This window comes from Pseudomonas sp. GM25 (assembly GCF_000282255.1).
GTDB classification, from domain to species: domain Bacteria; phylum Pseudomonadota; class Gammaproteobacteria; order Pseudomonadales; family Pseudomonadaceae; genus Aquipseudomonas; species Aquipseudomonas aphyarum.
Genome location: NZ_AKJQ01000037.1, coordinates 113,697 through 170,194 on the forward strand (window position 1 = coordinate 113,697; position 56,498 = coordinate 170,194).

Here is a 56,498-nt window from a genome sequence, read left to right on the forward strand (position 1 = left end):
TCTCACCGTATTGATGATCGCCGAAGTTCACGCCGAGTCCTTCACTATCTCTGATATTCGCGTCAATGGCCTCCAGCGGGTCTCCGCGGGTAGCGTCTTTGGTGCCTTGCCGTTGAACGTCGGCGAGCAGGCGGATGATCGTCGCCTGGTGGAATCCACTCGTGCGTTGTTCAAAACCGGTTTCTTTCAAGATATCCAGCTGGGCCGCGAAGGCAACGTTCTGGTGATCACTGTCGTCGAACGTCCCTCGGTCGCGAGCATCGAGATCGAAGGCAACAAGGCGATCTCCACCGAAGACCTGATGAAAGGCCTCAAGCAATCCGGTCTGGCCGAAGGCGAGATCTTCCAGCGCGCGACCCTCGAAGGCGTGCGTAACGAGCTGCAACGTCAGTACGTTGCACAAGGTCGTTACTCGGCTACCGTCGATACCGAAGTGGTCTCGCAGCCGCGCAACCGTGTCGGCCTGAAAGTGAAGATCAACGAAGGCACCGTCGCTGCCATTCAGCACATCAACGTGGTGGGCAATACGGTTTTTCCCGAGGAAGACCTGACCGACCTGTTCGAACTGAAAACCACCAACTGGCTGTCGTTCTTCAAGAACGACGACAAGTACGCCCGTGAAAAACTGTCCGGTGACCTGGAGCGTCTGCGTTCCTACTACCTGGACCGCGGCTATATCAACATGGATATCGCTTCGACCCAGGTGTCCATCACCCCGGACAAGAAGCACGTCTACATCACCGTCAACGTCAACGAAGGCGAGAAGTACACCGTTCGTGACGTCAAGCTCAGCGGTGACCTGAAGGTTCCTGAAGATCAGGTCAAGTCCCTGTTGCTGGTGCAGAAAGGCCAGGTGTTCTCGCGCAAGCTGATGACCACCACCTCCGAGCTGATCACCCGTCGTCTGGGTAACGAGGGTTATACCTTCGCCAACGTCAACGGCGTGCCACAACCGCACGACGAAGATCACACCGTCGATATCCTGTTCGCTGTCGATCCGGGCAAGCGTGCCTACGTCAACCGCATCAACTTCCGTGGCAACACCAAGTCCGAGGACGAAGTGCTGCGTCGTGAAATGCGTCAGATGGAAGGTGGCTGGGCTTCGACCTACCTGATCGACCAGTCCAAGACCCGTCTGGAGCGTCTGGGCTTCTTCAAGGAAGTCAACGTCGAGACTCCGGCTGTGCCAGGCGTCGACGACCAGGTTGACGTGAACTACAGCGTTGAAGAGCAGGCTTCCGGTTCGATCACCGCCAGCGTCGGTTTCGCCCAGAGCGCCGGTCTGATCCTCGGTGGTTCGATCACCCAGAACAACTTCCTCGGTACCGGTAACCGCGTCAGCGTCGGCCTGACCCGCAGCGAATACCAGAGCCGCTACAACTTCGGCTACGTTGACCCCTACTGGACCGCCGATGGCGTGAGCCTGGGTTACAACGCGTTCTACCGCACCACCGACTACAAAGACCTCGACGTCGACGTAGCGAGCTATGCGGTAGACAGCCTGGGCGCCGGCGTGAACGTGGGCTACCCGATCAGCGAGACTTCGCGTCTGACCTTCGGCCTGTCCGTTCAACAGGACGAGATCAAGACCGGTACCTACACCGTTGACGAGATTTTCGACTTCGTTAACAAAGAAGGCGACAAGTACCTGAACTTCAAGGCCTCCGCCGGCTGGTCCGAGTCCACCTTGAACAAGGGTGTATTGCCGACCCGTGGTCGCTCCCAGAGCCTGACGCTGGAAACCACCGTTCCAGGCAGCGATCTGTCGTTCTACAAACTTGATTACCGTGGTCAGCTGTTCCAGCCGATCAGCGAAAACTACACCCTGCGCCTGCACACCGAACTGGGTTATGGCGACGGTTACGGTTCGACCGACGGCTTGCCGTTCTATGAAAACTACTATGCTGGTGGTTTCAACTCGGTTCGTGGCTTCAAGGACAGCACCCTGGGCCCGCGCAGTACGCCGAGCCGAGGCACCAACCCGGGCACATTGGCTGACCCGGACCAGGATCCGCTGCCGTTCGGTGGTAACGTCCTGATCCAGGGCGGTGTCGAGGTTCTGTTCCCGCTGCCGTTCGTCAAGGATCAGCGTTCCCTGCGTACTTCGGTATTCTGGGATGTCGGTAACGTATTCGACTCCAAGTGTTCCGATACTACGAACGCCAACGGTACTAAATCGAACACTCAGTGCAACGACATCAGCCTCAGCAACATGGCCAGCTCCGTCGGTGTCGGCGTGACCTGGGTTACCGCACTGGGCCCGCTGAGTTTTGCACTGGCGATGCCGATCAAGAAACCGGATGACGCTGAAACTCAAGTGTTCCAATTCTCCCTCGGCCAGACGTTCTAAGCGTCTGACCCAAGATAACGACAATGGATTTTGTAGGAGTGCATCGTGCGTAAGTTGACTCAATTGGTTCTCCTGGCCTCCGTACTGGTGGCAGGCCCGGCATTTGCCGACATGAAAATCGCTGTTCTGAACTATCAGATGGCTCTGCTGGAATCCGACGCGGCCAAGAAGTACGCCGTGGATGCCGAGAAGAAATTCGGCCCGCAACTGACCAAACTCAAGACTCTGGAAAGCAGCGCCAAGGGCATTCAGGATCGTCTGATGGCCGGTGGTGACAAGATGCAGCAAGGCGAGCGCGAGCGTCTGGAGCTTGAGTTCAAGCAAAAGGCTCGTGACTTCCAGTTCCAGTCCAAGGAACTGAACGAAGCCAAGGCCGTTGCCGACCGCGAAATGCTCAAGCAACTGAAGCCGAAACTGGATAGCGCAGTGGAAGAAGTCATCAAGAAAGGTGGTTTTGACCTGGTGTTCGAGCGTGGCGCAGTGATCGATGTCAAACCTCAGTACGACATCACGCGCCAGGTTATCGAGCGCATGAATCAGCTGAAGTAACCCATGACCGTGACCATCAAGCTCGGCCAGTTGGCCGAGTTCCTCGGCGCCACCCTGAGTGGCGACCCCGAGAAGCAAATTACTGGGCTAGCCACCTTGCAGGAGGCTGGCCCAGCTCAGTTGAGCTTTCTGGCAAACCCCCAATACCGTAAATACCTGGCTGGCTCGCAAGCCGCAGCCCTGTTGCTCAAGGCTGCCGACGCCGAGGGTTATGCCGGTGATGCGCTGGTGGTGCCGGATCCTTACCTGGCTTACGCACGCATTTCCCATCTGTTCGATCCGAAGCCCAAGGCAACTGCCGGCGTTCATCCGACGGCGGTGATCGCCGAGGATGCCGTGGTCGATCCGAGCGCCAGTGTCGGTCCCTTCGTGGTGATCGAAGCCGGTGCCCGAATCGGCGCGGACGTAACGCTCGGTGCACATTGCGTTGTCGGTGCCCGCAGCGAAATCGGCGAGGGCGGCTGGCTGGCCCCGCGGGTCACGCTGTATCACGATGTGCGGATCGGCAAGCGTGTGGTGATCCAGTCCGGTGCCGTTCTCGGCGGTGAAGGCTTCGGCTTTGCCAATGAGAAGGGCATCTGGCAGAAAATCGCCCAGATCGGTGGCGTGACCATCGGCGACGATGTGGAGATCGGCGTGAATACCGCCATCGACCGCGGTGCGTTGGCCGATACCGTGATCGGCAATGGCGTGAAGCTCGACAACCAGATTCAGATCGCCCACAACGTGCAGGTCGGTGACCATACCGCCATGGCAGCGTGCGTGGGGATTTCCGGCAGCACCAAGATCGGCAAGCACTGCATGCTCGCCGGGGGTGTTGGCCTGGTCGGGCACATCGATATTTGCGACAACGTATTCCTGACCGGGATGACCATGGTGACCCACTCGATTACCGAGCCGGGTGCCTATTCTTCCGGCACAGCCATGCAACCTGCGGCCGAATGGCGCAAAAGCGCGGCCCGTATTCGTCAGCTCGATGACATCGCGCGACGTTTGAAACAGCTGGAAAAGCGGTCCGGGGAAGTGACCCCCGACGGTAATGCTTCATCTGAAGGCTGATACCATTTCCATATCAAGTGTGCACAGCCTCTGGACTGCCTCCTTGATTTGCTAGAGGAGTGCGCGTCAGTCGCGCTCCCAATCTTTACATAGGCTTCCCCCCGAAATGATGGACATCAACGAGATTCGCGAATACCTGCCTCACCGTTACCCGTTCCTGCTGGTGGACCGGGTAGTGGAGCTGGATACTGAAGGCAAGCGCATTCGCGCCTACAAGAATGTCAGCATCAACGAACCGTTCTTCAATGGTCACTTCCCTGCGCATCCGATCATGCCGGGCGTGCTGATCATCGAAGCCATGGCTCAGGCTGCCGGGATCCTCGGTTTCAAGATGCTTGACGTGAAACCGGCCGACGGCACGCTTTACTACTTCGTCGGTTCCGACAAGCTGCGCTTCCGCCAGCCGGTGCTGCCGGGTGATCAGTTGATCCTCGAAGCCAAGTTCATCAGCTGCAAGCGTCAGATCTGGAAGTTCGAATGCCAGGCTTCGGTCGATGGCAAACCGGTCTGCTCGGCTGAAATCATCTGTGCGGAACGCAAGCTATGAGTTTGATTGACCCTCGCGCAATCATCGATCCGTCGGCCGTCCTGGCTGATGGCGTCGAGGTCGGCCCGTGGTCGATCATCGGTGCAGGTGTGGAAATCGGCGAGGGAACGGTCATCGGGCCACACGTGATCCTCAAAGGTCCGACCCGCATCGGCAAGCACAACCGCATCTACCAGTTTTCCTCGGTAGGCGAAGATACGCCGGACCTGAAATACAAGGGCGAAGAAACCCGCCTGGTGATCGGTGACCACAACGTCATCCGCGAAGGCGTGACGATTCACCGTGGCACCGTTCAGGATCGTTCCGAAACGACCCTGGGTGATCACAACCTGATCATGGCCTATGCCCACATCGGACATGACAGCGTCATCGGCAACCACTGCATCCTGGTCAACAACACTGCGTTGGCCGGCCATGTGCACGTTGATGACTGGGCGATCCTGTCCGGTTTCACCCTGGTGCATCAGTATTGCCACATTGGCGCCCACAGCTTTTCCGGCATGGGCACAGCGATCGGCAAGGACGTTCCGGCGTTCGTTACCGTATTCGGCAACCCGGCCGAAGCGCGCAGCATGAACTTCGAGGGCATGCGCCGTCGCGGTTTCAGCGAAGACGCCATTCACGCCCTGCGCCGTGCCTACAAAACGGTGTATCGCCAGGGCCTGACCGTCGAACAGGCGCTGGCCGAACTGGCCGAGCCGTCTGCACAGTTCCCGGAAGTCGCGATGTTCCGTGACTCCATCCAGTCGTCGACCCGCGGCATCACCCGCTGACCATGGCCAATCTGCGTATTGCGCTGGTGGCGGGGGAGGCTTCCGGTGACATTCTGGGCGCCGGTCTGATGCGTGCCCTCAAGGCACAGCATCCTGCGGTGGAGTTCATTGGTGTCGGCGGTCCGCTGATGCAGGCCGAAGGCCTGACCTCCTATTTTCCGATGGAGCGTCTGTCGGTGATGGGGCTGGTGGAAGTCCTGGGACGCTTGCGTGAATTGCTCAAGCGCCGCAAGGACCTGATCGCCACGCTTATCGCTGAAAAGCCGGATGTCTTCATCGGCATCGATGCGCCGGATTTCAACCTCAATATCGAACTCAAGCTGCGTCAGGCCGGGATCAAGACCGTGCACTACGTCAGCCCTTCGGTGTGGGCATGGCGGCAGAAGCGGGTGCTGAAGATCCGCGAAGGCTGCGACCTGATGCTCACGCTGTTGCCGTTCGAAGCCAGATTCTACGAAGAGAAGGGCGTACCGGTGCGGTTCGTCGGCCACACGCTGGCCGACACCATTCCACTGGAGGCCGATCGCTCCGCTGCGCGGGCCGAACTCGGTCTGCCGGACGGCCCGCTGGTGGCTTTGATGCCCGGCAGCCGGGGCGGCGAAGTCAGTCGTCTGGGTGCGCTGTTCCTCGATACCGCCCAACGCCTGCGGGCCATGCGCCCGGGCGTGCGTTTCGTCATACCGTGCGCCAACCCCGAGCGCCGTGCCCAGCTCGAAGAGCTGCTGGCCGGCCGCGACCTGCCGGTGACCCTGCTCGATGGCAAATCCCATCTGGCCCTGGCGGCGTGCAACGCGGTTCTGATCGCGTCGGGGACGGCGACCCTGGAAGCGCTGCTTTACAAGCGCCCGATGGTCGTGGCTTATCGTCTTGCGCCGCTGACATTCTGGATTCTCAAGCGCATGGTCAAGAGCCCGTACGTGTCCCTGCCAAACCTGCTGGCCCAGCGACTGCTGGTGCCGGAACTGTTGCAGGATGATGCGACGGTCGAGGCACTGGCCCAAACCCTGTCGCCGTTGATCGACGGTGGCGAAGAGCAGACCCGCGGTTTCGACGAGATCCACCGCACTCTGCGCCTGGACGCTTCCAATCAGGCGGCCGACGCCGTTCTGACCCTGATCGGGCAAACACGATGAGCAAGACAAGCATGCAGATGGGCCTGGATTTCACCCTGGTCGCCGAAGTCGAAGAACTGGTGGCCGGTGTCGATGAAGTCGGGCGCGGCCCGTTGTGCGGCGCGGTCGTCACCGCAGCGGTGATCCTCGATCCGAACCGGCCGATTCTCGGTCTCAACGACTCGAAGAAACTCACCGAAGCCAAGCGCGAAAAGCTCTACGACGAAATCTGCGAGAAGGCGCTCAGCTGGTGCATCGCCCGCGCCGAGGTCGAAGAAATCGACGAATTGAACATCCTTCACGCCACCATGCTGGCGATGCAGCGCGCCGTCGCTGGCCTGCACATCCAGCCGAAACTGGCGATGATCGACGGCAACCGCTGCCCGAAACTGCCGATGCGTTCCGAAGCGGTGGTCAAGGGCGACAGCAAGGTCCCGGCCATTGCAGCGGCCTCGATTCTGGCCAAGGTCAGCCGCGACCGCGAGATGGCGGCGTTCGAATTGATCTACCCGGGTTACGGCATCGGCGGCCACAAAGGCTACCCGACGCCCGTTCATCTGGAAGCGCTGGTGCGTCTCGGGCCGACACCGATTCACCGGCGTTCCTTTGCCCCGGTGCGGCAGGCTTATGAAGCGCTGGAAGGTCTCGCGCAGGTTTAGCGGCGAGGCTGATGTTTTGTTCGGGGCCCGGTACAATCCGGGCCTTGTTGTCTCTATGTAACTGGACAGGATCACTATGCCGGCTTCATTCGTTCATCTACGCCTGCACACTGAATACTCCCTGGTCGACGGGCTGGTGCGGATCAAGCCGCTGGTCAAGGCCCTGACCGGCATGGGCATGCCGGCCGTTGCGGTGACCGACCAGAACAACATGTGTTCGCTGGTCAAATTCTATAAAAACACCATGGGCGCCGGGATCAAGCCGATCTGCGGCGCCGACCTGTGGCTGTCGAACAAGGACCCGGATGGTCCACTGAGCCGCCTCAGCCTGCTGGTCATGAATGCCCAGGGCTATCGCAACCTGACCGAGCTGATTTCCCGTGGCTTCATCGAAGGTCAGCGCAACGGCATGATCATCATCGAGCGTGAATGGGTCGCCGAGGCCAACGAAGGCCTGATCATGTTGTCCGCCGCCAAAGAAGGCGAGATCGGCATGGCCATGATCGGCGGCAACCCAGCCGAGGCCGAAACCCTGGCGCGCGAATGGATGGCGGTGTTCCCGGATCGTTTCTATCTGGAAGTCCAGCGCACCAACCGTCCGAATGACGAAGAACAGTTGCACGGCGCCGTGGCCCTGGCCGACAAGCTCGGTGCGCCGCTGGTCGCGACCAACGATGTGCGCTTCATCAAGCAGGAAGACTTCGCCGCTCACGAAACCCGCGTCTGCATCGGTGAGGGCCGGGCCCTCGACGATCCGCGGCGTTCGAAGAACTACAGCGATCAGCAGTACCTGAAAAGCGCCGAGGAAATGGCCGAGCTGTTCAGCGATCTGCCGGATGCGGTGGAAAACACCGTCGAGATCGCCAAGCGCTGCAACATCGACGTGAAGCTGGGCAAGCACTTCCTGCCTGACTACCCGATTCCCGATGGCATGACCATCGACGAGTATTTCCGCAAGGTGTCGTTCGACGGTCTGGACGATCGTCTCAGCGTGCTGCTGCCCAAGGACACCACCGAAGACTACGAGGCCAAGCGTCAGGTCTACGTCGACCGGCTGAATTTCGAGCTGGATATCATCATCCAGATGGGGTTCCCCGGTTACTTCCTGATCGTGATGGACTTTATCCAGTGGGCCAAGAACAACGGTGTGCCGGTGGGCCCTGGCCGGGGGTCGGGTGCCGGATCGCTGGTGGCCTATGTGCAGAAGATCACCGACCTCGATCCGCTGGAATATGACCTGCTGTTCGAACGTTTCCTCAACCCGGAACGGGTATCGATGCCCGACTTCGACGTCGACTTCTGCATGGACGGTCGCGACCGGGTGATCGATTACGTGGCCGAAAAATACGGCCGTAACGCCGTAAGCCAGATCATCACCTTCGGTTCCATGGCGGCGAAGGCTGTGGTGCGCGACGTGGCGCGGGCCCAGGGCAAGTCGTTCGGCCTGGCAGATCGCCTGTCGAAGATGATTCCGTTCGAAGTCGGCATGACCCTGGAAAAAGCCTACGAGCAGGAAGAAATCCTGCGCGACTTCATCAAGGTCGATGAAGAGGCGGCGGAAATCTGGGAGATGGCGCGCAAGCTCGAAGGTGTGGTGCGTAACGTCGGTAAACACGCCGGTGGTGTGGTGATCGCGCCGACCAAGCTGACCGACTTCTCGCCGATCTATTGCGACGAGGCCGGCGACGGCCTGGTGACCCAGTTCGACAAGGATGACGTTGAGGCGGCCGGTCTGGTGAAGTTCGACTTCCTCGGCCTGCGGACCCTGACGATCATCGACTGGGCGCTGAAAACCATCAACCGCGACCGCGCGAAGGTCAACGAGCCGCCGCTGGACATCGCGTTCATCCCGCTGGATGACAAACCGACTTATCAGTTGCTGCAAAAGGCTGAAACCACCGCGGTATTCCAGCTCGAATCCCGCGGCATGAAAGAGCTGATCAAAAAGCTCAAGCCCGACTGCCTCGAAGACTTGATCGCACTGGTGGCCCTGTTCCGTCCGGGCCCGTTGCAGTCCGGCATGGTGGATGACTTCATCAACCGTAAGCACGGTCGCGCGGAGCTTGCTTATCCGCACCCGGATTACCAGTACGAAGGTTTGCAGCCGGTACTGGCGCCGACGTACGGCATCATCCTGTATCAGGAACAGGTGATGCAGATCGCCCAGGTCATGGCCGGTTACACCCTCGGTGGTGCGGACATGCTGCGTCGGGCGATGGGTAAGAAGAAACCCGAGGAAATGGCCAAGCAGCGCGGCGGTTTCATTGAGGGTTGTGCGTCGAACAATATCGACGCGGACCTGGCCGGTAACATTTTCGACCTGGTAGAGAAATTCGCCGGTTACGGCTTCAACAAATCCCACTCCGCCGCCTACGGCCTGGTCTCGTATCAGACCGCCTGGCTGAAGGCTCACTACCCGGCGCCGTTCATGGCCGCGGTACTGTCGGCGGATATGCACAACACCGACAAGGTCGTGACCTTGATCGAGGAAGTGCGCACGATGAAGCTGCGCCTCGACGCGCCGGACGTGAACACTTCGGAGTTCAAGTTCACGGTGAACGACGAAGGCCGCATCGTGTATGGCCTGGGCGCGATCAAAGGCGTCGGCGAAGGCCCGGTGGAAGCGATCACCGAGGCCCGTCAGGCCGGTCCGTTCAAGGACCTGTTCGACTTCTGCGCCCGGGTCGACCTCAAGCGCATCAACAAGCGCACGCTGGACGGTCTGATCCGCAGCGGCGCGCTGGATCGCCTCGGCCCGTACTTCCACGACGAGCAGAAGGCATATCAGGCCAACATCGACCGCAACCGCGCCGTGCTGCTGGCGGCGATGGAAGAGGCGATCAAGTCGGCCGAGCAGACCGCGCGCACCCGTGACAGCGGCCACGCCGACCTGTTTGGCGGGCTGTTCGTCGAGGACGACGCGGACGTTTACGCGATCCACCGCAAGGCGAAAGAACTGACCCTCAAGGAACGCCTCAAGGGTGAAAAAGACACCTTGGGCCTGTACCTGACCGGTCACCCGATTGACGAGTACGAAGGTGAGATCCGCCGTTTCGCCCGCCAGCGCATCATCGACCTGAAACCGGCCCGGGATACCCAGACCGTGGCGGGGATGATCATTGCCCTGCGCGTGATGAAGAACAAAAAGGGCGACAAGATGGGCTTCATCACCCTCGACGACCGCTCCGGGCGGATCGAGGCGTCGCTGTTCGCCGATGCGTTCCACTCCGCGCAATCGCTGCTGCAGACCGATGCGATGGTGGTGGTCGAAGGCGAGGTCAGCAACGATGACTTCTCCGGCGGCCTGCGCCTGCGGGTCAAGCGGGTGATGAGCATGGAAGATGCGCGCACCAACCTGGCCGAGAGCCTGCGCCTTAAGTTGCAGACCCAGGACCTGAAAGGCGATCAGCTACGCTGGTTGGGTGATTTGCTCAAGCGTCATCGCGGGGCGTGCCCGATCACCATGGAATACACCAGTCCCGATGCGAAGACCTTGCTGCAGTTTGGCGAGACCTGGCGGATCGACCCGGCGGATGCCTTGATTCAAGCCCTGCGTGACCAGTTCGGGCGAGACAACGTCTTCCTCCAATACCGTTGACCGGCAGGTGCAATCAAAGCGCCTGCCCACAACCTGAATTTTTAATCTCGACCTCAGCGCGCCTCTCCCTTAAGGTAGGGCGCGAATAGACAACCGGCCGGCCCAAGCTCATTTGGGACACGACCCAAGACGGACGCCTATGAACCCGAATTTTCTAGATTTCGAACAGCCGATCGCCGACCTGCAAGCCAAGATCGAAGAGTTGCGCTTGGTCGGTAATGACAATTCGCTGAATATCGGCGATGAGATCTCCCGCCTGCAGGACAAGAGCAAGACGCTGACCGAAGACATCTTCGGCAAGCTGACCAGCTGGCAGATCGCACGTCTGGCGCGTCACCCGAAACGTCCTTACACCCTGGACTACATCGACCACATCTTCACCGAGTTCGACGAACTGCACGGTGACCGTCACTTCTCCGATGACGCGGCCATTGTGGGCGGCGTGGCACGTCTGGAAGACCAGCCGGTGATGGTGATCGGTCACCAGAAGGGCCGTGAAGTGCGTGAAAAGGTACGCCGCAACTTCGGCATGCCGCGTCCGGAAGGCTACCGCAAGGCTTGCCGCCTGATGGAAATGGCCGAGCGTTTCAAGATGCCGATCCTGACCTTCATCGACACCCCGGGTGCCTACCCTGGCATCGACGCCGAAGAGCGCAACCAGAGCGAAGCGATTGCCTGGAACCTGCGCGTCATGGCTCGCCTGAAAACCCCGATCATCGCCACCGTGATTGGTGAAGGTGGTTCCGGCGGTGCACTGGCGATCGGCGTGTGCGACCAGCTGAACATGCTGCAGTACTCCACCTACGCGGTGATTTCGCCGGAAGGTTGCGCTTCGATTCTGTGGAAAACCGCAGAGAAGGCGCCGGATGCTGCTGAAGCGATGGGCATCACCGCCGAGCGTCTGAAAGGCCTGGGTATCGTCGACAAGGTGATCGGCGAGCCTCTGGGCGGCGCTCATCGCGATCCGGCCGCTGCCGCTGCATCGATCCGCGCCGAGCTGAGCTCGCAACTGGCGATGTTGAAGAAGTTCGACAACGAAGCGCTGCTCAAGCGTCGTTACGATCGTCTGATGAGCTACGGTCTCTAAGTCGAGCCGTTTCGGCCAACGATGCAAAACACTGTGGGAGCGGGCTTGCCCGCGAATGCGATGTAACATTCAACGACTGTGTTGGCTGTTTCACCGCTTTCGCGAGCAAGCCCGCTCCCACATTTGGTTTGTGAAAAGGTAGAAAAATGGGTCAGCCCTCGATTGATTTGCCTTCCAGGCTTCTGCGCAATCTCAAGCCCTGGCTCGGTGCTTCCCATTGGCGCATCGCCTTCTCCGGTGGGCTCGATTCCACTGTTCTGCTGCACATTCTGGCCAATCTCGCCAAAACCCGATCCATTCCGGCGCTAAGTGCCATCCATGTTCATCACGGCCTTCAAGCTGCGGCCGATGCGTGGCCGGCGCATTGCCAAGCAGTCTGCGATGAACTGGCGGTGCCGTTGCAAGTGGTGCGTGTGCAGGTGCAGCCGGGCGCCAGTCTGGAGCGGGCTGCGCGGGATGCGCGCTATGCAGCGTTCAGTGCGGCGACTCAGGCCAATGATGTGCTGCTGACCGGTCAGCATCGCGACGATCAGGCTGAAACGCTGTTGTTCCGTCTGTTGCGTGGCGCTGGTGTGCGTGGGTTGTCAGGAATGCCGGCCACGCGAGCGCTGGGGCAGGGCAGTCTGATTCGGCCGTTGCTCGACGTCACGCGTGCCGAGCTCGAGGCCTATGCGCAGAGCCATGGCCTGCGTTGGGTCGAGGACCCGTCGAATCAGGATCGGCAGTTCTCGCGCAACTATCTGCGCCATCAGGTCATGCCGCTGCTGACCGGTCGCTGGCCGCAGGCGCACGCCAGCATGTCCCGCAGTGCGGCGCATTTGCGTGAGGCGCAAGGCTTGCTCGATGAGCTGGCGCAAATCGATCTGGCTCAAGCGAGCTTGCCCATTGAGTTCGAGTGGTCTGGATTGCCGTCACTGGAGTTTGCAGTCATCGAGAGCTTGTCCGAGGCCCGTCAGCGAAACGCGCTCAGTCACTGGCTTGAACCTTTGACCCGACTGCCGGATACCGACCATTGGTCGGGTTGGGCGGACCTGCGTGATGCCGGCAACGATGCCTCGCCGATCTGGCGTCTGGCGGATGGCGAGTTGCATCGAGGCGCCGGTCGCTTGTGGTGGCTCAGCGGGCAATGGCTACGCGCACCGGTGGTCAGCGGCGACTGGCATGACCTGTCGTCAGCGCTACGCTTGCCCGATAACGGACGTGTCATGTTCAGCGGTCAGACTCCCGCCGGGCCGCTGCAAATCCGCTATCGGCAGGGCGGCGAGGTGATGGAGCTGGCGGGACGCGGCCATCGCGACCTCAAGCGCCTGCTCAATGAACGCGCGGTGCCAAGCTTCGTGCGTGGCAGATTGCCGCTGCTGTTTCGCGGTGAAGAATTGCTCGCCGTGGCGAACCTGACGGGGCTCGACGGCAATGCGCTGGAAGGCTGGCGATTGCATTGGCAGCCTTCTGACGAAGATCAAGGTTTGAGATGAAGGGGGCATTCCGGTAGACTACGCTCCCTTCTTGATACAACTTCTGTGGATTCGCCTGAATTGCAGGAGTTGCCGATTACCAAGCAGTCTTTGCTGGGCGATTCCAAAAAATGTGTAGCGAGCAACGTACCGGTGTTTTCACTTCCGGTCTGTCCCAACGCGGCGGTTTTTTTGAAAGGTGCACTGTGATTAATGCAGGTGATCGGGGGCTTCGGCCTTCCTTCGCTTTCCCCGGCGGCTCGGACCGCTTTAACGCAGACTTCTAGGGTTTTTCATGACGCGCTACATATTCGTCACGGGCGGTGTTGTTTCTTCTTTGGGGAAAGGCATTGCATCGGCTTCATTGGCGGCCATCCTGGAGGCGCGGGGGCTTAAGGTCACCATGCTGAAGCTGGATCCGTACATCAACGTCGACCCGGGCACCATGAGCCCGTTCCAGCACGGTGAAGTGTTCGTCACCCACGACGGCGCCGAGACCGACCTGGACCTGGGCCACTACGAGCGGTTCATCCGCACGACCATGACCCAGAACAACAACTTCACCACCGGCCGTGTCTACGAACACGTGCTGCGCAAAGAGCGCCGTGGTGACTACCTGGGTGCAACCATCCAGGTGATTCCGCACATCACCGACGAAATCAAGCGTCGCATCATCAAGGGCGCCGGCGATGCCGACGTGGCCCTGGTGGAAATCGGCGGTACCGTTGGCGACATCGAATCGCAACCGTTCCTCGAAGCCATCCGCCAGCTGCGTGTGGAAGTCGGTTCCAAGCGCGCGATGCTGATGCACCTGACCCTGGTTCCGTACATCGCTACCGCGGGCGAGACCAAGACCAAGCCGACCCAGCACTCCGTGAAGGAACTGCGTTCGATCGGCCTGCAGCCAGACGTGCTGATCTGCCGCTCCGACCATCCGGTGGATGTGTCGTCGCGTCGCAAGATCGCGCTGTTCACCAACGTTGAAGAGCGTGCGGTGATCTCCCTGGAAGACGTCGACACCATCTACAAGATCCCGGCCGTGCTGCACGCCCAGGGTCTGGACGATTTCGTCGTCGAGCGTTTCGGCCTGCAATGCAATGGCGCCGACCTGTCCGAGTGGGAAAAGGTCGTTGATGCCAAGCTGAATCCAGAGCACGAAGTCACCATCGCGATGGTCGGCAAGTACATGGAGCTGCTGGACGCCTACAAATCGCTGATCGAAGCGATGAGTCACGCCGGCATCACCAACCGTACCAAGGTCAACCTGCGCTACATCGATTCCGAAGACATCGAGAACCAGGGCACCGCGCTGCTGGAAGGCGTCGACGCGATTCTCGTACCGGGCGGCTTCGGTCTGCGCGGCGTGGAAGGCAAGATCACCGCCGTTCAATACGCTCGCGAAAACAAGGTTCCATACCTGGGTATCTGCCTGGGCATGCAAGTGGCGGTCATCGAGTTCGCCCGTAACGTGCTGGGCTGGAAAGACGCCAACTCCACCGAGTTCGATCGTGCCAGCGGCCATCCGGTTGTCGGCCTGATCACCGAGTGGGAAGACGCTACCGGTGCAGTCGAAACCCGCACCGAAGCATCCGATCTGGGTGGCACCATGCGCCTCGGCGCTCAGGAATGCCTGCTCGAAGCCGGCTCCAAGGTGCACGACTGCTACGGCAAGGATGTGATTGTCGAGCGTCACCGTCACCGTTACGAAGTGAACAACAACCTGCTGCCGCAAATCATCGAAGCCGGCCTGAAGATTTCCGGTCGTTCTTCCGATGCAGCGCTGGTTGAAGTGGTCGAAGCCCCGGATCATCCTTGGTTCGTCGCTTGCCAGTTCCACCCAGAGTTCACCTCGACGCCACGCGATGGCCATCCGCTGTTCAGCGGCTTCGTCAAAGCGGCATTGGCTCAACACCAGAAGAAGGCGTAACCCCGATGGCACAGAAGATCATCCGCGTCGGCGACATCGAGATTGCCAACGACAAACCCATGGTGCTGTTCGGCGGCATGAACGTGCTGGAAAGCCGTGACATGGCCATGCAGGTTTGCGAAGAGTACGTGAAGGTCACCGAAAAACTCGGTATCCCTTACGTTTTCAAGGCCAGTTTCGACAAGGCCAACCGTTCTTCTGTGACCTCCTATCGCGGTCCTGGCCTGGAAGAAGGCATGCGCATCTTCCAGGACATCAAACAAGCCTTCGGCGTGCCGATCATCACCGACGTCCACGAGCCTGACCAGGCCGCGGTCGTCGCTGAGGTCTGCGACATCATCCAGCTGCCGGCCTTCCTGTCGCGCCAGACCGATCTGGTCGTCGCGATGGCCAAGACCAACGCTGTGATCAACATCAAGAAAGCCCAGTTCCTCGCGCCTCAGGAAATGAAACACATCCTGAACAAGTGCGTGGAAGCGGGTAACGATCAGTTGATCCTCTGCGAGCGCGGTTCGAGCTTCGGCTACAACAACCTCGTGGTCGACATGCTCGGCTTCGGCATCATGAAGCAGTTCGAGTACCCGGTATTCTTCGACGTGACCCATTCGCTGCAAATGCCTGGCGGTCGTTCCGACTCCGCCGGCGGTCGCCGCGCCCAGGTCACCGACCTGGCCAAGGCTGGCATGAGCCAGTCGCTGGCGGGCCTGTTCCTCGAAGCGCACCCGGATCCGGACAACGCCAAATGCGACGGCCCTTGCGCCTTGCGTCTGGACAAACTGGAGCCATTCCTGGCCCAGCTCAAAGCCCTGGACGAACTGGTGAAGAGTTTTCCGACGGTAGAAACCGCGTAAACCTCAATTCTCCGGTAAAGTACCGCACGATTTGTCGCTCATGCCCTCGGGTATGAGCGTTGTCGTCTGCAAGCTGCCCGCTGCACACCACTTGCCGACGGTAAAAAGATTTCCTCTAGCTGCGTCGTTTTCGTCAACTTTGGAGTGTTTACAACAATGGCAAAAATCGTCGACATCAAAGGTCGTGAAGTTCTCGACTCCCGTGGCAATCCCACCGTGGAAGCGGACGTGCTTCTCGACAACGGCATCATCGGCAGCGCTTGCGCGCCGTCCGGTGCATCCACTGGCTCGCGTGAAGCGCTCGAGCTGCGTGATGGCGACAAGAGCCGTTACCTGGGCAAGGGCGTGCTCAAGGCGGTAGCCAACATCAACGGTCCGATCCGCGATCTGCTGCTGGGCACCGACCCAAGCGACCAGAAAGCGCTGGATCACGCGATGATCAAGCTGGACGGTACCGAAAACAAAGCGACCCTGGGCGCCAACGCCATCCTCGCCGTGTCCCTGGCTGCGGCCAAGGCGGCTGCACAGGATCAGGACCTGCCGCTGTACGCTCACATCGCCAACCTGAACGGTACTCCGGGTGTTTACTCGATGCCGGTTCCGATGATGAACATCATCAACGGTGGCGAACACGCCGACAACAACGTCGACATCCAGGAATTCATGGTTCAGCCGGTTGGCGCCAAGTCTTTCTCGGAAGGTCTGCGCATGGGCACCGAGATTTTCCATCACCTGAAAGCTGTTCTGAAGGCCCGTGGCCTGAGCACTGCCGTTGGTGACGAAGGCGGTTTCGCGCCGAACCTGGCTTCCAACGAAGACGCACTGAAAGTGATCTCCGAAGCCGTCGCGAACGCCGGTTACAAGCTGGGCACCGACGTGACCCTGGCTCTGGACTGCGCGGCCAGCGAATTCTTCGAAGACGGCAAGTACAACCTGTCCGGCGAAGGCCAGGTGTTCACCGCTGAAGGTTTCGCCGACTACCTCAAAGGTCTGACCGAGCGTTACCCGATCATCTCGATCGAAGACGGTCTGGACGAGTCCGACTGGGCTGGCTGGAAGATCCTCACCGACAAGATCGGCGAGAAGACCCAGCTGGTAGGCGACGACCTGTTCGTGACCAACACCAAGATCCTGAAAGAAGGCATCGATAAAAAGATCGCCAACTCGATCCTGATCAAGTTCAACCAGATTGGCACCCTGACCGAAACCCTGGAAGCCATCCAGATGGCCAAGGCTGCCGGTTACACCGCCGTGATCTCGCACCGTTCGGGCGAAACCGAAGATTCGACCATCGCCGACCTGGCTGTGGGTACTTCGGCTGGCCAGATCAAGACCGGTTCGCTGTGCCGTTCCGACCGCGTTTCCAAGTACAACCAACTGCTGCGTATCGAAGAGCAGTTGAATGGCAAGGCCAAGTACAACGGTCGCAGCGAGTTTCGCGGCTGAGCAGTAAATGATAGAAAGACACCGGATTGTGTCGGAAAAGTCGTGACAGCGATGGATTTGCCACTAATCTGATGCCTTATATGCACAAGCCTGGATATTCCAGGCTTCGTGCTATCAGATGCTTCAAAGTTTTGGCGTGGCTGTCTTTTTTCACTGGATACCTGATATTCGATGCGCAGTCCTTACTGGTTGTTTCTCGTTTTGCTCTTGCTGCTGGCCGGTCTGCAGTACCGCCTGTGGGTGGGCAATGGCAGTCTGGCGCAAGTCGCCGAACTGAATCAGCAGATTGCTGATCAACACGCCGAGAACGAAGCCCTGCTGGAGCGCAACCGGGTGATGGACGCTGAGGTCAGCGAGTTGAAGAAAGGCATGGAGACCGTTGAAGAGCGGGCTCGTCACGAACTGGGCATGGTCAAGGACGGCGAAACCCTTTACCAGTTGGCCCAATGATCGATTCCCTGCCGGCCTTCTGGGCCGTGATTCCTGCCGCGGGCGTCGGTGCCCGTATGGCCGCGGACCGTCCCAAGCAATACCTGCAACTGGGCGGGCGCACAATTCTCGAACACAGCCTCGGCTGTTTCCTCGATCACCCGAGCCTGAAGGGCCTGGTGGTCGGTCTTGCCGTCGATGATCCTTATTGGCCGAACCTGGCCAGCGCCAGCGATCCGCGAATTCAGCGTGTCGACGGTGGTGCCGAACGTTCCGGCTCGGTGCTCAACGCCTTGCTTCATCTGCATGCCCAAGGTGCCGACGACGAGGACTGGGTGCTGGTGCACGATGCGGCGCGGCCCAATCTGAGCCGTGACGATCTCGACAAATTGCTCGCTGAGCTGGCGAACGATCCGGTCGGCGGCCTGTTGGCCGTGCCAGCGAAGGACACCTTGAAACGGGTCGACAAGCACGGTCGGGTGGTGGAAACCGTCGATCGCAGTGTGATCTGGCAAGCCTATACGCCGCAGATGTTCCGCCTCGGTGCGCTGCATCGGGCTTTGGCCGACAGTCTGGTGGCGGATGCAGTAATCACCGATGAAGCCTCGGCGATGGAGTGGGCCGGCATGGCGCCGCGCCTGATCGAAGGCCGTGCGGATAACCTGAAAGTGACCCGCCCCGAAGACCTCGAATGGTTGCGTCAGCGCTGGACCAATCGTCGTTAAATCCGGTACTCCGGCCGCTCGGCCAAACCTTCCTTGAGAAAATCCACCAGTTTGCGCACCTTCGGCGACAAGTGCCGTTGCTGCGGATATAGCGCCCACACCGCCGTATTCGGCGGTTGATGCGCCTCCAGCAAAGAAATCAACGCACCGCTGTGCAGATGCTCCAGCACGTAATAGTCCGGCAACTGACACAGTCCGACGCCTTGTAGCGCCGCATCCAGCACCGCTTGCCCACTGTTGCAGCGCCAGTTTCCCTGCACCCGCTGGGAAAATTCCCGCCCGTTTTGTTCAAGCTGCCAGATGTCCGAGCTGCCGATCAGGCAATTGTGCCGTCCCAGTTCCGACAAACTGTGTGGGCGTCCGTACCGTTCAAGGTAGGAAGGCGACGCACACAGATACATGCGCCGCGGTGCAAGGCGAGTCGCCACCAGCCGGGAGTCCTGAAGACGACCGAGGCGGATCGCCAGGTCCAGGCCTTCATGCACAAGATCGAGTTGCCGGTTAGTCAGTTCAATATCGATGCGCAGTTGCGGGTAATGCCCCATGAACCGGGTCACCAGCGGCACGATGAAGCGTTCGCCATACGCCACGGCGCAGGTCATGCGCAGCATGCCTTTGGGTTCGCTGGTCAGGTCGCCGACTGCGCGCAACGCTTCTTCGCGACCGTCCTGGAGGCGCTGGCAATGTTGCAGGAAGGTCTGGCCGGCTTCGGTAAGCGTGACGCGCCGGGTGCTGCGATACAGCAGTCGCGTTTGCAAACGCTCTTCCAGACGTACGATTTGTCGACTGATGTGCGAGGAAGAAACGCCGAGACGTTCGGCAGCGGCAGTGAACTGGCTGCATTCGGCAACGGCGACGAACTCGTCGATACCTTCCCAGCGGTTTTCAGACATCGGGATTATCCCTGTATGGCAATAATGTTTTGCTTTTGTCCGGATTATTCATCAGGCAGCGCTGGACTACACTCCCTGTCTGGTTTTTATTCAATGGATTCACTGGAGAGTCAGCATGATCAAGTCGCGCGCCGCCGTTGCCTTCGAGGCCAAGAAGCCGCTGGAAATCGTAGAAGTCGATGTCGCCATGCCCAAGGCTGGTGAGGTGTTGCTGCGCGTCGTGGCTTCCGGGGTTTGCCACACTGACGCCTACACCCTGTCCGGCGCTGACCCGGAAGGTATCTTCCCGTCGATCCTCGGCCATGAAGGCGGCGCCATCGTCGAAGCGATCGGCGAAGGCGTGACCTCGGTGGCCGTCGGCGACCACGTGATTCCGCTGTACACCCCGGAATGTGGTCAGTGCAAATTCTGTAAGTCGGGCAAGACCAACCTGTGTCAGGCCATTCGCGCCACCCAGGGCAAGGGCCTGATGCCGGACGGCACTTCGCGCTTTTCCTACAAGGGACAAACGATTTTCCACTACATGGGTACTTCGACGTTCTCCGAGTACACCGTGCTGCCGGAAATCTCCGTGGCCAAGATCTCCAAGGATGCGCCGCTGGAAAAGGTCTGCCTGCTCGGTTGCGGCGTGACTACCGGTATCGGCGCAGTGATCAACACCGCCAAGGTCAAACCGGGTGACACCGTGGCCATTTTCGGTCTCGGCGGCATCGGTCTGTCGGCCGTGATTGGCGCGGTGAAAGCCAAGGCCTCGCGCATCATCGCCATCGACATCAACCCGGCCAAGTTCGAAATCGCCAAGCAACTGGGCGCTACCGACTGCGTGAACCCGAAAGACTTCGATCGTCCGATCCAGGAAGTGATCGTCGACATGACCGATGGCGGCGTCGACTTCTCCTTCGAATGCATCGGCAACGTGCAACTGATGCGCGCAGCCCTCGAGTGCTGCCATAAAGGCTGGGGCGAGTCGGTGATCATCGGCGTGGCTGGCGCCGGTCAGGAAATCGCCACCCGTCCGTTCCAGTTGGTCACCGGTCGCGTCTGGCGCGGTTCGGCGTTCGGTGGCGTGCGTGGCCGTACCGAATTGCCAAGCTACGTCGACATGGCGCAAAGCGGCGAAATCCCGCTGGATACTTTCATCACTCACACCATGGGCCTGGAAGACATCAACAAAGCCTTCGACCTGATGCACGAAGGCAAGAGCATTCGCACCGTCATTCATTTCTGATCAATCGCGATGCCACGGCTGCCGATGTGCACCCGTGGCTGCGTAGGAGTCCTACATGAGTCTGGAAAACATCTCCTGTCAGAAAAGTTTCGGCGGTTGGCACAAGCGCTATCGCCATCGTTCCGAAGTGCTGGGCTGCGACATGGTGTTTGCCGTGTATCTGCCGCCGCAGGCAGAGCAGGGCGGCAAGTTGCCGGTGCTGTACTGGCTGTCGGGCCTGACCTGCACGGACGAGAACTTCATGCAGAAGGCCGGCGCGATGCGCATGGCGGCCGAACTCGGCCTGATCATCGTGGCGCCGGACACCAGTCCGCGCGGCCCGGATGTGCCGGGTGATCCCGACGGGGCCTGGGATTTCGGCCTTGGTGCCGGGTTTTATCTGAATGCCACGCAGGAGCCCTGGTCGCGGCACTATCGGATGCATGACTATGTCGTGCAGGAATTGCCTTCACTGGTTGAGGCGCATTTCCCGGCGTCGGACAAGCGCAGCATCAGCGGCCATTCCATGGGCGGCCACGGTGCATTGGTTTGTGCGTTGCGCAATCCTGGGCGTTATCAGTCGGTATCGGCGTTTTCGCCAATCAACAATCCGATCGACTGCCCGTGGGGCCAGAAGGCATTCACCCGCTATCTGGGCGAAGACCGTTCGAAATGGCGCGAATGGGATGCCTGTGCACTGATCGCCGAAGCGCAGGAGAAACTGCCACTGCTGGTCGATCAGGGTGATCGCGACGATTTCCTCGCCACCCAGCTCAAACCGGAAGCCCTGCAACAAGCGGCAAAACAAGCGGGTCATCCATTGACGTTGCGCCTGCAACCGGGCTACGACCACAGCTATTTCTTCATCGCGAGCTTCATTGACGACCACTTGCAGCATCACGCACGCGCCCTTAAGGGCTAATGCAGGTAGAATCACGCCCTGACAAAATTCGGGGCGTTTTTTTATGCGTATTGGCCACGGCTATGATGTGCACCGTTTCGCTGAAGGCGATTTCATTACTCTGGGCGGCGTGCGAATCGCACACGGCTTCGGGCTGCTCGCTCACTCCGACGGTGACGTCCTGCTGCATGCCTTGAGCGACGCCTTGCTCGGTGCAGCTGCGCTGGGTGATATCGGCAAGCATTTTCCGGACACCGACCCTCAATTCAAGGGCGCCGACAGCCGTGTGCTGTTGCGTCACGTGGTCAGTCTGATCCACGCCAAAGGCTGGAAAGTCGGCAACGTCGACAACACCATCGTTGCCCAGGCACCGAAGATGGCCCCTCATATCGAATCGATGCGCGCGCTGATTGCCGCGGATCTGCAAGTAGAACTGGATCAAGTGAACGTGAAAGCCACCACCACCGAGAAGCTTGGCTTCGTCGGTCGCGAAGAAGGCATCGCCGTGCATTCCGTTGCCTTGTTGCTGCGCGCATGAACGAACTGCAACTGCTCGGCCCGCGCGCATATGGCGATGCCCTCGGCACCGCAGTACTGAAGGCCATCGCCGAAGATTTCCAGGTCGATGAAGTCCTCGACATTCCGTTCAGCGGTGACGGCGAGCACCTGTGGATCTGGGTGGAAAAGCGTGGCCTGAATACAGAAGAGGCTGCGCGCCGTATCGCCAAGGCCGCCGGTGTGCCGCTTCGTACGGTGAGCTATGCCGGTCTGAAGGATCGTCAGGCGCTGACCCGCCAGTGGTTCAGCGTGCAACTCCCGGGCAAGGCCGATCCGGATCTGTCGGCGGCGGAAAACGACACGCTGAAAATCCTCAAGACCACCCGCCACAAGCGCAAGCTGCAGCGCGGTGCGCATTCGGCCAACGGTTTCACCTTGCGCCTGACCCAGTTCAATGGCGACAAGGCTGCCATCGACGAGCGTCTGCAACTGATCGCCAAACAAGGCATCCCGAATTACTTCGGCGCCCAGCGTTTTGGCCATGACGGCGGCAACGTGGTCGATGCCCGTTCGTGGGCTGCGCGCAAGGCACTGCCGGAACAACGCAATGTGCGTTCACGCCTGCTGTCGACCGCGCGCAGTTTTCTGTTCAATCAGGTGCTCGCGGCGCGGGTGGCCGATGGCACCTGGCAGCATGCCCAGGTCGGCGATCTGCTGGCGTTTACCGACAGCCGCAGCTTTTTCCCGGCCGGTGAGGCCGAGTGCAGCGACCCGCGCCTGGCGATTCTCGACCTGCATCCGACCGGCCCGCAGTGGGGCGAAGGTGACTCGCCGGCGGCCGGGGTTGTCCATGATCTGGAGCAGGGGATTGCCGCACGCGAGGCGGATTTGCGCGATTGGTTGATTAATGCCGGTATGAGCCACGAACGTCGCATCCTGCGGCTGCCCATTGGCGGGTTGACGTGGCATTATCCCGAGCCTGACATTCTGCAACTGGAATTCGTCCTCCCGGCCGGATGCTTCGCCACCGTATTGGTGCGCGAACTCGTTGATCTGGTGCCGGTGGGGCAGACGGACAGCCCATGCGTATTCTGATTTCTAACGACGATGGGGTGACTGCGCCCGGTCTTGCCGCGCTTTATGCTGCGCTGGCGGATTACACCGAGTGCGTGGTTATCGCCCCGGAACAGGACAAGAGCGGTGCCAGCAGTTCGCTGACACTCGACCGTCCGCTGCACCCGCAATACCTGGCCAACGGCTTTATCAGCCTCAATGGCACACCGACCGATTGCGTCCATCTGGGGCTCAACGGGTTGCTCGAACGCGAGCCGGACATGGTGGTTTCGGGCATCAACCTGGGCGCCAACCTGGGTGATGACGTGCTGTATTCCGGAACGGTGGCAGCCGCCCTCGAGGGCCGCTTTCTCGAGCGCCCGTCGTTTGCCTTCTCGCTGGTTTCGCGGCAGGTCGACAACTTGCCCACGGCCGCCTACTTTGCGCGCAAACTGGTCGAGGCCCACGCCGGGCTCGATCTGCCACCGCGCACGGTGCTGAACGTGAACATTCCGAATCTGCCGATTGATCACATTCGCGGCATTCAACTGACCCGTCTCGGCCATCGCGCCCGTGCGGCGGCACCGATGAAAGTCGTGGACCCGCGCGGCAAGGCCGGTTACTGGATCGCAGCGGCAGGTGATGCGGAAGACGGCGGGCCGGGCACCGATTTCCATGCGGTGATGCAAGGTTACGTATCCATCACTCCGTTGCAGCTCGATCGCACCTTCAATGATGCCTTCAGAAGTCTCGACGGCTGGCTGGAGGGGCTCAACTGATGGCTCGTGAACAAGACGACAGGCTGCGTAGCGGCATCGGGATGACCTCCCAACGAACCCGTGAGCGCCTGATCCAGCGTCTGTACGAAGAGGGCGTTTCCAACGCCAGCGTGCTGGAAGTGATCCGCCGCACCCCGCGACACCTGTTCGTCGATGAAGCGCTGGCGCACCGTGCCTATGAAGACACCGCGCTGCCGATCGGCAACAACCAGACCATTTCCCAGCCTTATATGGTGGCGCGCATGAGCGAGCTGCTGCTGGAAGCCGGGCCGCTGGATAAAGTGCTGGAGATCGGCACCGGTTCCGGTTACCAGACGGCGGTGCTGTCGCAACTGGTCGAGCGGGTGTTCTCGGTGGAGCGCATCAAGGTGCTGCAGGATCGGGCCAAGGAACGCCTGGTCGAGCTCAACCTGCGCAACGTGGTGTTTCGTTGGGGCGATGGCTGGGAAGGCTGGCCGGCGCTGGCGCCGTATAACGGCATCATCGTCACGGCGGTGGCGACCGATGTGCCTCAGGCTCTGCTTGATCAACTGGCACCGGGCGGGCGGATGGTGATCCCGGTCGGCTCCGGTGAAGTGCAGCAATTGATGCTGATCGTGCGCGAAGAAAACGGCTTCTCCCGACACGTTCTCGGGGCAGTGCGTTTCGTGCCATTGCTCAACGGTCCGCTGGCCTGAGCATTTGTTCGGGACCGCTGAATTCCTGTCGAACGCGCCTGTCTTACAGCGGCAGCGAATGTTTAAACAGGATGGATCGTCTACAAGCAAACGTGTGCGCCGAGCCATAGCGCTTCTATAAAGGTAAAGCCGGTTGCGCCCGTTATACTTGCGAAGTTTCATGCCGGAATCGGCATTCCACATTTTTCAGCCACCACAAAGGGAGCGGCGGGTGAGTCTCACAGTCATTGCGCAGCGTATGGGTAACACGAGCTTTCAGCGCCTGGTGACTGGCCTTGTCTTGAGCACCTTGCTGGTCGGTTGCTCCAGCACAAAATCGAACAACGTTCGGGTCGTCGATCGCAACAATGCGGTGGCCCAGCGTCCGGTCGTGACGACCGGGCAGTATGTAGTCCGTCCGGGCGATACTTTGTTTTCCATCGCTTTTCGCTACGGCTGGGACTACAAAGCCCTCGCCGCCCGGAACAATATTCCTACGCCATACACGATCCATCCGGGTCAGACGATTCGCTTCGACGGCCGCACCGGTTCAACGTCGACGGCGGTCGTCACCAACTCCGGTTCCTCAGCGTCTTCGTCCAGCAAAACCACGGTTATCCGGCGCCAGGCAAATGGCACGACAACGACCACAACCACGGGTTCCGGTGCGGCTTCCACTACGGTTGTACCGTCCGTCGCCAACAAGCAAACACCCGCTCCGCTGCCTCCACCGGGCCCGGCCCCGACCGGCTGGCGATGGCCATCTAATGGCATTCTGATTGGTAAATTCTCTTCAAACGGTAGTTTGAATAAAGGAATTGATATCGCCGGAGATTTGGGACAGCCTGTTTTAGCTGCGTCTGATGGGACGGTGGTATACGCCGGGAGTGGCTTAAGGGGCTACGGCGAATTAGTCATCATCAAACACAGCGAAACCTACGTCAGTGCTTACGGACACAACCGTCGGCTGTTGGTACGGGAGGGACAGCAGGTCAAGGTCGGACAGACAATTGCCGAAATGGGGTCAACGGGTACAGACCGGGTGAAACTGCATTTTGAGATTCGCCGACAAGGTAAACCTGTAGATCCGCTGCAGTTCCTGCCAAGACGTTGATTTGCAGACCAGCCTGTTCCGTCGCGTAGAGGGGACAGGCTCCAGCGTTGCCAAGGATAAAGGCGTCGCTTGAGCTTGGGGTCGAACTCACCAAAGGACTATAACAATGGCTCTCAGTAAAGAAGTGCCGGAGTTTGACATCGACGATGAGGTTCTCCTGATGGAGACCGGCATCGATTCGGATTCGATGTCGAATGATGAAGGGGCTGCTCCACCTTCCGTTCGTGCCAAATCCAAACACTCCGCTTCACTTAAACAACACAAGTACATCGATTACACTCGGGCACTCGATGCCACGCAGCTGTACCTCAACGAAATCGGCTTTTCCCCACTGCTCTCCCCGGAAGAAGAAGTTCATTTTGCGCGCTTGTCGCAAAGTGGCGATCCTGCCGGGCGCAAGCGCATGATCGAAAGTAACCTGCGGCTGGTCGTCAAGATCGCCCGGCGTTACGTCAATCGGGGGCTGTCGCTGCTGGATCTGATCGAAGAGGGCAACCTCGGACTGATCCGCGCGGTGGAAAAGTTCGATCCCGAGCGCGGCTTCCGCTTCTCGACCTACGCGACCTGGTGGATCCGTCAGACCATCGAACGCGCGATCATGAATCAGACCCGGACCATCCGGTTGCCGATCCATGTGGTCAAGGAGCTAAACGTGTACCTGCGGGCTGCACGGGAGCTGACGCAAAAGCTCGACCACGAACCTTCACCCGAAGAAATCGCCAACCTGCTGGAAAAACCGGTGGGCGAGGTCAAGCGCATGCTGGGCCTGAACGAGCGGGTTTCTTCGGTCGACGTCTCGCTGGGTCCGGATTCGGATAAAACCCTGCTGGACACCCTGACGGATGATCGTCCGACCGATCCGTGCGAACTGCTGCAGGATGACGACCTGTCGCAGAGCATCGATCAATGGCTCTCGGAACTGACCGACAAGCAACGCGAGGTGGTCGTGCGCCGCTTCGGCCTGCGCGGCCATGAGAGCAGTACGCTGGAAGATGTAGGCCTGGAGATCGGCCTGACCCGGGAACGGGTGAGACAGATCCAGGTGGAAGGCCTCAAGCGCCTTCGTGAAATTCTCGAGAAAAACGGCCTGTCGAGCGAGTCGCTGTTTCAATAAGCCACCCGCATGACCGCTATGCAGAAAGCCCCGACTGGTTCGGGGCTTTTTGTTGGCGCACTGAAAGCGGGATACGTTCCCAGCTTGTAGGTTTGCGTTGTAAGCCTTTGCTGACTGTATCGTAAGTGTTCGTTATTTTTACACTGCCGCTGAAGGCGATTATGCTTGTTGTTTATTCATAACTTAATGATTTGTATGGTTATTTTTTAATGTGAAGGGCTTGTGACAACAGGCTCGTGCGCTGGAGGCCGGTTGCCCCCGGCGGGGAAATCTCTAGTATCTGGGTTGTGTCGACGGATAGACACGCCCTTCAGGGAAGAGGGGAACGGACATCGCAGGAAGCGATTCATCAGGACGATGAAAAGGAACACAGGGAATAGGGAAAAAATGTGGGCGGGTCAAACCGCCCCTTTTTTTTGCCTGAAGAAAAGCAAAACCCGGAAAAGCAAAAAGGCCCGCGAGGGGCCTTTTCTTCAAACGCGGGACAGATCAGCGTTCGAGGTCTTTGATCTTGCCTTTGACGCCATCCCACTCTTCGGCATCCGGCAGGGATTCTTTTTTCTCGGTGATGTTCGGCCAGATTTCGGCCAGCTCAACGTTCAGCTGAATGAACTCCTGCATCTCTTCCGGAACTTCGTCCTCGGAGAAAATGGCTACGGCCGGGCATTCCGGTTCGCACAGGGCGCAGTCGATGCACTCATCCGGGTGAATCACCAGGAAGTTCGGGCCTTCGTAGAAGCAGTCCACCGGACAGACTTCTACGCAGTCGGTGTACTTGCACTTGATGCAGTTGTCGGTGACGACGAAGGTCATTTCTAATTTTCTCCTCAGGCGGCGGCAGCGTTGCCCCTTCACGGTTGGGGTCGCCAGGTTCGGGAGCGATGTCTGCCAGCCAGGCTATTAGCCAGCAGCATCCCAAACCGCGCGAGATTCTAACAGCTTGAAGCCGTTTGCGTTATATCCGGTTCGTCGGTGCTTAGATCCGGTTCTTTAGTGCATAGAGCATTTCGAGTGCACGACGCGGTGTCACGTCATCCAGATCCAGTTTCGCCAACTCATCCAGCACCGGATGCGGGAGGCTGGCAAACATGTCGCTCTGCTGCGGTGTCGCCGGTTTGCCCTTGGCGGCCGGTTTCGGCGCCTCATGCGGCAGCGCGGTATCTTCCAGGCGGCTCAGGTGCTCACGAGCGCGCACGATCACCTCGCTCGGCACGCCGGCCAGCTGTGCGACCGCAAGGCCATAACTCTGGCTCGCCGGCCCCGGCAACACATGGTGCAGGAACACGATGCGTTCGTTGTGCTCGGTAGCGTTTAGGTGAACGTTGGCCACCAGCGGTTCGGCTTCCGGCAGAACGGTCAGTTCGAAATAGTGCGTCGCAAACAGAGTATAGGCGCGCAGCTGCGCCAGACGTTCCGCTGCTGCCCACGCCAGGGACAGACCGTCGAAGGTGCTGGTGCCGCGACCGACTTCGTCCATCAGCACCAGGCTGCGCTCGGTGGCATTGTGCAGGATGTTCGCGGTTTCGCTCATTTCCACCATGAAGGTCGAACGCCCGCCAGCGAGGTCGTCGCTGGAACCGATCCGGGTGAAGATCCGGTCCACCAGCGACAGTTCGCAACTGGCCGCCGGCACGAAGCTGCCGATGTGCGCCAGCAGCACGATCAGTGCAGTCTGGCGCATATAGGTGGATTTACCGCCCATGTTCGGGCCGGTGATCACCAGCATGCGGGTGTTGTCGTCCAGGCTCAGGTCGTTGGCCACGAACGGTGTGGTCAGCACTTGCTCGACCACCGGGTGACGACCCTGGGAAATGCGCATGCACGGTTCGCTGACGAAGGTCGGGCAATTCAGGTCGAGATTGAGCGCACGTTCGGCGAGGTTGCTCAGTACGTCCAGTTCGGCCAGCGCGCCAGCGGTGTCCTGCAACGGCGGCAACTGGCTGATCAGATCTTCCAGCAGTGCTTCGTAGAGCATCTTCTCGCGAGCCAGGGCGCGGCTCTTGGCCGACAACGCCTTGTCTTCGAACTCTTTCAGTTCTGGCGTGATGAAGCGCTCGGCACCCTTGAGGGTCTGGCGGCGGATGTAGTCTGCCGGCGCCGACTCGGCCTGCTTGCTCGGCAACTCGATGAAGTAGCCGTGGATGCGGTTGTAGCCGACCTTCAGGTTGGCGAGGCCGGTACGGGCCTTTTCCCGGGCTTCCAGATCGATCAGGAACTGGCCGGCGTTCTCGCTCAGCGATTGCAGCTCGTCGAGTTCACTGTCGTAACCGGTTTTCAGCACGCCGCCGTCACGGATGACCGCCGGCGGGTTGTCGATGATGGCTTTTTCCAGCAGCGCCGCCAGTTCCGGGTAGGTGCTGGTGGTGGACGCCAGACGCTGCAGGTGCGGTGCTTCCAGATCGGTCATCGCCACTTGCAGTTCAGGCAGCGCACCGAGTGCATCACGCAGGCGTGCAAGGTCGCGAGGGCGGGCATTGCGCAGGCCGATCCGTGCCAGAATCCGCTCGATGTCGCCGATTTCTTTGAGCTGCGGTTGCAGGTTTTCAAAGCGATAGCGGTCGAGCAGGCAAGTGATCGAGGTCTGGCGAGCCAGCAGCACGGTCAGATCGCGCAGCGGACGGTTGAGCCAGCGGGTCAGCAGGCGGCTGCCCATGGCGGTCTGGCAACGGTCGACCACCGATTGCAGGGTGTTGTCGCGGCCGCCGGCCAGGTTGGTATCGAGTTCGAGGTTGCGGCGGCTGGCGCCGTCCAGCACCACGGTGTCGTCCAGCCGCTCATGGCGCAGGCTGCGCAGATGGGGCAGGGCGGTGCGCTGGGTTTCCTTGGCATACGCCAGCAGGCAACCGGCGGCGCCGATCGCCAGGGTCAGGGTTTCGCAGCCAAAGCCTTTCAGGTCCTGGGTGGAGAATTGCTGACAGAGACTTTTCAGCGCCGAATCACGTTCGAAATCCCACGGTGCACGACGACGTACCCCACGGCGTTTTTCTGCCGGCAGATCTTTTGGCCAGTCATCCGGGATCAGCAACTCGACCGGGTTGACCCGCTCAAGCTCCGCCAGCAGGTTCTCCCAGCCCTTGATTTCAAGCACGGTGAAGTTGCCGCTGGTGATGTCCAGCACGGCGAGGCCGAACAGGCGCTCGTCGCCCAGCACCGCCGCGATCAGGTTGTCGCGACGCTCATCCAGCAACGCCTCGTCGCTGACCGTACCCGGGGTGATGATCCGCACCACCTGACGCTCCACCGGGCCTTTACTGGTGGCCGGGTCTCCGACCTGCTCGCAGATCACCACCGACTCGCCTAGCTTAACCAGCTTCGCCAGATAACCTTCCGCCGCGTGATACGGAATCCCGCACATCGGAATCGCCTGACCCGCCGACTGCCCGCGCGCGGTCAGGGTGATGTCCAGCAACTTGGCCGCCTTCTTCGCGTCTTCGTAGAAGATCTCGTAGAAGTCGCCCATGCGGTAGAACATCAGCTGGTCCGGGTGCTGATTCTTCAAGCGCCAGTATTGCTGCATCATCGGGGTGTGGGAGGACAGGTCGGAAATTGCTTTATTCATCAGTATGTCAGGCGAATTCTTCAAAGTGGCTGGGCAAGAATAGAGCTTTTCAGCGTCCGTATTCAGAGCGGACCCTATCAGGCAGGGGGGATTTTCCCCCTGAGTAGTCCGCGATGTCTACAACCGTGCTTGCAGGTCAGGTTTTTCGACGCTCACGGTTAACTTGCGGATTACTTCAGTTATTGGGAGGGCAATTGGAGAAGAGGGCAAGTGGTAGAGCTCAAGCAACTGCAGGTATTTGATCGAAAAATAACAGCCCGATAATCTGGAAAAATTCGTTAGTTTAGTACTGTATCATTGCGCCCTCGTGCAAGCTGTCTTACCGGCGAGCAGGGCCTGGCTAACCTCCAGGTTCACGCGTTGACCAAAGAGGTCGATGCATATGCTGCCGCCTGGGTAGGCATGGAGAGTGCGCTCGGAGATTTCGTCGCGGTCATCGATCCGCTGACGGACGATATCCGGTTTTTTCCGAAAATGCTTGATGAAGCCGTCCGGGGCGCTGACGTAGTCTTCGCCAACAACCAGCAGAAACCGGTTCAGAGCTGGCCCTATCGTGCGGCGTCCAGCCTGTTTAATACGCTATATAGCTGCTTCAATGGAGTCCACCTCGCCAAAGAGGCGCCCTCTTATCGGATTCTCAGCAAGACAGTGATCAACTTCATTCTGCAGCATCCGCAGCCGACGATTTCTTACCGCCATCTGCCGGCTACCGGCTACCGGTGGTTTCGCCCGCGCGTATCTTGACTACAGTGCTACGCCAAAATCCTGTCCGAAGAAAAGACTTGGCGATAGCATTGATCGAGGAATGCGTCTACTGGCATCAACGACTCAGGCGCCAATGCGTATAGTGACGGGGTTGTCCATCTTCGGTGCAGTCGCGAACCTGGTCTATGGCATCTATGTGACGATCATCGCTCTGCTGAAAAACGATGTGGCGCCAGGTTGGGTCAGTCTTTCTCTGCAGCAGTCGGGCATGTTTTTCCTGATCTGCCTGGTATTGCTGGTGCTGGGTGAATACATCCTCAACATGGTCAGCTTGTCGAACGAAGATTTCGCGTCTTGGCCAGATAGACAGCAATGGCTGCCCCATAGAATCCTCCGCCAATCACCACCGCATCAACGTCGGGCTGACAGCTTTCCATCAAGAAGTCCACTTACTTGCAGGCACCACAGGTTTGCGCGTCCTGTCGGTTACTTCCTCGATATTGAGTTTTTCAAGCCGGGTCATTCGCGCGCTGGTGAACTCCTGAGCCACGTGGTAGCGCGGTCCTTCGACTTTCAGACGATCAGCCTCGGGCTCACTGTTGGCACGATTTCTGTGTGGTCATTCCGTTGATCAACGAGGGTGAAAGGATCAAGAGCCTGCTGGCCAGAATGGCGGCCTGCAACATCCATCCCATGCCGATATCATCATTGTCGACGGTGGCAGTACCGATGGCTCTCTGGCGCTGGATGCCCTGCAACAGGTCGGTGTTCGGGGCCTGCTGGTAGCAGTAACGGCGCTTTTTCTTTTCAGCAATGCAGTCGATAAAAAAACTCTTTTATCGACTGCATCTCAAAAATCAGGATCTGGTCAATTATCCGGCAAGAGCAAAACGCAAAGTGCTACAGCGTTTTGATCTTGCCGCATCGAGAATCTATCGCTTCAGTTTCAAGCCACTGCAAATCGTGATTTGAGGTTGCGCGACAGTTTTTCGCCGCGCCTTCTCATAGGGTTCTCTATATAGCGATAGTTGAACTCGGAGAACAGCAAGGTGATCGCCACGAATACAGCGATGTACAGTGCCGTGTAGCCACCTGCGAACGGAGTTGGCTGCGAGTCACCAGGGGCGGCGAAGAACCAGTGTCGAACCAGCGACAGCGCAATCACGTGCGTCAGGTAGATCGCGTAAGAACGCGAGCCTATGTAGTTACACACCGCAACCAGTGCACGATGGCCGCTTAGATAGTCCTTGTTGTAAGTGGCGACCCAAACCAGCAAGCCCGACCCGACGGCCGTCAGGCCCATGGCGAAGGGCAGAGGCGGATTGGGCGCGGTCAGCGCTGCGAGCAACACAATCATGGCCGCCAGCAAGATCACAACGATCCAACCATTTTTCAGAAAGGTCGGTTCCAGGCGTTTGTAGCTTTCGCTGCCTTGCCACAGGGCCAATAACACCCCAAGAGAAATGGCATCGGTACGAAATGCCCATAACTCGGGGGTGGGGCGAATCAGTTGGCGGGTGAGGAAAAACTGCGCCAGGAACACCGCGATGAAGACCGCCGGCATCCAGCGCCGACCGGCCAGCACCGCAATGATCGGCAATACCAGATAAAACTGGTTTTCCAGAGACAGACTCCAGTAAATCCCGACATCGCCGAGCGTACCGGTATCTCGGCTGACGGCGTACACCACGTTCATGTATTGCAGGGCTGCCGCCAAAGCAGAGTGAACGAATATTTCCAACTGCAGGAATACGCCTTTACCACCGTAAAGATATGACAGCAGCAGGGATACCCCGATCCAGAACAGCGCCGATGGCATCAGTCGCCAGAAGCGCCGGACCCAGAACGGAACGCATAACTCCAGCAACTCATGAAAACTACGGCTCGATGGAATCTCGTTGGCAATGGATTTGGTAATAATGAAGCCGGAGACGCAAAAGAAGATGTCCACCCCGTAACCGAAGCGGAAATCGGCAAGCACATCCCAGTAGATTGATTGCGGTGACAGGATCAATGCGATGTGGGCGAAGATGACAAGGATGATCGCCAGCGCGCGCAGTGCTTCGATATCGCTGTTCTTGCGCTGTTTTACATGGGGTGTGGTCATGGTTGGCTCAGTATTGATCTATCACTCGACTGTCGTGGCAACTTGTGTATCGACAGGCGTTGGTTCGTACTGAAGCGGGAGTTCAGTATCGAGTCAGAAAAGCTCGCTACGCATGAAGGGAATATGGGAAATTCCTGTAGGACTTTTCTGAGTGACGCTAGATTACCACGGCCAGTTGATAGACCGCTTTCGTGATCCATGAGTGCGCAACGGAAATTTATGCACTCTTATGCAAATCAGCATTTGTATTCGGAAAAAACTTCAAGCACTATGCGCGTTATGCAAAAACGCAACGTATCCTCCGTCTTAAGAGCACTGCTCGATCAGCACGGGATCTCCCCCACGGAGCTCCACCGTCGCACCGGCGTGCCTCAATCCACGCTCTCGCGGATTCTCAGCGGGAAGATCGTCGATCCTTCGGATAAACACATCTCGAAGATCGCCGAGTACTTTGCCGTGAGCACCGATCAGTTGCGCGGGCGCGCGGATGTTGCGCCCGCCGCCAACGCCGGACGCGACGAGTTGCATTCCGAACTCAAGGACATAAGCCTGTGGGACGACGACACGCCCGTCGATGACGACGAGGTGTCGGTGCCCTTTCTTCGCGAGGTTGAATTGGCTGCTGGATCAGGAAGATTCGTCATCGAAGAGAGCGAACGCTCTAGTCTGCGCTTCGGCAAGCGCAGCCTGCGCCATAACGGTGTGCAGTTCGACCAGGCCAAATGCGTGACGGTACGTGGCAACAGCATGTTGCCGGTATTGCGCGACGGCGCCACGGTCGGCGTCAATGCCGGCAAGTGCGGAATCGGCGACATCATCGATGGCGACCTTTATGCGATCAACCACAACGGTCAATTGCGGGTGAAGCAGCTCTATCGCCTGCCTACCGGTATCCGTCTGCGCAGCTTCAATCGCGATGAGCATCCGGACGAGGACTACAGCTTCCAGGATATGCAGGAAGAGCAGATCGTCATCCTCGGTCACGTCTTCTGGTGGGGCATGTACGCCCGGTAACCTGATTCCTTTCTGACAAAACCCGCCTCGGCGGGTTTTTTTTCGCCTTTACAAAACCGGCCAACCCTTGAATGGCGGGGCTTTCATGCATCCACGCATTTCTTGTGCATAAATAAATGCATTTACGCATTGACTGTATATGCATCCATGCATATTCTTGCCACCAAGCCGCTCGACAAAGCGGCTGGCAACAACAGCTCTTTAGTTCCACAAGAACAGGCAGCGATGAACCGGCCTCAACGGTTCAGAGGGTTGGCAACTGACCCGGGTGTGCAGCGTAAAGCACCAGAAGCAGTTATCCGGCGGGCAGGGACCGCGGTCGGAAAAACAATTTGAATGGACTCGTACCGCGCCAGTAGCGCCGAAAAGTCAGCTTCCTTCACGTACACAGGATTGAAGGAAGGCGAAGGAGCGCATTACTGAAAAGCCCGGCCAATTGCCGGGCTTTTTGGAATGCCTTTTTGGCAGGAACAGAAGGCCGGGATCCCGGCAATCAAAAAAGGATGATAAGCATGAATCGATACGTCTTTATCTCGATGCCCAGTTCCAAGGTTTATCGGGTGCTTGATACCGAGGAAGGGAAGCCGCTCAATCCTCCTGACGGATTGTGGGGGGAATGGGTGGATGCCACAGGAAACACGGAAGTTGTGGTCGGATGGAATGCCAGACTGGTCAACAACCAGTGGGAGTTGCATGCACCCACTTTCGAAGAGGTGGCAAGTCAGGTCAAGTTCCTCGCAACTGAGAAGCTATCGAATGCCAAAGGCTGGCTGACGTTCAACCCGCTGGATTACAAGCAGGACCTGGGCATTGCAACGCCAGAGGAAGAAGCGGTGTTGCTGGCTTACAAGCAATACGTCATCGCCGTGTGCGATTACAAGAATCAACCGGGTTACCCGTACACCATGATTTGGCCGACAGAGCCTTTTTCGCTGGTTTGATTTCGACGACCCGATTGTTCTGGTCTGTATGACCGAAAAGCCCGGCCTCCGCGCCGGGCGTTCTGAAATGCCTGCCTGAGGCAGGTGCTTCAACAAGGTTTCGCGGCATGAGCAAGGCCAGGCAGAGAATCAAAAGGATTTGTCGATGTTGAAAGAGTGCCGCTGCGGCCATTGCAAACGACTGCTCGCCCGGATGGGCGAGTACACAGAACTCCAGATCAAATGTTCCCGCTGCGGAACGTTGAATCATGTGAAGGCCGCGAGCCCCGAGCGATCGCCTGTGAGCGACATGCGTGCTGCATCGTCAGCACAACCTGATCAATCTCCTCATAGGTAAAGACATGAACATTCTCAAGAAATACGTAGCTCCGTTTCTCGCTGTTGCACTGCTGGGCAATGGCGGCAGCGCAATCGCCGCCAACCTCCTGGTAAACGGCAGCTTTGAACAATCGACATGCGGTGGTGGGTGCATTCTGGACACCCCGGCAAAAACCAATGCCATTACAGGCTGGACGACGTTCCTGTCCGGTGCCGAATACTTCAACATGCCCAATGCCATCGGCGGTTCGGTGGCAGCAGATGGCGTGATGATCGTTGACCTGGCCAACTACGTTTACGGCAATGGTGGCGGGATTCAGCAAAATTTCGCCACCACCCCGGGCGCCCAATACCGATTGACCTTCAGCGCGGGCAACTCGCGTTACGCCAGCCGCTCCGGCGACGGTGTCATTCAGGTGAAAGTGGCCGGGCAGGCCGCTACGTTCAACACACCGACAGCCAAAGGCGTCGCGGTCGAGTGGAGCACCGTCACTTACGAGTTCACCGCGATTACCGCGCAGACGACTCTGGCGTTTTCCAACGAGCAGAACCCATACGCCAACTACGCCTTCATCGACAACGTCATTGTCGAGCGCCTGTAACTGCTGAATGCGCGGAATCTGCCGCTGTTCTTCCCCGCGTCAGAGGCGACACCTGTCCGGTGCCGCCTCTTCACTTTCTCTTCATTCATCAACGCTTTCAGGAGGCGTGACATGACAAACGAGCAACAAGCGTTGCTGGACATGCCAATCTGGCTGGTCATCCTCCTTGCCGTGGCGGGCGGGGTGTCCGGCGAAATGTGGCGCGCCGACAAGGAGGGCGCCCGCGGCTGGCCGCTGCTGCGGCGGCTTGCCTTGCGCTCCGGTGCCTGCATGATCTGCGGCGTGTCGGCAATCATGCTGCTGTACGCCGCCGGCATGTCGATCTGGGCCGCCGGGGCATTTGGTTGCCTCACTGCAATGGCCGGTGCCGACGTAGCCATCGGCCTTTACGAGCGCTGGGCTGCCAAGCGCATCGGCGTCTGCGAAGTTCCCCCGCGCGATCCGCAATAACCCCTCACTTTCCTGTCTCGCTGCACGCCGTGCGGCGGGACTTCGCGTGGACATCAGAAAAGGAGGTCAAGCATGCCCACACCGATTCAGCAGCCTTCGCAGTTGTTCACGGCGATGGCGACAGCCTTGCGCAACAGCTCCGAGCTGAACGTGCAGGTCGGCAATCACGATGACTTCACAGCCCCCGGCGACAAGGCCTGGGTGCTGATCGACATCGAGCGAAATGCACCGGGGGAGCGCGCCGCCAACGGGCGCATCGCCCATGTGCTGACGCTGTCGCTGCAAGTCATTCCGGCGCTGTCTGCCACGGCGTTTGCGGCGTGCGATTTGATCGCCGCACTGAAGAACCTGATCACCGACAACCGCTGGGGCTTGCCTGGCGAGCAATGCGATCTGCCGATGAACATTGATGGATTGCCGTCAGTGCTCATCCGCGCCGATCAGCCGAACAAAGCCTGGACGCTGTCGTTCAACCAGACCCTCTACCTGGGCCCGACCTTGCTCGACGACCCGCTCGGTACGCCGAAATTCGCCCGCACCTGGGAAGTCAGCGACATCGACGACCCCGACCAATACACCTCGCTGGAGGCCTGATCGATGTTCGACGCGTTACTGCGAATGCAGCTGGGCCCGATCATCGAGCGCCTGGCCGAGATGGAAGCGGAGATCGAAGACCTGCACCGGCGCGCCGAGAGTTATTGCCGTATCGGCATCTGTCAGGAAGTCGATGCCGCCAGTAACACCTGCCGGGTCAGCCACGGTGGATTGCTGACACCCGCCATCAAGTTCTTCAACCCGAGCGCCGGCGCGCAGAGCGAGTCGCGGATCCCGACGGTGGGTGAGCAGTGTCTGCTGTTCAACTACGGCAGCGGCGAAAGCGGCGCACAGAGCGTGGCGCTGTTCGGCCTGAACAGTGACCGTTTTCCGCCGACCTCGACGGTGCCGACGTTGACTCGTCGCGTCCATCAGGACGGCAGCGAAAGCGGCTACGACGACGCGACGCACACCCTGCATTGGCAAAACGGTCCGGCCGCCTTCAACGGTTCTCGCGAAGCGCTTGAGCTGAGCATCGGTCCGGCACGGCTGGCGATGACCCCGCAAGCGATCAACCTGCAACTGGGCGCGGTCGGCCTGACCATCGACGCCTCGGGCGTGCATTTCAGCGGCCCGTTGGTGGATCACCAGGGCCGCGTCATCAGCCCCTGAATCAAGAGCTTCCCATGATCGGAATCGATAGAGACAGCGGGGCCACGGTCGACGATTGGCTGCAATTCGTGCAGCGCGCGACCCGGGCTCTGACCACGCCGCTGGGCACCCGGCAAAAACGGCCCTTGTACGGTTCGCTGATCCCCACGCTGCTGGGGCAGAACCTGGGCGACGACATCCTGTTGCTCGCCCAGAGCCACGCAGCCCAGGCGTTTTACAACCCGCAAAACGGCATCGGCGATTTCCAGCCCGGCGTGATCGTCGCCACCCGACAGGGCGCGGGATTGCTGTTGCGATTTGCCGGCACCTGGAAAAACCGCCAACAGACTTTCGAGGTCGTGACATGAGCATGTTGATCCCCGGCCAGAATCAATTGGCCGAACCCTCCTTGATCAAGGTCGATGCCTTCGAGGATCTGCTCGCCGAGTTCAAGACCTTCGTCATCGAGTACGTCGGCGCACGCTCGCCGCAAAGCGCGGAAAAACTCAAGACCAGCCTGGAAAACGAAAGCGAACTGCTGACCCTCGCGCTTGAGGCTTTTTGCGTCCGCCTGCAAACCCACGAACGCAAATACAACGCCCGGATCAAGCAGATGCTGGCGTGGTGGGCCACCGGCAGCAACCTTGATGCACGGCTGGCGGACATGGGCCTGGAGCGACAGTTGCTCGATCCGGGCGACCCGGCGGCATTCCCGCCAGTGCCGGCGATTTACGAGAGTGACGATGACGCCCGGCTGCGCTATTACCTGGCGCCCCATGCGCCGGCAGCGGGTTCGCGGATGCAGTATCGCCGCGAGGTGTTTACCTTGGGCGAACGGCCGACGGTGAAAGTCGAATCCACCGATGCCGGTGTCGTGAACGTCACTTACACCTTCGCCCCGGACGGTCTCGCCGCTCAGGTCAAGGACGGTAACGGCCGTCGCACCGCACCGGGTGAAGTGCAAGTCACTGTGCTTGCCCGCGAGGGCGACGGTACACCGTCTCCGACGCTGCTCGAAGGTGTACGCCAACACTTTGCCCGGCCCGATGTTTGTCCGGAGACGGACAAGGTCACAGTCAAAGGCGCCGAGATTCAGCGCTACAAAATCCGCGTCGTGGCGAAGATCAATTCCGGCCCGGATTCGGGCCTGACCAAGGTCGCCGCGCAGCAACACTTGCAGGCCTACGCCGACAGCTGCCATCGCCTGGAAGGCCGGGTCGATCCGAGCTGGATCGACTACACGCTGCACAGCGCCGGCGCCGTGCAATTGCAGATTCTTGAACCTCTGGATTCCGTTGTGTGCTCGGCGTTTCAAGCGCCTTACTGCACGGCGGTCGAAGTCGAGGTGCAGACGCTATGACCGATCAGACACCGAGTCCGACCCTGCTGCCGGCGAACAGCTCGGCGCTGGAACGGGCACTCGACATCGGCTTCGGCGCATTGCTTGACCGCGTCGCGCCGCCATTTCCCGAGCTGATGAACCCGGCCTCGACACCCGTCGCGTTCCTGCCGTATCTCGCAGCGGATCGCGGGGTAGCCGAATGGAGCACCGACGCACCGGAAGCGGAAAAGCGCCTGACCGTCGAACTGGCCTGGCCCACCGCGCGCCAGGCCGGCACTCGCAAGGCGCTGGAGAATGCCGCCAAGGGTTTGCAGCTCAGGCCGGAAATCCGCGCCTGGTACGAACAGACCCCGCCCGGCGAGCCTTACAGTTTTTCCGTGCGAGCCTTCAGCGAACAACCCTACAGCGAAGAAATCGACGCCCGTCTCGACCGGCGCCTGGCTGATGCCAAGAGCGAGCGGGACGTGCTGTCGGTGTCGGTCGGCCTCAGCGCATTCGGCAATCACGTCATCGGCGCCGCGACCTTCTGCGGTGAGCTGACCACGGTTTATCCGGTTTTTCTTGAAGGGCTCGAGACATCCGACGAGGCCTTCATGGCGGCTGCGCTGTACACCGTCGAAACATCCACTATTTATCCTCAGGGGGCCTGAATGGCTGACTATTACACCCTGCTCACCAACGCAGGGATTGCCTACGAAACCGCCTGCAAGGCAGCGGGCGTGCCGATCAAGTTGACGCAGATTTCCGTCGGCGATGGCGGTGGCTCGGTCTACAACCCGGCCGCGACGGCCACCGCGCTGAAACGCGAAGTCTGGCGCGGTCCGCTCAACGCGTTGTTCCAGGACGAGAAGAATCCGAGCTGGCTGCTCGCCGAAGTCACCATCCCGCCGGACGTCGGTGGCTGGTACGTGCGTGAAGCCGGTCTGTGGACCGACACCGGCATTCTCTACGCGATCGTCAAATACCCGGAGTCGTTCAAGCCGGTTCTGGCTAACTCCGGCTCGGGCAAAGAGTTCTACATCCGCTCGATTTTCGAGACCAGCAACGCCTCGCTGGTGACGCTGCTGATCGACGACACGGTGGTCAAGGCCACCCGCGCCTGGGTCATGAGTTACCTCGCCGAAGAACTCGGCAAACTCGACGGCAAGCAATCGGTACGTGTCGCCGCCACCACCAGCGTGGTGTTGAAAGGTGCGCAGCAGATCGACGGCGTGGCGGTGATCGCCGGTGACCGCGTGCTGCTGCCGAACCAGACCCTGGCCAAGGACAACGGCCTGTGGATCGTGGCCAACGGCGACTGGATTCGGGCCAACGATGCCAACGTCAGCGCCAAGGTCACGCCGGGTCTGACGGTGATGGTGGAAGAGGGCACGCTCAACGGCGACTCGCTGTGGCACCTGACCACCAACGCGCCGATCACTCTCGGCACCACCGCACTGACATTCAAGATGCTGGCGGGACGCACCGGGATTGCTGCCGGGACTTACAAGAGTCTGAGCGTCGACGAATACGGCCGCGCTACGGCCGGCTCGAATCCCGACACGTTGTCCGGTTTTGGCATCAAGGATTCCTACACCAAGGCTGAAGTCGAGGCGCTGATTGCCAAGGCCTCGGCATTGCCAGTGGGCTCGATTGTGGCGTTCCCTGTCGATACGCCGCCGCCGGGTTTTCTGGAGCTGGACAACAGCGTCAAGAGCAGCGCGACCTACCCGGACTTGAGCGCCTATCTGGGTGGCAAGTTCAACAAGGGGGATGAGGGCGTCGGGAATTTCCGCTTGCCTGAGGCGCGTGGGGAGTTCTTGCGCGGTTGGGATCATGGTCGGGGTGTCGATGCCGGTCGTGAGTTGGGTAGTGCGCAGGTTGACGCGATGCAGGGGCACTATCATTCACCCGTTCGTACTGCAGGACCGGGTGGGGTGGCTCAGGTCAACGCCATCAGCACCACACTCACTCCAAACATGAACCCCGGTAATATCAATGCGCCTCTTGTCGGAACCCATGTTGGGGCGCCAACTCGGGATTTGTTTACCCCGGAATTTGGGGTACCAAGAACAGCCGCTGAAACTCGCCCACGCAACGTCGCGGTCATGTGGTGCATCAAAGCCTGGAATGCCCCGGTCAATCAGGGAAACATCGATGTAGCGGCACTGGTCAAGGAAGTGTCACGCCTGGGATCTGCCGTTCCGGTGGGTGCCGTCATGGCGTTTCCAACGGGGATAGTTCCACCTGGCTTTCTTGAGCTGGATGGCAGCGTGCAGAGCATTGCGACCTATCCGGATCTGGCGGCGTACCTGAGCACGAAATTCAACAAGGGCGATGAGGGCACCGGTAACTTCCGTTTGCCGGAGTCTCGCGGAGAATTCCTGCGTGGCTGGGATCATGGTCGCGGGATCGATATAGGTCGCGGGCTCGGTAGCTGGCAGGCGGATGACAACAAGGCTCACGCCCACACCTACACCCGGATTCCCGTTTTCGGCAATACCGGTGGCGCCAACGCCGCGGGTATCGTTGCCGACAATGGGACGCAGACAGGCAGTTCCAACTTCGCCAGCTACATGAACACGTCGGGGGGTAGCGAGGCGCGACCACGCAACCTCGCCGTCATGTGGTGCATCAAGGCCTGGAACGCGCCGATCAATCAGGGAAGCATCGATGTAGCCGCGCTGGCCAAGGAAGTCTCGCAGCTGAAATCGTCTGTTCCGGTGGGTGCTGTTCTGTCGTTTCCGACAGGTGTCGTTCCTGCCGGTTACCTTGAGCTGGATGGCAGCGTGCAGAGCATTGCGACTTATCCGGATCTGGCGGCTTATCTTGGCACAAAGTTCAACAAGGGGGACGAAGGTGCGGGCAACTTCCGCTTGCCGGAGTCTCGCGGCGAGTTCCTGCGCGGCTGGGACCACGGACGTGGAATAGACGCCGGGCGAAATGTCGGTAGCTACCAGGCCGGTACGAAGATCCAGGGTGACAATGCCGAGGCGCCAGCCGTTCAGGGCATTGGCAACTCCGACGCGATCGATGCCGATCCGGCGCCTGATTTCAAAGGTGACATCTACTACACGTCCACCGGTGTCACTGCCCTCAATACCGGTTCGTACTGGAAAACCGTGCGCCCACGCAACCTCGCCGTGATGTGGTGCATCAAGGCCTGGAACGCCCCGGTCAATCAGGGAAGCATCGATGTCGCCGCCTTGGCGGTGCTGGCGCAGCAAGCCACCGAAAGCAATCAAGGCACAGCAAAAGTCGCGACGTCGAATCAGTTGAATACCGGTTCAGACGACAGCGTCATGGTGACACCGAAGAAGTTGCGACTGGGTTTTGAGATCAGTCTCGCCCCGAATGGATACGTAGTGTTTCCGTCCTGGTTGGGCGGGGTGATGTTTCAATGGGGCCAGGCGCTGATGTCGGGCACCACCGGAAACTTCAACTACCCGACTGCCTTTCGCTCTCAGGTTTACCAGATGGTGGTTTCAGACGGGGGCAGTGGCGCCCATTCTGTCGGTGCAACGGCGACTTCATTGTCCGCGTTTACTGCCTACAGCACTCTGGCCACGACAAATTTCCGTTATTTCGCAATAGGTTGCTGACATGCGTTACTACAGCAAAACAACTGGCACCACCTATCTGGACAGCTTGCATAGCGTGATGCCTGACGACGTGGTCCCGATATCGGAGGCTCGTTATCTTGAGGTCATTGCCAGCCCACCGCTGGAAAAGGTTCGCGGTCATGATGAAGACGGATTGCCTGTCTTGCTTGACCCGCCTGCCCGGACGCCGGAAGAGATAGCCACGGTGGAACGTGCTTGGCGTGATTCGCAGATTCAGCAGGTACAATGGTTGCGCGATCGTCATCGAGATCAGCTCGATATGAATCAGGCACCAACCCTGACCACAGAGCAATTCATTGAGTTGTTGGCCTATATCCGGCATCTGCGTGACTGGCCTCAGTCACCGGCCTTTCCATCGCCGGAGCATCGTCCAGCAGCGCCTGCCTGGATCGATAGTCAAATTCGATAAATGCCCCGTCTAGGGGCATTTTCTTGCCCGCCTAAAAACACTCAACACCCGCCAAGCCCCTCCCAACGAGGGGCTTTCCCGTTTATGGAGAAACGAAAAATGGCAAACCGCCAAACCTACACCGTGCTCGTTCCATTCCCCACCGGCGGTGGGCACTGGTCGAACGTCGGCCAGGAACTCGATTTGCTCGACGTCGAGGCCAGTGCGCTGCACAGCGCCGGTCGACTGGAGCTGAAAACACCTACCACCAAGGCCGTGAAGGCCGCTGCCAAGAAGGCTGACTGACTATGGCTGAGGTTCTGAACTTCGAGCACAACGGCATTACCGTCAATGCCACCGAATCCCCCGAGGCCATGGGTAGCCTGGGTGACAACGTCATCGGTCTGGTCGGCACCGCGCCGAAAGCCGATCCGCTGATTCCGCGTAACGCACCGTTTCGCATCAACAGCTTCACCACCCACGCGCTGCTCGATCCGACCGGCTCGGAAGAGGGCACCCTGTACCACGCCGTCTACCAGATCCTCAAAGTGGTCAAGGTGCCGGTGTACGTGGTGATCGTCGAAGCGGGCGCAACCCCGACCGACACCGTCAACGCAGTGATCGGCGGCGTCGAGCCAGTGACCGGCCGCAAACTCGGTCTGGCGGCACTGGGCAGCGTCCCGGAAGACCTGACCATCATCGGCGCGCCGGGCTTTACCGGCACCAAAGCTGTGGCCAGCGAGTTCGCCTCGTTCGGCAAGCGCATCAAGGCCCGTGTGGTGCTGGACGGCAAGGACGCCTCGGTCGCCGATCAGGTGCTGTACAGCCAGGAACTGGGCGGCGCTGACCTCGGTTTCGACCGCTGCCTGGTGGTGCACAACATGCCGGCCGTGTACTCGAAAGCCGCGAAGAAAAACGTGTTCCTCGCGCCATCCAGTCTGGCAATTGCCGCACTGGCCAAGGTCAAGCAATGGGAGAGCCCGGGCAACCAGGTGACCTACGCCGAAGACGTGTCGCGGGTCGTCGAGTACAACATCCTCGACACCTCCACCGAAGGCGATCTGCTCAACCGCTACGGCGTCAGCTATTACGCCCGCACCATCCTTGGCGGCTTCTCGCTGCTGGGCAACCGCTCGATCACCGGCAAGTTCATCAGCTACGTCGGTCTCGAAGACGCCATCAGCCGCAAGCTGGTGAAGGCCGGCCAGAAAGCCATGGCGAAGAACCTGACCAAGTCGTTCATGGATCAGGAAGTCAAACGCATCAACGACTGGCTGCAAACCCTGGTCGCCGACGAAACCATTCCCGGCGGCAGCGTGTATCTGCACCCGGAACTCAACAGCGTCGAGAAGTACAAGAACGGCACCTGGTACGTGGTCATCGACTACGGCCGCTACGCGCCGAACGAACACATGGTTTATCAACTCAACGCCCGCGATGAAATCATCGAGCAGTTCCTGGAGGACGTTCTCTAATGTTTACCAACCGCGTAAGACAGGCCATCGCGGCCACCCTGCAAGGCCTGCCATTGTCGGCGACCGTTGAGGAATTCACTCCGCCGAAGATCGAATTCGATGTGGAAGAGATGCGTGGCGGCCGTTTCATCGTCGAAGAAATGGCCAAGGGCGGCAAAGCGCTCAATGCCAAGTTGACCCTGCAAGGCATGGGCACCGAAGTCATGCTCGCACTGGGTGTGAAGCTGGGCGACGACATCCTGCTGAACGTGCGTGAAGGCGGTCAGGATCAGGATGGCAACACCTGGTTCACCTACCACACCGTCGGCGGCAAGCTGAAATCCCTGGAGGAAACCGCGGTGAAGATGGGTGAAAAACCCAAGACCAACCTGGAGCTCTCCTGCCGCACCTACAACCGCCTGGAAAACGGCGTGCCGGTGATCGACATCGACGTGCGCACCCAGAAGTTCGTGCTCAACGGCGTCGACATCCTCGGTGATGCCCGTCGTGCGGTGCTGATGCCGTAAGCCTCGGCCAAAGGCAATCACAAAACCCTGTGGGAGTGGGTAAACCCCGCTCCCGCAAGGGATTGCAACACCCCTCAAGAATCACCAAGGAATTCATACATGTCGTGGATGCCACCCAAGCATGAACTGTTGTCGCCGATTACCGGCGACGACGGCTCGCAGATCGAATCGATTCAGCTCAAGCCGCTGTTCTACGCCGCCCAGAAAGAAGCGCTGGAACGCGCAGGCGACGATGAAGACGACCAGTTCTTCGAACTGGCGCTGCTGGCCACCGGCTTGTCGGTCAAGGAACTCGACCAGCTCAAGCGCCCGGACTACGTGACCATCGCGCATTACGTGCACGAATTCTCGACCCGTCCGGCGTCGTTCTTTCTCGAACAGGTCGAAGACGCGGAACAGTCCGATGATCCCGACCAGGTGCAACTGCTGTTGCCGCTCGCCGTCACTGGCCGCACCGTGACTTCGCTGAGCCTGGAAATGCCGGCGCTGCGGGCTACCAAAGTGATGAAGAAACTGAAAACGGCCAAGGAACGCGCCGAGTTCATCACCGCCCATTGCACCGGCCTGATGATCCCCGATCTGGCCCTGTTGAGCGTGCCGGACTGGACGCAATTGCAGGTGCGCATCGACGATTTTTTAAACCAGCCGGCGGCCTTCTTTCAGAACGCGACATCGAAGTAATCCTCGATATCGTGCCGCTCATTTACCCGGTAAGTGAAGCGGAAATTCTGGAGTGGGACGCCGAAAAGGCGTTGCGCCGCTACGACATAGCGATCACTCGCCTTGGCGTGAAAAAGGAGTAGAGCGGCATGGCAGATACGAAGTATGCGCCGATGCTCGCCGGCGAGAATGGAAGCATGGCGTTGGGCAACGTCAGCCTGACGGGTGGATCGATAGCACCCGAAAGCCTCGGCACACCGCTGGTGGATTTGAGCCTGGCACTGGCCATGGCCAGTGCCGATATCCGTTTGCTGACCCAGGAACAGGTCAAGCTTCGAGAAGTGCTGGCCGCCCAACAGTCGTTATTCAAGGCTGGCACTGCAGCACCTGCGACGAGCGAGCCGAAGTCCAAACTCAAGGCAGAGGTAGAGCAGCGTTCACCGCTCAAGTTCATGCAGGCCTCAATGGCCAACCAAATGGCACTGCTTGAGCTCAATCAGATCGTGAAGCTGGACAAGGATCAACTTCGGGCGCTGTCACAAGACACCCAGAAGATGACCAGTGACAAGCAGGTCGCTCCGAGCGGGGCGACCGCTGTGGATCTGCTGAAGGTTCAACTGGCAGCGGCCAGGTCCGGTGTTGGCGAAGGTCTTGAAGGCAAGGCGAAAGCCGACGCTCTGACCGGATTTGCTCGCGACGCCGCCATCAACGCCTCGGCATTCGGTGTTGATGTAAAAACGGCTAGCGAAATGATGCTGGCGTGGCAGTCGGCGATGAAACTTGATCGCACGCAAAGCCAGCGGTTGGCCGATGCGACCAACTTTCTGGGACACAGCGGGCTGGATGCCAAAGCCGCCGACATCGGCTCCGTTGTTCAGAGCTCCGGCGAAAAAGCGATGGCCACGGGGCTCAAACCTGAACAGATTGCTGCATTGGCCGCCGCTTTTCTCAACAGTGGCGCAGACAAGGCCAGTGCCGGCGCCGGGCTGAATGCGTTCACCGCGGTACTGGCCAAGGGCGAGGCAGCGACACAAGAGCAGCGCGCTGCCTGGGCACAGTTGGGCGTTGAAGGCCTGACACCAGAGACCGTGGCCAGCGGAATGCGCACGGACGCCCCGGCGACTATCAATCAGTTATTGGAAGCGCTCAAGGGCAAATCAGACGAGAAAGAGCGGGCGTCACTGACGAAGGCTCTCTTCGGTAACGATGATGCGATCGTTAAATTGCTGAACAAGCCTGAGGACGTGCAGAAGGCGTTTTCTCTGGTTCCTGGCCAGGACCCGAAGTCGGAATCGAAACCCGGGTACGTTGGTTCTGTGGCCAAAACGGCCACGGAGCTGGGTGAGACTTCACAAGGGCGATGGAATGCGCTCGACGGGACTGTGACCCGATTGACCACGGCTCTGGGTGGCTCACTGACCAATCTGTTTGATGGTGTGGTGGTCGGTCTGGACGTTGTAGCCGGTGGAATAAGCAGCTTTGCCGAAGAGCAACCAAAGGCCACGGCAGCCCTGCTCGCACTGGTAGGGGTGATCGCTGTTTCCCGGGGGGCGCAAATCAAGGTTGCGATGGCTTCGGCCATGCGTAATGCAGCAACGAAGCTTCTGGTGACGGCGGGGGCGGGTCCCATCATCGATGTGGTGGATCGTGCAGCCGGCGTTGGACCCGACGGCAAACCTGTTGCTGCTGGATCTACCGATAACGCCTCTGCCAATTCGCCTGAGCAAAAGACGAAAAAGTCGAAGAAGGGAGGGAAGGCAAAGTCCGGTGCGAAGGCGGATGTGAAGTTGGCTGCGAATGTGGATGCGTCGCCTCAGACATGGGGCAGTCGCTTTAAAGACGCGAACAGCGCAGCCAAAGGATTTACCAAGTCCAATGCGCTTTTGACGTTGGTCACTGCGGTTCCCGATGTGATCAAAGGCGTAGAGGATGGCGACAACAAAGCGGTCGGCGGAGCAATCGGCTCGGCGGGCGGAAGCCTGGCGGGCGGCTATGCCGGCGCCGTGGCAGGCGCGATGATCGGCAGCTTCGTTCCCATTATCGGCACCGCGATCGGTGGCTTGGTGGGCGGCATCATCGGCAGCACCGCGGGCAGCGTAGGTGGTTCGTGGCTAGGCGAAAAACTTGCCCCCGAATCAGAAAAGGACAAGCTCGCTCCGCCAGCTGAAATCGCCAAGGACCTGTCCGCGGCGCAAATGCAAACACCAACGCCGACTCCGCTATTCACCTACGCCCCTTCAGTTCATGTCAGCGGCAGCGAACTGGTTAGTTCCGAGAAAGTCGGCACGATGCTTTCGCAGGTACTGGAGTCGCACTTCAATTCTCAATTTGTCCCGGGTGTGGCTACCAATGCCCTCGCCACTCGCCGTGATGCAGCCCTGACCGATGGAGTCGCCTGATGAAACAACAAATGGCATTGGGCAGTTTCATCTTCGGACTGTCCCGGGATTTTGCGTACAGCACGCTGTCGCGAAAATCCGAGGGTGGCTGGACCGAGTTGCAGATCCTCAACAGCAAACCCAGATCCCATCAGACAGGACAGAAGCCTGAAACCCTGACTATCTCCGGCACCTCGATGTACGCCGTGGGGATGGAGCGGCTCGATGAGCTGCGTGCGCTGCAAGCGTTGCGAGTACCGCTGCCGTTGATTGACGGCATCGGCCGCAACTGGGGTTTGTGGCGGATCAACAGCATCGACGAAAACCAGAGCGAGGTCATCGATGACGGCACCGCGATGGTGATCAAGTGGGTCATCGGATTGTCGGAGTTCAACAATGCGTAAGGTACGAAGCGTGGCCGGTGATTCGGTGAATCTTTTGCTGTACCGCGAAACCGGTCGCAGCGATGACAGCGCCGAAGAAGCACTCTGGACACTCAACCCGACCCTGGCCGAGCACGGTCCGATCCTGCCGGCAGGTGTCTGGGTGACGCTGCCGGAGCTCGACTCGAAACCGGCTGCGATCAAACCGGTTCTGGCCTGGGATTAAGGAGGCTGCATGGCACAGGGATTTACGCCGGCGATCGAAATCTACGGCGCCCACAAGGACCTGCTGAACCAGCGCCTGATCAGTTGGGAACACATCGATGCCGCCGGCATGGAGTCCGATCAACTGACGCTGGTGCTCGACCTGGAAGGCCTTGAAGGCTTGCCGAGCCTGGGCGGAACCATCGGCCTGCAGGTGGGGTATCTGGAGACCGGGCTGGTCGAAAAGGGCCAGTTCAAGATCACTCGACTGACACCGACGCTGTTCCCGCTGCGTCTGACGCTGGTAGCGACCGCCGCGCCTTTCAGCGGCAAGGACGAAACCGGATTCAAGGAACGGCGCACGGCCAGTCATGGCCCCACGACGCTTGGCGGGCTGTTTCGCAAACTGGTTGAGCCGCACGGTTTCTCGCCACGGGTGGATCCCGAACTGGCGCTGATCAGGATTGCTCATGTCGACCAGTCGAACGAAACCGACATGGGCTTCATCACGCGCCTGGCGAAAAAGTACGACGCGGTGGCCAAGCCGTTCAACGACCTCTACGTACTGGCGAAACCGGCGCAGCTCAAAAACCTGTCGGGCCAGGTGATACCCAACGTCATGCTGTTGGTGACCCACAACAATCGGCCGGGCGATCACGCCTTCATCAGCGCCACGCTGGAAGAGACCGCCCGCACCCAGAATCAGGGTTGCAAAGTCTGCTGTTGGGACGCCAATGCCGGCAAGCAAGTGGAAGTGAAAACCGGCTCGGCGCCCTACAAGGTCATTCGTCAGAAACAGGCCAGTGTGGAAGAAGCCAAGGCCATCGGCGAAGCCGAAGTGCGCAAGATGCTGCGCGAGAAATACACGCTGAAAGTCACCTGCCCGGGTGATCCGCTATTGGTTGCCGAAGGCCTGCTGGTGCTCGATGACACCTGGCCCGACTTCATGCGCGGTCGCTGGTCGATCGAGAAGGTCACTGCCAGCGGCAAACCCGAAGAAAGCTATCGCTGCCTGATCGAAGCCAACGGCCGGGATCCCGAAGCAAAAGCCAAGGACTGATCCCCCGGTCTCACCGCCACACACATCACCGTGGCCACTCACACATCCTGGAACGCTCCCCATGAAGATCTCCCCGATCCTCACGCAGCTGCGTGCGCAATGCCCAAGCCTTGCCGGCCATATCGCGACAGGTGTCGACCTGGCGCTGCTGCAAGGCGACCCGAATCTGCCGATGCCCTCGGCCCATGTTTTACCGCTGGCCGACGTGGCCAGCGTCAGCACTGCACAGAACTCCCCCAGCCAACCGATCCGCGACCGCTTCGAAATCATCCTGGCACTGGATGCCACGGACGCCACAAAAGCGCTGGATCTGTTGCACGACCTGCGCGCCGAACTGTGGCGCGCGCTGGTGGGGTTCAAACCCGCGAACGACTACAGCGCCATCGTTTATGACGGCGGCGAAGCGGTATCGATCAACAGCAGCCGCGCGTTCTACCGGCTGCGCTTTTTTGCCGAGTTCCAGCTCGGCCGCAATCTGCCAAGTCAGCCTGCGGAGAGTTGGCACGAACGTGAACTGGACGGTTTGTCGTCCTTTACCGGGGTCACCGTGCGGGTCGATGCGATCGACCCGGCCGACCCCAACCTGAAACGCCCGGGCCCTGACGGGCGCGTGGAAATGACTTTCTCTGGAGACGTAACCCCATGAGCAACCGCATCACCGTAGTGCCGGCCGCCGGCCGTGCCGTGCCGGACCCGGAAGCAGGCGACCTGCTGCCACTGGAAGGCCGTGAAGTGCTGGACAGCGCCTGGTGGCGCCGGCGTCTGGCCGACGGCGATATCACCCTCAAAACCGCAACAGCTAAACAAAAGGGAGCCAAATAATGGCGATCGGATTCAGCAACATCCCTGCGGACATTCGTGTACCGCTGTTCTATGCCGAAATGGACAACTCGGCCGCCAATAGCGCGTCCTCGTCCATGCGCCGCCTGATCGTGGCGCAGGTCAACGACAACATCGCTCCGACTGAAGTCGGCAAACTGGTGCTGGTCTCCAGCGTGGCGCTGGCCAAGAGCATTGGCGGCCAGGGTTCGATGCTCGCTTCGATGTACGAGACCTTCCGCAAGGCCGACCCGATCGGTGAGATCTGGTGCCTGCCGCTGCACAACGCCACCGGCGCCATCGCCAAAGGCGTGCTGACCCTGACCGGCACCGCGACTCAGGCGGGCGTGCTCAACCTGTATGTCGGCGGTGTCCGCGTCCAGGCCACCGTGGTCAACGGTGCCACCGCTGCCCAGGCGGCCACCGCCCTGGCACAGAAAATCAACGCCACCGCCGATCTGCCGGTGAGCGCAGCCGCCGCCGAAGGCGTCGTCACTCTGAACGCCAAATGGACCGGCGAGAGCGGCAACGATATCAGCCTGCAATTCAATCGCCTGGGCAAGAGCAACGGCGAAGAAACCCCAGCCGGTCTGACCACCGCCATCACCGCCATGACCGGCGGCGTCGGTGTGCCTGACCAGGTTGAAGCGGTTGCCGCACTGGGCGACGAGCCGTTCGAATTCATCGCGCTGCCATGGTCCGACCTGGCCACCCTCAACACCTGGCAAGCGGTGATGGATGACAGCACCGGTCGCTGGTCGTGGGCCAAGCAACTGTTCGGTCACGTCTACAGCGCCAAGCGCGGCACCGTCGGCACTCTGGTGGCAGCCGGTCAGGCTCGCAACGACCAGCACATGACCATTCAGGCGCTGGAGCCGGGCGTTCCGCAACCGGTGTGGGTACAAGCCGCCGCACTGGCTGCGCGCACTTCGGTGTTCATCTCGGCCGACGCCAGCCGTCCGACCCAGAGCGGCAGCCTGCCGGGCGTCGATCCGGCTCCGGCCAGCGAGCGCTTCACCCTGACCGAGCGTCAGTCGCTGCTCAACTACGGCATTGCCACCGCGTACTACGAAGGCGGTTACGTGCGCATCCAGCGCTCGATCACCACCTACCAGAAGAACGCTTACGGCCAGGCTGACAACTCGTACCTGGACAGCGAAACCATGCACCAGTCGGCGTTCATCGTGCGTCGTCTGCAAAGCGTGATCACCAGCAAGTACGGTCGCCACAAACTGGCTTCCGACGGCACCCGCTTCGGCGCCGGCCAGCCGATCGTCACCCCGGCGACCATTCGCGGTGAGCTGATCGCCCAGTACGCCAAGCTCGAACTCGAAGGCCACGTGGAAAACGCCGAGCTGTTCGCCGAGCACCTGATCGTCGAACGCGACGTGCAGGACCCGAGCCGCGTGAACGTGCTGTTCCCGCCGGATTACATCAACGGTCTGCGCGTGTTCGCACTGCTCAACCAGTTCCGTCTGCAGTACGACGACGTCGCCTGATCGGCTCGTTTGACACTGTGATTTCAGCCCACCTTGCGTGGGCTTTTTATTTGAAGGGAGTAACACCATGGGTCAACTGATTGCAGGCACCTGCTACGTCAAGGTCGACGGTGCACAACTGACTATCAATGGCGGCTGCGAAGCCCCGCTGATGGCCGTCAAACGCGAAACCGTCGTGCCGGGTTTCTACAAGGAAACCGACATCGCGCCATCGTTCAAGGTGACCGCGCTGCACACCGCCGACTTCCCGCTGAAGAAGCTGATCGAAGGCACCGACATCACCGTCACCTGCGAATTCAGCAACGGCAAAGTCTACGTACTGGCCGGTGCCTACCTGGTCGAAGAACCCGTCTCCAAAGGCGATGACGCCACCATCGAACTGAAATTCGAAGGCATCAAGGGGACCTGGCAATGAGCGGCGCCGTGAAGCTTCAGGTTGCGATCGAAGCTCACGGCGAGCCCCTGACCGAACTCGTCCTGCGCCGTCCGACGGTGCAGGAGGTGCGAGCGATCAAGGCGCTGCCGTACAAGATCGACAAGAGCGAAGAGGTCAGCCTCGACATGGACGTGGCGGCCAAATACATAGCCGTGTGCGCCGGCATTCCGCCGTCGTCGGTCAACCAGCTGGATCTGGCTGACCTCAACGCGCTGAGCTGGGCCGTTGCGAGTTTTTTCATGAGTGCGGCGTCGGAGCCATCACCGACCTGATTTCGGTCGCCTATGACCTGGCCTGGTTCTGGAAGGTTGACCCCGAACAGATGATGGCCAGGCCACTGGATGTGCTTCGCGAATCGCTGGAGCACGCGCAACGGATCAATGCGATGCAGCAGGTGCAGTGATGGCTAATACACAATTGAGCCTGATCCCGCAGAACTTCCCCGTCACGGTCAACATGCTCGTGGTGCTCAAGGGCGCCGAGAAAATGGAGGCCGAGATGAAGGGGCTGCGCGGCAAGGTCGCAGCATTCAAGAAAAGCATGGAAGACAGCGGCCTCGAGCCGCTGGACGTCGCCGGATTCATCTCCGAAGGTGGGCTGCTCAAGCCGTTCCAGGACGGCATCAAAAAGGCCATCGAAGCGCAGGATGCACTGGCGAAAAAAGCAAGGGCGAACAAGGGGCTGAAAGTCCCCAAGGTTGTCCACGGCGAAACCTCGGCCAACCTCGAGAAATTCAACGAGGCGCTGGACAAGATTTCGCTGAATATCGGTCAGGCGCTATTGCCGGCCGTCAACGGTATCGTCACGGCGCTGACGCCGGTGATCACCTCGATCGGCCAGTTCGTCGCGAACAACCCGTATCTCGTCGAAGGACTGGCGGCTGCGGCCGTGGCGTTCACGGTAGTGACGGTCGGTGCGATGGGGCTGGTTGCAGTGCTGGGGATCCTGACGTCACCGATCGGCCTGATCGCTGCGGCCATTGCTGCAGCGGTGGCAGTCATCGTGATTGGCGCGCGGCTGATTACCGACAACTGGGGAACGATCAGCGGATTCTTCAGCGAGACCTGGCAATCGCTCAGCGCTTCGACCCGTCGCGGTATCGACAAGGTTCAAAAAGGCTGGGACGAAATGGCATCGGGCGCGAAGCTGAAATTCGACTCGATGCAAGCCTCGGCCAAACAGAAGTGGGAAGAAATGAAGGCTGACGCCGTTGCCGGTGCCAGTCGTCTTGCAGAGGGTGCGACCGCGCGCCTGAATGCGTTCGGGGCGATGATGGGCGAGCTGTGGGATTCGGCTGGCGCTGTCGTCAAGGATTACTGGAACGACACCGTCGCAGGTAGCGTCGCCGGCCTGGAAGCACTGAAAGCCAATCTGTATACCTCGCCCAAGGCGAAACTCGCCGAGGTCTGGGGTGCGACGGCAACGGTATTCAGCGAATTCTGGGACAGCGCGGCAGCAAAAGCCGCGACTGGAATGGAAGCACTGAAGGCCAATCTGTACACCTCGCCCAAGGCGAAACTGGCCGAGGTCTGGGGTGCGACGGCAACGGTATTCGGTGAGTTCTGGGACAGCGCGGCAGCAAAGGCCGCGACTGGCATGGAAGCGCTGAAGGCCAATCTGTACGCCTCGCCGAAGGCGAAGCTGGCCGAAGTCTGGGATTCCACGCAAACGGTATTCAGCGGGTTCTGGAACCGTGCAGCTACCAGCGCGACCACCGGTTGGGCCACGCTCAAGGCAACGTTCGACGGCTCGCTGGCCGACAGATTTTCCGGCGTGTGGGGTTCGGCTCAGGGAATGTTCTCCGGTGTGCTGGACAACATGAGAGCAACGGCTTCAGCCGGTTGGGAACAAATGAAGTCGACGTTCTCCTGGTCGCCGTTCAGCCTGATTCAAAGCAACTGGCAACCGCTGGGCGAGGTGTTTTCTGCGCTCTGGGATGTGCTGCGGGCGAGTGCGCTGACGCTGAAAAGCGAGTTCCAGAACCTGTTCAACTTCTCGCCGATGGAATCGGCGGTGGCACAGTGGGACGGTTTGAAAGGCTACTTTTCCGGTTTGTGGGCATCGTTGACCACAGAGGCACTGGCGGTCGCGAACGCCTTCGGCACGCTGTTCAGCCAATCGCCGATGGAATCGATCAAGCAAGCCTGGGAGCCGATTCTCGGCTGGTTCAGCGAACTGTGGGCAAAACTGCAAAGTGTCGTCGCACCCATCCGGGAATTGCTCAATGGCAATCTTTCCGGCGTTGTGGCGACGATTACCGGACAGTCCCCGGCGGCTGCTTCCGCCTCGTCGGCAATGACCAGTTCTGTGCCGCAATCCTCCAGCGCCCTGATCCAGCAAAGCGCCGCCAACAACCGCACGCAACTCGAAGGCGGCCTGACGGTGCGCTTCGAAAATGCGCCGGCGGGGCTGCGCACCGATCAACCGCAAACCAATCAACCGGGGCTGGCGCTCAGTTCGCGCATCGGCTATCGCTCGCTCTCCATGGGAGGTTCCAATGAACTGGCGTGACCGTTTGTTGCCGGCATCCTTTCGCGGTGTCGGTTTCTGGATCGACCAGGCGAAAACCCCGGTCGGTCGCAAGGGGCAGTTGCACGAGTACCCGCAACGCGACCTGCCGTTTTTCGAGGACCTCGGCCAGCAGGCCAAGACCCACGATCTGACGGCGTTCATCATCGGTGCCGATTGCCTGGAGCAGCGCGACAAGCTGCTCCAGGCCCTGGAGCAGGGCAGCGGCGAACTGGTGCATCCGTGGCTCGGGCGCTTGCAGGTCAAGGTCGGCGAGTGCGACATGACTCATACCCGCCAGGACGGCGGGATGGTGACGTTCAGCCTGAAGTTCTACCCGGACCGACCGCTGCCGTTTCCGACGGCGACGGTCAGCACGCAAAAAGTCCTGCTGATCAAGGCCGACGGTTTGCTCGGTTCGGCGGTGGCGCGCTTCGAACAGGCGATGACCCTGATCAAGGCGGCGCGGATCGGCATCGCCAATCTGCGCAACAGCCTTACCGGTGTGTACGACGTGATCAAGGAGCAGCTCAAGCCGCTGATCGCGCAGTACAAGCAGATCACCGAGCTGGTCAGGGCCGTCAAGGAACTGCCCAAGGACGTGGCGGCGGAGTTCAAGGGGTTGCTCGGCGATATCAAGGAGCTGAAGGCATTCGCGAAGGAGGGCTACCGTGGCGTGATTGCCGACGTGTCCCAACAGATCGAAGCCATCCGCAAGGCCGATGCGCCGAAAATCACCACCGGCAAGGACACCAACGCCGCCGCGCAAGCGATGGCCAATCTGGTGCAGGACACCCTGATCGTCAAAGTGGCGCAATGGGTGGCCTCGATGCCGGTGGCGTCGACGCCGGTGAAGCTCAGCTCGACGCCCTCGCTGGACCAGCAGTCGAAGCAGCCGGTCAGCCGTCAGGAAGTGCCGGTCACGGATGATCTGCAAACGCTGCAAAAAGCGTTGAACGAAGTGCTGCAAATGGCTCAGGACAAGGCCGAACCCGGGCACTACCAGGCCATCGGCGATCTGAAGGAGGCGCTGAATGGGCACTTCAAGGCTGTGGCTTCGTCCGGTGTGCGACTGGTCAGCAAAACCTTCCAGGAAACCTTTCCGGCATTGGTCGTCGCCTACCAGCAGTTTGGCGACGCCACCCGGGTGACCGAGGTCATTCAGCGCAACGGTCTGTCTCATCCGGGGTACTTACCCAACGAAGTCAAGGTTTCCCGGGAGTGAGCCATGAACGAGACTGACAACCGCGTCACGCTGACCGTCAATAACATGGAATACGGCGGCTGGAAAAGCGTGCAGATCACCGCGGACCTGGAGCGCCAGTTCCGCACCTTCAAACTCGACATCACCTGGCAATGGCCGGGGCAGACCGTGGATCAGCGGATCAAGGCCGGCGACCCGTGCGAAGTACGGATCGGCAAGGATCTGGTGCTCACCGGTTATGTGTTCAAGGCCCCGATCAGCTATGACGGGCGGCAGATCAGCCTGAGCATCGAAGGCAGTTCCAAGACCCAGGATCTGGTCGATTGTGCGGCGCGAAACATTCCCGGCCAATGGCAGGAACAGCCGCTGTTG

At 59.9% G+C, this 56,498-nt stretch carries 57 protein-coding genes (2 of these 57 cut by a window edge); 53 read left to right on the plus strand and 4 right to left on the minus strand.

The window, feature by feature from the left end; genetic code table 11:
* From bamA to ispD, 15 genes are all read left to right on the plus strand, one after another.
* Positions 1-2,350 carry the 3' portion of an outer membrane protein assembly factor BamA gene (bamA, locus tag PMI24_RS13630; RefSeq protein ID WP_007954787.1) on the plus strand. The gene continues 26 nt to the left of window position 1, outside the view, so the window shows 2,350 of its 2,376 coding nt (coding positions 27-2,376); its start codon lies off the left edge, out of view; the stop codon is at positions 2,348-2,350.
* Between the two features lie 45 nt (positions 2,351-2,395).
* A complete protein-coding gene (locus tag PMI24_RS13635) occupies positions 2,396-2,899 on the plus strand; it encodes an OmpH family outer membrane protein (protein ID WP_003222140.1) in 504 nt (167 codons plus the stop codon).
* A gap of 3 nt (positions 2,900-2,902) precedes the next feature.
* On the plus strand, positions 2,903-3,958 hold the full coding sequence (gene lpxD, locus PMI24_RS13640) for a UDP-3-O-(3-hydroxymyristoyl)glucosamine N-acyltransferase (RefSeq protein ID WP_007954790.1): 1,056 nt from the start codon (positions 2,903-2,905) through the stop codon (positions 3,956-3,958).
* Between the two features lie 106 nt (positions 3,959-4,064).
* Positions 4,065-4,505 carry a 3-hydroxyacyl-ACP dehydratase FabZ gene (gene fabZ / locus PMI24_RS13645; RefSeq protein ID WP_003222142.1) on the plus strand — a complete coding sequence of 147 codons (441 nt, stop codon included), beginning with the start codon at positions 4,065-4,067 and terminating at the stop codon, positions 4,503-4,505.
* On the plus strand, positions 4,502-5,278 hold the full coding sequence (gene lpxA, locus PMI24_RS13650) for an acyl-ACP--UDP-N-acetylglucosamine O-acyltransferase (protein ID WP_007954792.1): 777 nt from the start codon (positions 4,502-4,504) through the stop codon (positions 5,276-5,278). The genes fabZ and lpxA overlap by 4 nt, the downstream gene beginning before the upstream one ends.
* A gap of 2 nt (positions 5,279-5,280) precedes the next feature.
* Entirely contained in the window at positions 5,281-6,411 is a 1,131-nt protein-coding gene (lpxB, locus tag PMI24_RS13655; RefSeq protein ID WP_007954796.1) for a lipid-A-disaccharide synthase, read from the plus strand.
* 11 nt (positions 6,412-6,422) lie between these two features.
* Positions 6,423-7,049 (plus strand): ribonuclease HII, encoded by a 627-nt coding sequence (rnhB, locus tag PMI24_RS13660; protein WP_007954798.1) that lies wholly within the window; start codon positions 6,423-6,425, stop codon positions 7,047-7,049.
* Positions 7,050-7,125: 76 nt separating this feature from the next.
* Positions 7,126-10,647: a DNA polymerase III subunit alpha gene (dnaE, locus tag PMI24_RS13665; RefSeq protein WP_007954799.1), complete on the plus strand. Its 3,522-nt coding sequence runs from the start codon at positions 7,126-7,128 to the stop codon at positions 10,645-10,647.
* Positions 10,648-10,786: 139 nt separating this feature from the next.
* On the plus strand, positions 10,787-11,734 hold the full coding sequence (locus PMI24_RS13670; protein ID WP_007954801.1) for an acetyl-CoA carboxylase carboxyltransferase subunit alpha: 948 nt from the start codon (positions 10,787-10,789) through the stop codon (positions 11,732-11,734).
* 146 nt (positions 11,735-11,880) lie between these two features.
* The gene (tilS, locus tag PMI24_RS13675; RefSeq protein WP_007954803.1) at positions 11,881-13,209 is read left to right on the plus strand and encodes a tRNA lysidine(34) synthetase TilS; all 1,329 of its coding nucleotides are present in this window, start codon (positions 11,881-11,883) and stop codon (positions 13,207-13,209) included.
* A gap of 274 nt (positions 13,210-13,483) precedes the next feature.
* On the plus strand, positions 13,484-15,115 hold the full coding sequence (locus tag PMI24_RS13680) for a CTP synthase (protein ID WP_007954805.1): 1,632 nt from the start codon (positions 13,484-13,486) through the stop codon (positions 15,113-15,115).
* Positions 15,116-15,120: 5 nt separating this feature from the next.
* Positions 15,121-15,966, plus strand: a complete 846-nt coding sequence (kdsA, locus tag PMI24_RS13685; RefSeq protein WP_007954807.1) for a 3-deoxy-8-phosphooctulonate synthase — start codon at positions 15,121-15,123, stop codon at positions 15,964-15,966.
* Positions 15,967-16,122: 156 nt separating this feature from the next.
* The gene (eno, locus tag PMI24_RS13690; protein WP_007954808.1) at positions 16,123-17,412 is read left to right on the plus strand and encodes a phosphopyruvate hydratase; all 1,290 of its coding nucleotides are present in this window, start codon (positions 16,123-16,125) and stop codon (positions 17,410-17,412) included.
* A gap of 171 nt (positions 17,413-17,583) precedes the next feature.
* On the plus strand, positions 17,584-17,862 hold the full coding sequence (gene ftsB, locus PMI24_RS13695) for a cell division protein FtsB (RefSeq protein WP_003222158.1): 279 nt from the start codon (positions 17,584-17,586) through the stop codon (positions 17,860-17,862).
* Positions 17,859-18,566: a 2-C-methyl-D-erythritol 4-phosphate cytidylyltransferase gene (ispD, locus tag PMI24_RS13700; protein WP_007954815.1), complete on the plus strand. Its 708-nt coding sequence runs from the start codon at positions 17,859-17,861 to the stop codon at positions 18,564-18,566. The genes ftsB and ispD overlap by 4 nt, the downstream gene beginning before the upstream one ends.
* On the opposite strand, the gene PMI24_RS13705 is transcribed toward ispD, so the two are convergent.
* The gene (locus PMI24_RS13705) at positions 18,563-19,459 is read right to left on the minus strand and encodes a LysR substrate-binding domain-containing protein (protein ID WP_007954817.1); all 897 of its coding nucleotides are present in this window, start codon (positions 19,457-19,459) and stop codon (positions 18,563-18,565) included. The genes ispD and PMI24_RS13705 overlap by 4 nt on opposite strands.
* Positions 19,460-19,574: 115 nt before the next feature.
* On the opposite strand from PMI24_RS13705, the gene PMI24_RS13710 reads away from it, so the two are divergent.
* From PMI24_RS13710 to rpoS, 8 genes are all read left to right on the plus strand, one after another.
* Positions 19,575-20,687 (plus strand): S-(hydroxymethyl)glutathione dehydrogenase/class III alcohol dehydrogenase, encoded by a 1,113-nt coding sequence (locus PMI24_RS13710; protein ID WP_007954819.1) that lies wholly within the window; start codon positions 19,575-19,577, stop codon positions 20,685-20,687.
* Positions 20,688-20,742: 55 nt separating this feature from the next.
* Complete coding sequence (gene fghA, locus PMI24_RS13715) at positions 20,743-21,588, plus strand: S-formylglutathione hydrolase (protein WP_007954820.1); 846 nt, start codon at positions 20,743-20,745, stop codon at positions 21,586-21,588.
* Positions 21,589-21,631: 43 nt separating this feature from the next.
* On the plus strand, positions 21,632-22,105 hold the full coding sequence (ispF, locus tag PMI24_RS13720) for a 2-C-methyl-D-erythritol 2,4-cyclodiphosphate synthase (protein ID WP_007954821.1): 474 nt from the start codon (positions 21,632-21,634) through the stop codon (positions 22,103-22,105).
* Positions 22,102-23,160, plus strand: a complete 1,059-nt coding sequence (truD, locus tag PMI24_RS13725; protein WP_007954822.1) for a tRNA pseudouridine(13) synthase TruD — start codon at positions 22,102-22,104, stop codon at positions 23,158-23,160. The genes ispF and truD overlap by 4 nt, the downstream gene beginning before the upstream one ends.
* Positions 23,148-23,897 (plus strand): 5'/3'-nucleotidase SurE, encoded by a 750-nt coding sequence (gene surE, locus PMI24_RS13730; protein WP_007954824.1) that lies wholly within the window; start codon positions 23,148-23,150, stop codon positions 23,895-23,897. Before truD ends, surE begins: the two co-directional genes overlap by 13 nt.
* A 41-nt stretch (positions 23,898-23,938) precedes the next feature.
* Positions 23,939-24,574 (plus strand): protein-L-isoaspartate(D-aspartate) O-methyltransferase, encoded by a 636-nt coding sequence (locus tag PMI24_RS13735; RefSeq protein WP_170844894.1) that lies wholly within the window; start codon positions 23,939-23,941, stop codon positions 24,572-24,574.
* A 211-nt stretch (positions 24,575-24,785) separates the two neighbouring features.
* The gene (locus PMI24_RS28855) at positions 24,786-25,667 is read left to right on the plus strand and encodes a peptidoglycan DD-metalloendopeptidase family protein (protein ID WP_007954829.1); all 882 of its coding nucleotides are present in this window, start codon (positions 24,786-24,788) and stop codon (positions 25,665-25,667) included.
* Between the two features lie 106 nt (positions 25,668-25,773).
* Entirely contained in the window at positions 25,774-26,781 is a 1,008-nt protein-coding gene (rpoS, locus tag PMI24_RS13745; protein WP_007954831.1) for an RNA polymerase sigma factor RpoS, read from the plus strand.
* A gap of 489 nt (positions 26,782-27,270) precedes the next feature.
* On the opposite strand, the gene fdxA is transcribed toward rpoS, so the two are convergent.
* Together fdxA and mutS are read right to left on the minus strand one after the other, a co-directional pair.
* Entirely contained in the window at positions 27,271-27,594 is a 324-nt protein-coding gene (gene fdxA / locus PMI24_RS13750; protein WP_007908827.1) for a ferredoxin FdxA, read from the minus strand.
* Between the two features lie 163 nt (positions 27,595-27,757).
* A complete protein-coding gene (mutS, locus tag PMI24_RS13755) occupies positions 27,758-30,328 on the minus strand; it encodes a DNA mismatch repair protein MutS (RefSeq protein ID WP_177323250.1) in 2,571 nt (856 codons plus the stop codon).
* A gap of 372 nt (positions 30,329-30,700) precedes the next feature.
* On the opposite strand from mutS, the gene PMI24_RS29625 reads away from it, so the two are divergent.
* Both PMI24_RS29625 and PMI24_RS29775 read left to right on the plus strand, forming a co-directional pair.
* Positions 30,701-31,084 (plus strand): hypothetical protein, encoded by a 384-nt coding sequence (locus PMI24_RS29625; RefSeq protein WP_007954835.1) that lies wholly within the window; start codon positions 30,701-30,703, stop codon positions 31,082-31,084.
* Positions 31,085-31,145: 61 nt separating this feature from the next.
* Entirely contained in the window at positions 31,146-31,676 is a 531-nt protein-coding gene (locus PMI24_RS29775) for a hypothetical protein (protein ID WP_443200796.1), read from the plus strand.
* A gap of 315 nt (positions 31,677-31,991) precedes the next feature.
* Here PMI24_RS29775 and PMI24_RS13765 read toward each other — a convergent pair whose 3' ends face one another.
* The gene (locus tag PMI24_RS13765) at positions 31,992-33,152 is read right to left on the minus strand and encodes an acyltransferase family protein (RefSeq protein ID WP_007954839.1); all 1,161 of its coding nucleotides are present in this window, start codon (positions 33,150-33,152) and stop codon (positions 31,992-31,994) included.
* A 279-nt stretch (positions 33,153-33,431) separates the two neighbouring features.
* On the opposite strand from PMI24_RS13765, the gene PMI24_RS13770 reads away from it, so the two are divergent.
* From PMI24_RS13770 to PMI24_RS13900, 28 genes are all read left to right on the plus strand, one after another.
* Positions 33,432-34,166, plus strand: a complete 735-nt coding sequence (locus tag PMI24_RS13770) for an XRE family transcriptional regulator (protein ID WP_045121746.1) — start codon at positions 33,432-33,434, stop codon at positions 34,164-34,166.
* A 512-nt stretch (positions 34,167-34,678) separates the two neighbouring features.
* The gene (locus tag PMI24_RS13775) at positions 34,679-35,107 is read left to right on the plus strand and encodes a tail fiber assembly protein (protein ID WP_007954841.1); all 429 of its coding nucleotides are present in this window, start codon (positions 34,679-34,681) and stop codon (positions 35,105-35,107) included.
* A gap of 145 nt (positions 35,108-35,252) precedes the next feature.
* The gene (locus tag PMI24_RS28865; protein ID WP_081493567.1) at positions 35,253-35,444 is read left to right on the plus strand and encodes a Com family DNA-binding transcriptional regulator; all 192 of its coding nucleotides are present in this window, start codon (positions 35,253-35,255) and stop codon (positions 35,442-35,444) included.
* Between the two features lie 4 nt (positions 35,445-35,448).
* Positions 35,449-36,027, plus strand: a complete 579-nt coding sequence (locus PMI24_RS13780; RefSeq protein ID WP_007954842.1) for a DUF642 domain-containing protein — start codon at positions 35,449-35,451, stop codon at positions 36,025-36,027.
* Positions 36,028-36,138: 111 nt separating this feature from the next.
* Positions 36,139-36,477, plus strand: coding sequence for a phage holin family protein (locus tag PMI24_RS13785; protein WP_007954843.1), 339 nt, complete (start codon positions 36,139-36,141; stop codon positions 36,475-36,477).
* Between the two features lie 72 nt (positions 36,478-36,549).
* The gene (locus PMI24_RS13790; RefSeq protein WP_007954849.1) at positions 36,550-37,071 is read left to right on the plus strand and encodes a hypothetical protein; all 522 of its coding nucleotides are present in this window, start codon (positions 36,550-36,552) and stop codon (positions 37,069-37,071) included.
* Positions 37,072-37,074: 3 nt separating this feature from the next.
* Positions 37,075-37,683 carry a phage baseplate assembly protein V gene (locus PMI24_RS13795; protein WP_007954851.1) on the plus strand — a complete coding sequence of 203 codons (609 nt, stop codon included), beginning with the start codon at positions 37,075-37,077 and terminating at the stop codon, positions 37,681-37,683.
* A 14-nt stretch (positions 37,684-37,697) separates the two neighbouring features.
* Entirely contained in the window at positions 37,698-38,030 is a 333-nt protein-coding gene (locus tag PMI24_RS13800) for a hypothetical protein (RefSeq protein ID WP_007954853.1), read from the plus strand.
* On the plus strand, positions 38,027-39,022 hold the full coding sequence (locus PMI24_RS13805) for a baseplate J/gp47 family protein (RefSeq protein ID WP_007954855.1): 996 nt from the start codon (positions 38,027-38,029) through the stop codon (positions 39,020-39,022). Before PMI24_RS13800 ends, PMI24_RS13805 begins: the two co-directional genes overlap by 4 nt.
* Positions 39,019-39,654: a phage tail protein I gene (locus PMI24_RS13810; RefSeq protein WP_007954857.1), complete on the plus strand. Its 636-nt coding sequence runs from the start codon at positions 39,019-39,021 to the stop codon at positions 39,652-39,654. Before PMI24_RS13805 ends, PMI24_RS13810 begins: the two co-directional genes overlap by 4 nt.
* The gene (locus tag PMI24_RS13815) at positions 39,655-42,585 is read left to right on the plus strand and encodes a phage tail protein (protein WP_007954859.1); all 2,931 of its coding nucleotides are present in this window, start codon (positions 39,655-39,657) and stop codon (positions 42,583-42,585) included.
* 1 nt (position 42,586) lies between these two features.
* Positions 42,587-43,015, plus strand: coding sequence for a phage tail assembly chaperone (locus tag PMI24_RS13820; protein WP_007954861.1), 429 nt, complete (start codon positions 42,587-42,589; stop codon positions 43,013-43,015).
* A gap of 99 nt (positions 43,016-43,114) precedes the next feature.
* The gene (locus tag PMI24_RS13825; protein ID WP_007954863.1) at positions 43,115-43,300 is read left to right on the plus strand and encodes a hypothetical protein; all 186 of its coding nucleotides are present in this window, start codon (positions 43,115-43,117) and stop codon (positions 43,298-43,300) included.
* Between the two features lie 2 nt (positions 43,301-43,302).
* Complete coding sequence (locus PMI24_RS13830; protein WP_007954865.1) at positions 43,303-44,469, plus strand: hypothetical protein; 1,167 nt, start codon at positions 43,303-43,305, stop codon at positions 44,467-44,469.
* A complete protein-coding gene (locus tag PMI24_RS13835; protein WP_007954868.1) occupies positions 44,469-44,975 on the plus strand; it encodes a phage major tail tube protein in 507 nt (168 codons plus the stop codon). Before PMI24_RS13830 ends, PMI24_RS13835 begins: the two co-directional genes overlap by 1 nt.
* 99 nt (positions 44,976-45,074) lie before the next feature.
* The gene (locus tag PMI24_RS13840; protein ID WP_007954870.1) at positions 45,075-45,656 is read left to right on the plus strand and encodes a phage tail assembly protein; all 582 of its coding nucleotides are present in this window, start codon (positions 45,075-45,077) and stop codon (positions 45,654-45,656) included.
* Between the two features lie 128 nt (positions 45,657-45,784).
* Complete coding sequence (locus tag PMI24_RS13845; RefSeq protein WP_007954871.1) at positions 45,785-48,034, plus strand: phage tail tape measure protein; 2,250 nt, start codon at positions 45,785-45,787, stop codon at positions 48,032-48,034.
* On the plus strand, positions 48,034-48,417 hold the full coding sequence (locus tag PMI24_RS13850) for a phage tail protein (RefSeq protein ID WP_007954886.1): 384 nt from the start codon (positions 48,034-48,036) through the stop codon (positions 48,415-48,417). The genes PMI24_RS13845 and PMI24_RS13850 overlap by 1 nt, the downstream gene beginning before the upstream one ends.
* Positions 48,410-48,622, plus strand: a complete 213-nt coding sequence (locus PMI24_RS13855) for a tail protein X (RefSeq protein ID WP_007954888.1) — start codon at positions 48,410-48,412, stop codon at positions 48,620-48,622. Before PMI24_RS13850 ends, PMI24_RS13855 begins: the two co-directional genes overlap by 8 nt.
* A gap of 9 nt (positions 48,623-48,631) precedes the next feature.
* A complete protein-coding gene (locus PMI24_RS13860; protein ID WP_007954890.1) occupies positions 48,632-49,660 on the plus strand; it encodes a hypothetical protein in 1,029 nt (342 codons plus the stop codon).
* Positions 49,661-49,721: 61 nt separating this feature from the next.
* Positions 49,722-50,306: a phage tail terminator protein gene (locus PMI24_RS13865; protein ID WP_007954892.1), complete on the plus strand. Its 585-nt coding sequence runs from the start codon at positions 49,722-49,724 to the stop codon at positions 50,304-50,306.
* The gene (locus PMI24_RS13870; protein ID WP_007954893.1) at positions 50,303-50,482 is read left to right on the plus strand and encodes a DUF2635 domain-containing protein; all 180 of its coding nucleotides are present in this window, start codon (positions 50,303-50,305) and stop codon (positions 50,480-50,482) included. The genes PMI24_RS13865 and PMI24_RS13870 overlap by 4 nt, the downstream gene beginning before the upstream one ends.
* Positions 50,482-51,978 (plus strand): phage tail sheath subtilisin-like domain-containing protein, encoded by a 1,497-nt coding sequence (locus PMI24_RS13875; RefSeq protein ID WP_007954896.1) that lies wholly within the window; start codon positions 50,482-50,484, stop codon positions 51,976-51,978. Before PMI24_RS13870 ends, PMI24_RS13875 begins: the two co-directional genes overlap by 1 nt.
* Positions 51,979-52,045: 67 nt before the next feature.
* Positions 52,046-52,393: a phage tail tube protein gene (locus PMI24_RS13880; RefSeq protein WP_007908779.1), complete on the plus strand. Its 348-nt coding sequence runs from the start codon at positions 52,046-52,048 to the stop codon at positions 52,391-52,393.
* Complete coding sequence (locus tag PMI24_RS13885; protein ID WP_003222226.1) at positions 52,390-52,686, plus strand: phage tail assembly protein; 297 nt, start codon at positions 52,390-52,392, stop codon at positions 52,684-52,686. The genes PMI24_RS13880 and PMI24_RS13885 overlap by 4 nt, the downstream gene beginning before the upstream one ends.
* Before the next feature lie 130 nt (positions 52,687-52,816).
* Complete coding sequence (locus PMI24_RS13890; RefSeq protein WP_007954898.1) at positions 52,817-54,925, plus strand: hypothetical protein; 2,109 nt, start codon at positions 52,817-52,819, stop codon at positions 54,923-54,925.
* Positions 54,912-56,147 (plus strand): DNA circularization protein, encoded by a 1,236-nt coding sequence (locus PMI24_RS13895; RefSeq protein ID WP_007954900.1) that lies wholly within the window; start codon positions 54,912-54,914, stop codon positions 56,145-56,147. The genes PMI24_RS13890 and PMI24_RS13895 overlap by 14 nt, the downstream gene beginning before the upstream one ends.
* 3 nt (positions 56,148-56,150) lie before the next feature.
* On the plus strand, positions 56,151-56,498 hold the 5' end (the start) of the coding sequence (locus tag PMI24_RS13900) for a phage baseplate assembly protein (protein ID WP_007954902.1). Its footprint extends 696 nt past the window's final position; 348 of the gene's 1,044 nt are visible here — the first part of the coding sequence; the start codon lies at positions 56,151-56,153; the stop codon falls past the right edge of the window.

Excerpts from the sequence above, each read along its gene's own strand:
- lpxD (WP_007954790.1), top strand. The coding sequence starts at position 2,903 with ATGACCGTGACCATCAAGCTCGGCCAGTTGGCCGAGTTCCTCGGCGCC.
- fabZ (WP_003222142.1), top strand. The coding sequence starts at position 4,065 with ATGATGGACATCAACGAGATTCGCGAATACCTGCCTCACCGTTACCCG.
- lpxA (WP_007954792.1), top strand. The coding sequence starts at position 4,502 with ATGAGTTTGATTGACCCTCGCGCAATCATCGATCCGTCGGCCGTCCTG.
- lpxB (WP_007954796.1), top strand. The coding sequence starts at position 5,281 with ATGGCCAATCTGCGTATTGCGCTGGTGGCGGGGGAGGCTTCCGGTGAC.
- rnhB (WP_007954798.1), top strand. The coding sequence starts at position 6,423 with ATGCAGATGGGCCTGGATTTCACCCTGGTCGCCGAAGTCGAAGAACTG.
- dnaE (WP_007954799.1), top strand. The coding sequence starts at position 7,126 with ATGCCGGCTTCATTCGTTCATCTACGCCTGCACACTGAATACTCCCTG.
- PMI24_RS13670 (WP_007954801.1), top strand. The coding sequence starts at position 10,787 with ATGAACCCGAATTTTCTAGATTTCGAACAGCCGATCGCCGACCTGCAA.
- tilS (WP_007954803.1), top strand. The coding sequence starts at position 11,881 with ATGGGTCAGCCCTCGATTGATTTGCCTTCCAGGCTTCTGCGCAATCTC.
- PMI24_RS13680 (WP_007954805.1), top strand. The coding sequence starts at position 13,484 with ATGACGCGCTACATATTCGTCACGGGCGGTGTTGTTTCTTCTTTGGGG.
- kdsA (WP_007954807.1), top strand. The coding sequence starts at position 15,121 with ATGGCACAGAAGATCATCCGCGTCGGCGACATCGAGATTGCCAACGAC.
- eno (WP_007954808.1), top strand. The coding sequence starts at position 16,123 with ATGGCAAAAATCGTCGACATCAAAGGTCGTGAAGTTCTCGACTCCCGT.
- ftsB (WP_003222158.1), top strand. The coding sequence starts at position 17,584 with ATGCGCAGTCCTTACTGGTTGTTTCTCGTTTTGCTCTTGCTGCTGGCC.
- ispD (WP_007954815.1), top strand. The coding sequence starts at position 17,859 with ATGATCGATTCCCTGCCGGCCTTCTGGGCCGTGATTCCTGCCGCGGGC.
- PMI24_RS13705 (WP_007954817.1), bottom strand. The coding sequence starts at position 19,459 with ATGTCTGAAAACCGCTGGGAAGGTATCGACGAGTTCGTCGCCGTTGCC.
- PMI24_RS13710 (WP_007954819.1), top strand. The coding sequence starts at position 19,575 with ATGATCAAGTCGCGCGCCGCCGTTGCCTTCGAGGCCAAGAAGCCGCTG.
- fghA (WP_007954820.1), top strand. The coding sequence starts at position 20,743 with ATGAGTCTGGAAAACATCTCCTGTCAGAAAAGTTTCGGCGGTTGGCAC.
- ispF (WP_007954821.1), top strand. The coding sequence starts at position 21,632 with ATGCGTATTGGCCACGGCTATGATGTGCACCGTTTCGCTGAAGGCGAT.
- truD (WP_007954822.1), top strand. The coding sequence starts at position 22,102 with ATGAACGAACTGCAACTGCTCGGCCCGCGCGCATATGGCGATGCCCTC.
- surE (WP_007954824.1), top strand. The coding sequence starts at position 23,148 with ATGCGTATTCTGATTTCTAACGACGATGGGGTGACTGCGCCCGGTCTT.
- PMI24_RS13735 (WP_170844894.1), top strand. The coding sequence starts at position 23,939 with ATGACCTCCCAACGAACCCGTGAGCGCCTGATCCAGCGTCTGTACGAA.
- rpoS (WP_007954831.1), top strand. The coding sequence starts at position 25,774 with ATGGCTCTCAGTAAAGAAGTGCCGGAGTTTGACATCGACGATGAGGTT.
- fdxA (WP_007908827.1), bottom strand. The coding sequence starts at position 27,594 with ATGACCTTCGTCGTCACCGACAACTGCATCAAGTGCAAGTACACCGAC.
- PMI24_RS29775 (WP_443200796.1), top strand. The coding sequence starts at position 31,146 with ATGCGTCTACTGGCATCAACGACTCAGGCGCCAATGCGTATAGTGACG.
- PMI24_RS13765 (WP_007954839.1), bottom strand. The coding sequence starts at position 33,152 with ATGACCACACCCCATGTAAAACAGCGCAAGAACAGCGATATCGAAGCA.
- PMI24_RS13770 (WP_045121746.1), top strand. The coding sequence starts at position 33,432 with ATGCAAAAACGCAACGTATCCTCCGTCTTAAGAGCACTGCTCGATCAG.
- PMI24_RS13775 (WP_007954841.1), top strand. The coding sequence starts at position 34,679 with ATGAATCGATACGTCTTTATCTCGATGCCCAGTTCCAAGGTTTATCGG.
- PMI24_RS28865 (WP_081493567.1), top strand. The coding sequence starts at position 35,253 with ATGTTGAAAGAGTGCCGCTGCGGCCATTGCAAACGACTGCTCGCCCGG.
- PMI24_RS13780 (WP_007954842.1), top strand. The coding sequence starts at position 35,449 with ATGAACATTCTCAAGAAATACGTAGCTCCGTTTCTCGCTGTTGCACTG.
- PMI24_RS13785 (WP_007954843.1), top strand. The coding sequence starts at position 36,139 with ATGACAAACGAGCAACAAGCGTTGCTGGACATGCCAATCTGGCTGGTC.
- PMI24_RS13790 (WP_007954849.1), top strand. The coding sequence starts at position 36,550 with ATGCCCACACCGATTCAGCAGCCTTCGCAGTTGTTCACGGCGATGGCG.
- PMI24_RS13795 (WP_007954851.1), top strand. The coding sequence starts at position 37,075 with ATGTTCGACGCGTTACTGCGAATGCAGCTGGGCCCGATCATCGAGCGC.
- PMI24_RS13800 (WP_007954853.1), top strand. The coding sequence starts at position 37,698 with ATGATCGGAATCGATAGAGACAGCGGGGCCACGGTCGACGATTGGCTG.
- PMI24_RS13805 (WP_007954855.1), top strand. The coding sequence starts at position 38,027 with ATGAGCATGTTGATCCCCGGCCAGAATCAATTGGCCGAACCCTCCTTG.
- PMI24_RS13810 (WP_007954857.1), top strand. The coding sequence starts at position 39,019 with ATGACCGATCAGACACCGAGTCCGACCCTGCTGCCGGCGAACAGCTCG.
- PMI24_RS13815 (WP_007954859.1), top strand. The coding sequence starts at position 39,655 with ATGGCTGACTATTACACCCTGCTCACCAACGCAGGGATTGCCTACGAA.
- PMI24_RS13820 (WP_007954861.1), top strand. The coding sequence starts at position 42,587 with ATGCGTTACTACAGCAAAACAACTGGCACCACCTATCTGGACAGCTTG.
- PMI24_RS13825 (WP_007954863.1), top strand. The coding sequence starts at position 43,115 with ATGGCAAACCGCCAAACCTACACCGTGCTCGTTCCATTCCCCACCGGC.
- PMI24_RS13830 (WP_007954865.1), top strand. The coding sequence starts at position 43,303 with ATGGCTGAGGTTCTGAACTTCGAGCACAACGGCATTACCGTCAATGCC.
- PMI24_RS13835 (WP_007954868.1), top strand. The coding sequence starts at position 44,469 with ATGTTTACCAACCGCGTAAGACAGGCCATCGCGGCCACCCTGCAAGGC.
- PMI24_RS13840 (WP_007954870.1), top strand. The coding sequence starts at position 45,075 with ATGTCGTGGATGCCACCCAAGCATGAACTGTTGTCGCCGATTACCGGC.
- PMI24_RS13845 (WP_007954871.1), top strand. The coding sequence starts at position 45,785 with ATGGCAGATACGAAGTATGCGCCGATGCTCGCCGGCGAGAATGGAAGC.
- PMI24_RS13850 (WP_007954886.1), top strand. The coding sequence starts at position 48,034 with ATGAAACAACAAATGGCATTGGGCAGTTTCATCTTCGGACTGTCCCGG.
- PMI24_RS13855 (WP_007954888.1), top strand. The coding sequence starts at position 48,410 with ATGCGTAAGGTACGAAGCGTGGCCGGTGATTCGGTGAATCTTTTGCTG.
- PMI24_RS13860 (WP_007954890.1), top strand. The coding sequence starts at position 48,632 with ATGGCACAGGGATTTACGCCGGCGATCGAAATCTACGGCGCCCACAAG.
- PMI24_RS13865 (WP_007954892.1), top strand. The coding sequence starts at position 49,722 with ATGAAGATCTCCCCGATCCTCACGCAGCTGCGTGCGCAATGCCCAAGC.
- PMI24_RS13870 (WP_007954893.1), top strand. The coding sequence starts at position 50,303 with ATGAGCAACCGCATCACCGTAGTGCCGGCCGCCGGCCGTGCCGTGCCG.
- PMI24_RS13875 (WP_007954896.1), top strand. The coding sequence starts at position 50,482 with ATGGCGATCGGATTCAGCAACATCCCTGCGGACATTCGTGTACCGCTG.
- PMI24_RS13880 (WP_007908779.1), top strand. The coding sequence starts at position 52,046 with ATGGGTCAACTGATTGCAGGCACCTGCTACGTCAAGGTCGACGGTGCA.
- PMI24_RS13885 (WP_003222226.1), top strand. The coding sequence starts at position 52,390 with ATGAGCGGCGCCGTGAAGCTTCAGGTTGCGATCGAAGCTCACGGCGAG.
- PMI24_RS13890 (WP_007954898.1), top strand. The coding sequence starts at position 52,817 with ATGGCTAATACACAATTGAGCCTGATCCCGCAGAACTTCCCCGTCACG.
- PMI24_RS13895 (WP_007954900.1), top strand. The coding sequence starts at position 54,912 with ATGAACTGGCGTGACCGTTTGTTGCCGGCATCCTTTCGCGGTGTCGGT.